General features: G+C 64.1%; 56 protein-coding genes and 2 tRNA genes (2 of these 58 cut by a window edge). 34 read left to right on the forward strand and 24 right to left on the reverse strand.

Going from position 1 to position 55,227, the window contains the following annotated elements:
* Nucleotides 1-884: the 5' portion of an erythromycin esterase family protein gene (locus ACNO8S_RS15525; RefSeq protein WP_420182247.1), read on the reverse strand. Its footprint begins 526 nt before the window's first position; 884 of the gene's 1,410 nt are visible here — the first part of the coding sequence; it begins with the start codon at nt 882-884; the stop codon falls past the left edge of the window.
* 225 nt (nt 885-1,109) lie between these two features.
* Nucleotides 1,110-3,287, reverse strand: coding sequence for an ATP-dependent DNA helicase (locus ACNO8S_RS15530; protein ID WP_420182248.1), 2,178 nt, complete (start codon nt 3,285-3,287; stop codon nt 1,110-1,112).
* A gap of 77 nt (nt 3,288-3,364) precedes the next feature.
* Here ACNO8S_RS15530 and ACNO8S_RS15535 point away from each other — a divergent pair, with 77 nt between their 5' ends.
* Nucleotides 3,365-4,117 carry a hypothetical protein gene (locus ACNO8S_RS15535; protein ID WP_014039048.1) on the forward strand — a complete coding sequence of 251 codons (753 nt, stop codon included), beginning with the start codon at nt 3,365-3,367 and terminating at the stop codon, nt 4,115-4,117.
* On the opposite strand, the gene ACNO8S_RS15540 is transcribed toward ACNO8S_RS15535, so the two are convergent.
* Nucleotides 4,096-5,067: a cation diffusion facilitator family transporter gene (locus ACNO8S_RS15540; protein WP_014039049.1), complete on the reverse strand. Its 972-nt coding sequence runs from the start codon at nt 5,065-5,067 to the stop codon at nt 4,096-4,098. The two genes, ACNO8S_RS15535 and ACNO8S_RS15540, sit on opposite strands and share 22 nt — an antisense overlap.
* 66 nt (nt 5,068-5,133) lie before the next feature.
* Here ACNO8S_RS15540 and ACNO8S_RS15545 point away from each other — a divergent pair, with 66 nt between their 5' ends.
* Entirely contained in the window at nt 5,134-5,643 is a 510-nt protein-coding gene (locus tag ACNO8S_RS15545; RefSeq protein WP_014039050.1) for a metallophosphoesterase, read from the forward strand.
* A gap of 58 nt (nt 5,644-5,701) precedes the next feature.
* Here ACNO8S_RS15545 and ACNO8S_RS15550 read toward each other — a convergent pair whose 3' ends face one another.
* Nucleotides 5,702-6,385, reverse strand: coding sequence for an ArsR/SmtB family transcription factor (locus ACNO8S_RS15550; RefSeq protein WP_050037291.1), 684 nt, complete (start codon nt 6,383-6,385; stop codon nt 5,702-5,704).
* A gap of 159 nt (nt 6,386-6,544) precedes the next feature.
* On the opposite strand from ACNO8S_RS15550, the gene ACNO8S_RS15555 reads away from it, so the two are divergent.
* The 3 genes from ACNO8S_RS15555 to ACNO8S_RS15565 all read left to right on the forward strand — a co-directional run bounded on the left by ACNO8S_RS15555 (nt 6,545) and on the right by ACNO8S_RS15565 (nt 8,465).
* Nucleotides 6,545-6,670: a hypothetical protein gene (locus ACNO8S_RS15555; protein WP_004959992.1), complete on the forward strand. Its 126-nt coding sequence runs from the start codon at nt 6,545-6,547 to the stop codon at nt 6,668-6,670.
* 43 nt (nt 6,671-6,713) lie between these two features.
* Nucleotides 6,714-7,805, forward strand: a complete 1,092-nt coding sequence (locus tag ACNO8S_RS15560) for an aminopeptidase (RefSeq protein ID WP_064288536.1) — start codon at nt 6,714-6,716, stop codon at nt 7,803-7,805.
* Between the two features lie 285 nt (nt 7,806-8,090).
* On the forward strand, nt 8,091-8,465 hold the full coding sequence (locus tag ACNO8S_RS15565; RefSeq protein ID WP_008307173.1) for a YccF domain-containing protein: 375 nt from the start codon (nt 8,091-8,093) through the stop codon (nt 8,463-8,465).
* Nucleotides 8,466-8,468: 3 nt separating this feature from the next.
* Here ACNO8S_RS15565 and ACNO8S_RS15570 read toward each other — a convergent pair whose 3' ends face one another.
* A complete protein-coding gene (locus tag ACNO8S_RS15570; protein WP_008307172.1) occupies nt 8,469-8,984 on the reverse strand; it encodes a CNNM domain-containing protein in 516 nt (171 codons plus the stop codon).
* A 107-nt stretch (nt 8,985-9,091) separates the two neighbouring features.
* Here ACNO8S_RS15570 and ACNO8S_RS15575 point away from each other — a divergent pair, with 107 nt between their 5' ends.
* Nucleotides 9,092-9,412, forward strand: coding sequence for a zinc ribbon domain-containing protein (locus ACNO8S_RS15575; RefSeq protein ID WP_420182249.1), 321 nt, complete (start codon nt 9,092-9,094; stop codon nt 9,410-9,412).
* Here the strand turns inward: ACNO8S_RS15575 and ACNO8S_RS15580 are convergent, their stop codons facing one another.
* On the reverse strand, nt 9,413-10,252 hold the full coding sequence (locus ACNO8S_RS15580; protein ID WP_420182250.1) for a DUF1109 domain-containing protein: 840 nt from the start codon (nt 10,250-10,252) through the stop codon (nt 9,413-9,415). It abuts the gene before it with no gap.
* A 101-nt stretch (nt 10,253-10,353) separates the two neighbouring features.
* On the reverse strand, nt 10,354-11,382 hold the full coding sequence (locus ACNO8S_RS15585) for a radical SAM protein (RefSeq protein ID WP_420182251.1): 1,029 nt from the start codon (nt 11,380-11,382) through the stop codon (nt 10,354-10,356).
* Between the two features lie 134 nt (nt 11,383-11,516).
* Between ACNO8S_RS15585 and ACNO8S_RS15590 the strand changes: the two genes are divergently transcribed.
* The 5 genes from ACNO8S_RS15590 (at nt 11,517) to ACNO8S_RS15610 (ending at nt 14,991) form a co-directional block, all read left to right on the forward strand.
* Nucleotides 11,517-12,851, forward strand: a complete 1,335-nt coding sequence (locus ACNO8S_RS15590) for an MFS transporter (RefSeq protein ID WP_420182252.1) — start codon at nt 11,517-11,519, stop codon at nt 12,849-12,851.
* 41 nt (nt 12,852-12,892) lie between these two features.
* The gene (locus tag ACNO8S_RS15595; RefSeq protein WP_420182253.1) at nt 12,893-13,393 is read left to right on the forward strand and encodes a phosphate-starvation-inducible PsiE family protein; all 501 of its coding nucleotides are present in this window, start codon (nt 12,893-12,895) and stop codon (nt 13,391-13,393) included.
* 45 nt (nt 13,394-13,438) lie between these two features.
* Nucleotides 13,439-14,536, forward strand: coding sequence for a DUF373 family protein (locus ACNO8S_RS15600; protein ID WP_420182254.1), 1,098 nt, complete (start codon nt 13,439-13,441; stop codon nt 14,534-14,536).
* Nucleotides 14,536-14,832, forward strand: coding sequence for a hypothetical protein (locus ACNO8S_RS15605; protein ID WP_014039060.1), 297 nt, complete (start codon nt 14,536-14,538; stop codon nt 14,830-14,832). The genes ACNO8S_RS15600 and ACNO8S_RS15605 overlap by 1 nt, the downstream gene beginning before the upstream one ends.
* Nucleotides 14,833-14,886: 54 nt before the next feature.
* Nucleotides 14,887-14,991: transfer RNA gene (locus tag ACNO8S_RS15610), tRNA-Arg, on the forward strand.
* Nucleotides 14,992-15,583: 592 nt separating this feature from the next.
* Here the strand turns inward: ACNO8S_RS15610 and ACNO8S_RS15615 are convergent.
* Both ACNO8S_RS15615 and ACNO8S_RS15620 read right to left on the reverse strand, forming a co-directional pair.
* Nucleotides 15,584-15,946 carry a group I truncated hemoglobin gene (locus ACNO8S_RS15615; RefSeq protein WP_050037307.1) on the reverse strand — a complete coding sequence of 121 codons (363 nt, stop codon included), beginning with the start codon at nt 15,944-15,946 and terminating at the stop codon, nt 15,584-15,586.
* Between the two features lie 131 nt (nt 15,947-16,077).
* Nucleotides 16,078-17,541, reverse strand: a complete 1,464-nt coding sequence (locus ACNO8S_RS15620) for a hypothetical protein (protein ID WP_420182255.1) — start codon at nt 17,539-17,541, stop codon at nt 16,078-16,080.
* A 145-nt stretch (nt 17,542-17,686) separates the two neighbouring features.
* On the opposite strand from ACNO8S_RS15620, the gene ACNO8S_RS15625 reads away from it, so the two are divergent.
* Both ACNO8S_RS15625 and ACNO8S_RS15630 read left to right on the forward strand, forming a co-directional pair.
* On the forward strand, nt 17,687-18,136 hold the full coding sequence (locus ACNO8S_RS15625) for a TRAM domain-containing protein (RefSeq protein WP_151102720.1): 450 nt from the start codon (nt 17,687-17,689) through the stop codon (nt 18,134-18,136).
* A gap of 74 nt (nt 18,137-18,210) precedes the next feature.
* Complete coding sequence (locus tag ACNO8S_RS15630) at nt 18,211-18,993, forward strand: SDR family oxidoreductase (protein WP_014039064.1); 783 nt, start codon at nt 18,211-18,213, stop codon at nt 18,991-18,993.
* Between the two features lie 21 nt (nt 18,994-19,014).
* Here ACNO8S_RS15630 and ACNO8S_RS15635 read toward each other — a convergent pair whose 3' ends face one another.
* Nucleotides 19,015-20,010, reverse strand: a complete 996-nt coding sequence (locus ACNO8S_RS15635; RefSeq protein WP_420182256.1) for a mannose-1-phosphate guanylyltransferase — start codon at nt 20,008-20,010, stop codon at nt 19,015-19,017.
* A gap of 82 nt (nt 20,011-20,092) precedes the next feature.
* Nucleotides 20,093-20,377: a DUF7091 family protein gene (locus ACNO8S_RS15640; protein WP_004960042.1), complete on the reverse strand. Its 285-nt coding sequence runs from the start codon at nt 20,375-20,377 to the stop codon at nt 20,093-20,095.
* 178 nt (nt 20,378-20,555) lie between these two features.
* Between ACNO8S_RS15640 and ACNO8S_RS15645 the strand changes: the two genes are divergently transcribed.
* Nucleotides 20,556-21,500, forward strand: a complete 945-nt coding sequence (locus tag ACNO8S_RS15645; protein ID WP_050037312.1) for a replication factor A — start codon at nt 20,556-20,558, stop codon at nt 21,498-21,500.
* Nucleotides 21,501-22,115 carry an RPA family protein gene (locus tag ACNO8S_RS15650; RefSeq protein ID WP_014039067.1) on the forward strand — a complete coding sequence of 205 codons (615 nt, stop codon included), beginning with the start codon at nt 21,501-21,503 and terminating at the stop codon, nt 22,113-22,115. It begins immediately after the preceding gene.
* A 46-nt stretch (nt 22,116-22,161) separates the two neighbouring features.
* Here the strand turns inward: ACNO8S_RS15650 and ACNO8S_RS15655 are convergent, their stop codons facing one another.
* Nucleotides 22,162-22,590, reverse strand: coding sequence for a VOC family protein (locus ACNO8S_RS15655; RefSeq protein ID WP_014039068.1), 429 nt, complete (start codon nt 22,588-22,590; stop codon nt 22,162-22,164).
* Nucleotides 22,591-22,723: 133 nt separating this feature from the next.
* Between ACNO8S_RS15655 and ACNO8S_RS15660 the strand changes: the two genes are divergently transcribed.
* Nucleotides 22,724-23,158, forward strand: a complete 435-nt coding sequence (locus ACNO8S_RS15660; RefSeq protein ID WP_004515935.1) for a CopG family transcriptional regulator — start codon at nt 22,724-22,726, stop codon at nt 23,156-23,158.
* Here ACNO8S_RS15660 and ACNO8S_RS15665 read toward each other — a convergent pair.
* A complete protein-coding gene (locus ACNO8S_RS15665; RefSeq protein WP_004590290.1) occupies nt 23,150-23,602 on the reverse strand; it encodes a DUF5814 domain-containing protein in 453 nt (150 codons plus the stop codon). The two genes, ACNO8S_RS15660 and ACNO8S_RS15665, sit on opposite strands and share 9 nt — an antisense overlap.
* Nucleotides 23,603-23,957: 355 nt before the next feature.
* Between ACNO8S_RS15665 and ACNO8S_RS15670 the strand changes: the two genes are divergently transcribed.
* The 3 genes from ACNO8S_RS15670 (at nt 23,958) to ACNO8S_RS15680 (ending at nt 25,855) form a co-directional block, all read left to right on the forward strand.
* A complete protein-coding gene (locus ACNO8S_RS15670; RefSeq protein ID WP_050007187.1) occupies nt 23,958-24,806 on the forward strand; it encodes an HNH endonuclease in 849 nt (282 codons plus the stop codon).
* A gap of 43 nt (nt 24,807-24,849) precedes the next feature.
* Nucleotides 24,850-25,128 carry a hypothetical protein gene (locus ACNO8S_RS15675; protein ID WP_014039070.1) on the forward strand — a complete coding sequence of 93 codons (279 nt, stop codon included), beginning with the start codon at nt 24,850-24,852 and terminating at the stop codon, nt 25,126-25,128.
* Between the two features lie 82 nt (nt 25,129-25,210).
* Nucleotides 25,211-25,855, forward strand: a complete 645-nt coding sequence (locus ACNO8S_RS15680) for a phosphoribosyltransferase (protein ID WP_420182257.1) — start codon at nt 25,211-25,213, stop codon at nt 25,853-25,855.
* Nucleotides 25,856-25,858: 3 nt separating this feature from the next.
* Here the strand turns inward: ACNO8S_RS15680 and ACNO8S_RS15685 are convergent, their stop codons facing one another.
* A complete protein-coding gene (locus ACNO8S_RS15685) occupies nt 25,859-27,064 on the reverse strand; it encodes a CBS domain-containing protein (protein WP_420182258.1) in 1,206 nt (401 codons plus the stop codon).
* 101 nt (nt 27,065-27,165) lie between these two features.
* On the opposite strand from ACNO8S_RS15685, the gene ACNO8S_RS15690 reads away from it, so the two are divergent.
* From ACNO8S_RS15690 to ACNO8S_RS15700, 3 genes are all read left to right on the forward strand, one after another.
* Nucleotides 27,166-27,531, forward strand: coding sequence for a cupin domain-containing protein (locus ACNO8S_RS15690; protein ID WP_420182259.1), 366 nt, complete (start codon nt 27,166-27,168; stop codon nt 27,529-27,531).
* A 286-nt stretch (nt 27,532-27,817) separates the two neighbouring features.
* A complete protein-coding gene (locus ACNO8S_RS15695; RefSeq protein WP_146417696.1) occupies nt 27,818-29,863 on the forward strand; it encodes a DEAD/DEAH box helicase in 2,046 nt (681 codons plus the stop codon).
* 79 nt (nt 29,864-29,942) lie between these two features.
* Nucleotides 29,943-32,120 carry a hypothetical protein gene (locus tag ACNO8S_RS15700; RefSeq protein WP_420182260.1) on the forward strand — a complete coding sequence of 726 codons (2,178 nt, stop codon included), beginning with the start codon at nt 29,943-29,945 and terminating at the stop codon, nt 32,118-32,120.
* A gap of 36 nt (nt 32,121-32,156) precedes the next feature.
* Here ACNO8S_RS15700 and ACNO8S_RS15705 read toward each other — a convergent pair whose 3' ends face one another.
* Nucleotides 32,157-32,330, reverse strand: a complete 174-nt coding sequence (locus tag ACNO8S_RS15705; protein WP_014039076.1) for a hypothetical protein — start codon at nt 32,328-32,330, stop codon at nt 32,157-32,159.
* Between the two features lie 142 nt (nt 32,331-32,472).
* Here ACNO8S_RS15705 and ACNO8S_RS15710 point away from each other — a divergent pair, with 142 nt between their 5' ends.
* Both ACNO8S_RS15710 and ACNO8S_RS15715 read left to right on the forward strand, forming a co-directional pair.
* Entirely contained in the window at nt 32,473-34,347 is a 1,875-nt protein-coding gene (locus ACNO8S_RS15710) for an SLC13 family permease (RefSeq protein WP_014039077.1), read from the forward strand.
* A gap of 55 nt (nt 34,348-34,402) precedes the next feature.
* Nucleotides 34,403-34,475: transfer RNA gene (locus ACNO8S_RS15715), tRNA-Pro, on the forward strand.
* Between the two features lie 184 nt (nt 34,476-34,659).
* Here ACNO8S_RS15715 and ACNO8S_RS15720 read toward each other — a convergent pair.
* Both ACNO8S_RS15720 and ACNO8S_RS15725 read right to left on the reverse strand, forming a co-directional pair.
* The gene (locus tag ACNO8S_RS15720) at nt 34,660-37,032 is read right to left on the reverse strand and encodes a methyl-accepting chemotaxis protein (RefSeq protein WP_146417698.1); all 2,373 of its coding nucleotides are present in this window, start codon (nt 37,030-37,032) and stop codon (nt 34,660-34,662) included.
* A complete protein-coding gene (locus ACNO8S_RS15725; protein WP_420182261.1) occupies nt 37,032-38,177 on the reverse strand; it encodes a BMP family lipoprotein in 1,146 nt (381 codons plus the stop codon). Before ACNO8S_RS15725 ends, ACNO8S_RS15720 begins: the two co-directional genes overlap by 1 nt.
* A gap of 386 nt (nt 38,178-38,563) precedes the next feature.
* Here ACNO8S_RS15725 and ACNO8S_RS15730 point away from each other — a divergent pair, with 386 nt between their 5' ends.
* The 6 genes from ACNO8S_RS15730 (at nt 38,564) to ACNO8S_RS15755 (ending at nt 45,189) form a co-directional block, all read left to right on the forward strand.
* A complete protein-coding gene (locus ACNO8S_RS15730; RefSeq protein WP_420182262.1) occupies nt 38,564-42,091 on the forward strand; it encodes an LAGLIDADG family homing endonuclease in 3,528 nt (1,175 codons plus the stop codon).
* Nucleotide 42,092: 1 nt separating this feature from the next.
* A complete protein-coding gene (locus ACNO8S_RS15735; RefSeq protein ID WP_014039081.1) occupies nt 42,093-42,365 on the forward strand; it encodes a hypothetical protein in 273 nt (90 codons plus the stop codon).
* A gap of 169 nt (nt 42,366-42,534) precedes the next feature.
* Entirely contained in the window at nt 42,535-42,870 is a 336-nt protein-coding gene (locus ACNO8S_RS15740) for a hypothetical protein (RefSeq protein WP_008307136.1), read from the forward strand.
* Nucleotides 42,867-43,676, forward strand: a complete 810-nt coding sequence (locus ACNO8S_RS15745) for a hypothetical protein (protein WP_420182263.1) — start codon at nt 42,867-42,869, stop codon at nt 43,674-43,676. The genes ACNO8S_RS15740 and ACNO8S_RS15745 overlap by 4 nt, the downstream gene beginning before the upstream one ends.
* Before the next feature lie 32 nt (nt 43,677-43,708).
* On the forward strand, nt 43,709-44,476 hold the full coding sequence (locus ACNO8S_RS15750) for a hypothetical protein (protein ID WP_050007189.1): 768 nt from the start codon (nt 43,709-43,711) through the stop codon (nt 44,474-44,476).
* Complete coding sequence (locus ACNO8S_RS15755; protein ID WP_420182264.1) at nt 44,473-45,189, forward strand: MinD/ParA family ATP-binding protein; 717 nt, start codon at nt 44,473-44,475, stop codon at nt 45,187-45,189. The genes ACNO8S_RS15750 and ACNO8S_RS15755 overlap by 4 nt, the downstream gene beginning before the upstream one ends.
* Here the strand turns inward: ACNO8S_RS15755 and ACNO8S_RS15760 are convergent.
* Nucleotides 45,168-46,028 carry a transcription initiation factor IIB gene (locus tag ACNO8S_RS15760; RefSeq protein WP_420182265.1) on the reverse strand — a complete coding sequence of 287 codons (861 nt, stop codon included), beginning with the start codon at nt 46,026-46,028 and terminating at the stop codon, nt 45,168-45,170. The genes ACNO8S_RS15755 and ACNO8S_RS15760 overlap by 22 nt on opposite strands.
* A 170-nt stretch (nt 46,029-46,198) precedes the next feature.
* Here ACNO8S_RS15760 and ACNO8S_RS15765 point away from each other — a divergent pair, with 170 nt between their 5' ends.
* Together ACNO8S_RS15765 and ACNO8S_RS15770 are read left to right on the forward strand one after the other, a co-directional pair.
* The gene (locus ACNO8S_RS15765; RefSeq protein ID WP_014039086.1) at nt 46,199-46,693 is read left to right on the forward strand and encodes a hypothetical protein; all 495 of its coding nucleotides are present in this window, start codon (nt 46,199-46,201) and stop codon (nt 46,691-46,693) included.
* 193 nt (nt 46,694-46,886) lie between these two features.
* On the forward strand, nt 46,887-48,407 hold the full coding sequence (locus ACNO8S_RS15770; protein ID WP_420182266.1) for a hypothetical protein: 1,521 nt from the start codon (nt 46,887-46,889) through the stop codon (nt 48,405-48,407).
* An 82-nt stretch (nt 48,408-48,489) separates the two neighbouring features.
* On the opposite strand, the gene ACNO8S_RS15775 is transcribed toward ACNO8S_RS15770, so the two are convergent.
* Together ACNO8S_RS15775 and ACNO8S_RS15780 are read right to left on the reverse strand one after the other, a co-directional pair.
* On the reverse strand, nt 48,490-49,074 hold the full coding sequence (locus ACNO8S_RS15775; RefSeq protein WP_014039088.1) for an NADPH-dependent FMN reductase: 585 nt from the start codon (nt 49,072-49,074) through the stop codon (nt 48,490-48,492).
* Nucleotides 49,075-49,336: 262 nt separating this feature from the next.
* Nucleotides 49,337-49,597, reverse strand: coding sequence for a hypothetical protein (locus ACNO8S_RS15780; protein ID WP_023843050.1), 261 nt, complete (start codon nt 49,595-49,597; stop codon nt 49,337-49,339).
* A gap of 97 nt (nt 49,598-49,694) precedes the next feature.
* Between ACNO8S_RS15780 and ACNO8S_RS15785 the strand changes: the two genes are divergently transcribed.
* Nucleotides 49,695-50,231 carry a Rieske (2Fe-2S) protein gene (locus ACNO8S_RS15785; protein ID WP_151102732.1) on the forward strand — a complete coding sequence of 179 codons (537 nt, stop codon included), beginning with the start codon at nt 49,695-49,697 and terminating at the stop codon, nt 50,229-50,231.
* 42 nt (nt 50,232-50,273) lie between these two features.
* Here ACNO8S_RS15785 and ACNO8S_RS15790 read toward each other — a convergent pair whose 3' ends face one another.
* The 3 genes from ACNO8S_RS15790 to lrp all read right to left on the reverse strand — a co-directional run bounded on the left by ACNO8S_RS15790 (nt 50,274) and on the right by lrp (nt 52,953).
* Nucleotides 50,274-51,761 carry an MATE family efflux transporter gene (locus ACNO8S_RS15790; RefSeq protein WP_064288513.1) on the reverse strand — a complete coding sequence of 496 codons (1,488 nt, stop codon included), beginning with the start codon at nt 51,759-51,761 and terminating at the stop codon, nt 50,274-50,276.
* Entirely contained in the window at nt 51,758-52,354 is a 597-nt protein-coding gene (locus ACNO8S_RS15795; protein ID WP_420182267.1) for a TetR/AcrR family transcriptional regulator, read from the reverse strand. Before ACNO8S_RS15795 ends, ACNO8S_RS15790 begins: the two co-directional genes overlap by 4 nt.
* Before the next feature lie 140 nt (nt 52,355-52,494).
* The gene (lrp, locus tag ACNO8S_RS15800) at nt 52,495-52,953 is read right to left on the reverse strand and encodes an HTH-type transcriptional regulator Lrp (RefSeq protein WP_005536716.1); all 459 of its coding nucleotides are present in this window, start codon (nt 52,951-52,953) and stop codon (nt 52,495-52,497) included.
* A 126-nt stretch (nt 52,954-53,079) separates the two neighbouring features.
* Between lrp and glnA the strand changes: the two genes are divergently transcribed.
* On the forward strand, nt 53,080-54,435 hold the full coding sequence (gene glnA / locus ACNO8S_RS15805) for a type I glutamate--ammonia ligase (RefSeq protein ID WP_014039093.1): 1,356 nt from the start codon (nt 53,080-53,082) through the stop codon (nt 54,433-54,435).
* A 10-nt stretch (nt 54,436-54,445) separates the two neighbouring features.
* Here the strand turns inward: glnA and ACNO8S_RS15810 are convergent, their stop codons facing one another.
* A protein-coding gene (locus tag ACNO8S_RS15810; RefSeq protein ID WP_420182268.1) for a phosphatase PAP2 family protein crosses the window boundary here: on the reverse strand, nt 54,446-55,227 show its 3' portion. 112 nt of this gene lie beyond the right edge of the window; 782 of the gene's 894 nt are visible here — the last part of the coding sequence; its start codon lies beyond the right edge, outside the window — the gene reads right to left on this strand; the stop codon is at nt 54,446-54,448.

A 55,227-nucleotide genomic window follows, 5' to 3' on the forward strand; every position in this document is an offset into this window, starting at 1 on the left:
TACTCCTCGGCGGCGAGTTTCTCCACGAACCGTACCCCTCGTTCGAGCGTCCAGACGTGCCGCTGCATAAGCCGGAACTCGGTCTCCGAACGCTGTTCCACGTAGCGACTCTCGTGGGTCCGCAGCCGCTCTTCGAGATCCTCGATCAGTGCCATCTGGGAATCGGTCGCGACCGTGGAGGGATCGGTCGCCTGAAACCGCGTCGTCAACGGTTCGAGCGAGTCCTCGATCTCCGCCAGATACTCCGAATCCACGCTATCGAGGTACGACCGGATGGCCCTCGCGTTGATGTGATAGAACTGGGCATCGTACCCCCGCACAACAGCCTGGTCCGCACTGGGTCGCCCGTCGTTGAACTCCCGTAGCCACTGGAACAGCCGGCGGATCTCGTCGGTCTGCCAGAAGTAGAATTCGAGTGACGACAGCGCCGCGTCGAGGTCACCCTCCCCGCCAGTAACGTACGCGTTCACGGAAGCGAAGTCCCCGAGCGTCCCTTCTATCGCCACCAGACGGTAGCCGTGGTCGCTGACCAGTCGCTGAACGAGTTGTCGAGGAATTGTTTTGAACTCCTTCACCCCGTGTGAACTCTCTCCGATCCCGACGATAGGCGTCTCAGCGAGTCGGGTGGCGATATCGTCGAGGCCACTGGACGGGGCTGTCGGCTCGAACGGAACTGCTTGGCTATCGATAGCCCTGACGAGGTCGTTTGTCTCTGTTGCTCCGTCACCGGTCGTATTCGCGCCTGTTGTGCTCCCATCAGTGGTCTCCATCGCTGATTCCGTTGTTTCAACGGTGCTCCCGGAACAACCCGCTAGCGCACTGGTAGTGACTGCGCCGGCCACCGTGACGAACTCGCGACGTGAGATGTCTGTCGTTGGCTTCATCGCACTTTCTCAGGACGTCCGGTTCAAAACACCGGAGAATAAAGTCACGAGCAGTTTTCCAATCCTTGCAAACGATCCGACGTATCGACAACTTTATGATCAAATTGACATCAAATTTAAATTTATCCTGTGACGAACACAGCGACAAGAGCAGGGATCAGCACCCCTCTCTGAGTCTGAGGCTCTTTATGCAACGGACTCACGGGAAGACGTCACAGATCCGCTCTACGGCTTCGGCGGCGGCCCGTCGTAGGCGTCCATGTCCTGATAGAAGTTCAGCATCGCGAACTTGAGTTTCTCGGGGCCGATGTCGACCATCTCGCGGCGCTCCTCGGGCGGAAAAGTTCCGCGAACGGCGTAGTCGTGCATCTCCATCTCGGCGGCTTCGGTGTAGCGCTTGTCCAGCAGGATGCGCGCGCCGAAGTCGTCCGGCGAGCGGACCACGCGACCGAGGGCCTGTCTGGTCTTGCGGACGGTCGGAATTTCGACGGCGTAGCGCCAGCCGGCATCGTCCTCGCCATCGCCGAAGGTCGTGTCGTAGGCGTCCTGCACGGCGTCCATGCGGTCGTCGAGGTGGGGGTAGGGAACGCCGACGACCACGACCGTCCGGGCGTCGTCGCCGTCGTAGCTCACGCCTTCCCCCAGCGTCCCCCATAGCGAGGTGTAGAGGACGCCGTCGTCGCCGTCGGTGAAGGCCTCCCGGAGGTCACGCGCCTGTGTGCCCGACTCGTCCAGGTACCGCGTCGCACTCACGGCGGTCATGTCGTGGTAGCGCTCGGCCTCGCTGTAGGACGGGCAGAACACGAGCGTATTGCCGGGTGTGAAACGCACGATGTCTTCGAGCGTGCGCGCGATGCGTTGCTGGGTCTGTGGGTCGTCCCGCTCGCTGGAAAACAGCGCGGGACCGTCGACGGCGTAGGTTCGGCGGCGGTCCTCGGGGAACTGCGCACCGTAGGCCATCGTCACCGGGTCTTCGACGCCGACGACGTTCTCGGTCACGTCGAAGGGGCGGAGCGTGGCGCTCATCAGCACCGCCGCGTGTAGGTCCTCGAACAGGTCGCGGGTGACTTCTTCGGGGATGCAGGTGTACAGCTCCGCGCGGCCGTACACCTCGTCGGTCGACTCGTCGCGGCGGACGCTGACGACGGGGTACTGGCCGGTCTCGTCGGATTCGTCGAGCCAGTCGGCGATGAAACCGGCGGCCTGGAGGGTCTGGCACTCCTTTCTGGTGTCCAGATCGCCCTCTTTGAACGCCTTCTGGTAGCGGGCGTCGAGGTCCCGGCCGAGTTCCAGCGCGCGGTCCAGTTCCTCGTGGAAGCCGGGGCCGGTGTACCCCTGGAGGAAGGCAAGCGTCAGGTCGTCTTTCCGGTCGTCGTTGGCGATAGTGATGTCGTCCCAGTGCTCGTCAACGGCCGCGCGACCGCCGAACTCGAAGGAGTCCTCGTAGGCCTCGACGAGCGCGTCCCGGAACGTCTCGATGACGTTGGCCGCGGCGTCCGTTCGGGCGTCCTCCTCGCTGTCGAGTTCCTCCAGCGCCTGATCGAGCGTGTTCTCGGTGAGCGTCCGCCGGGCGTGGTCGCGGGCGGCCGACTCGACGTTGTGGGCCTCGTCGAAGACGGCGATGATGTCCTCGGGGTCGCGGCCGATCCAGTTGAAGAACTGCTCGCGGATGGTCGGGTCCAGCAGGTGGTGGTAGTTACACACCACGAGGTCGACGCCGTCCATCCCCTCCTTCAGCAGTTCGTAGCCACACAGCCCCTGCTGGTGAGCGTACTCGTACACGTCGTCGGGCGTCCGAACGTCGTCGAACAGCCACGCGTAGAACTCGCTGGTGTCGACGGTCAGGTTCCGGTAGTAGTGGTCGCAGGTCGACCGCTCGGTTTCGATCTCCTCCCGCTCGTCCTGCAGGTCTCGGAGTTCCTCGACAACGGCGTTGCGGGCCTCCATCGCCTCGCTGCTGCCCGCCTGGCCGTCCGAGAGCAGTTCCCCCTCGCGCTGTTCGAGTTCGGCGATGTCGCTCTCGACTTCGACTAAGTCGCGAGTCGTGTCCCGCAGTGCCTGACACTCCTCGTAGTCCACGTCGATGTGACACATCGAGCCTTTCCCCCGGAAGACAACCGCTCGCAGGCGTTCCTGGTCGGTAATCGCTCTGGCGTCCTCGACGAACTGGCGCATCTGTTGATGGACGTTCGTCGTGATGACGACGGTTTTGCCCGTCTCGCGGGCGTGCTCTAGCGCGGGGACCAGCGATGCGAGCGTCTTCCCGGTCCCACAGGCCCCTTCGAACAGCACGTCACGGCCCTCTTCGAGCGCGTCGTATATCGTTCCCATCGCCTCCTGCTGATGGTCGTACGGCTCCTCGAAGGGGAAAAACCGCATGTAGCCGTCGTCCGTCGTTGCCACGTACTCTCGATTGGCCGTTCACCGGCAAAAGGGTTCGGCCCCACAGCTACTTGCCGCGAGCGCCCTTCCTGAAACGTATGTGGCGTGTCACGCTCACTGTCGCCATCGCGCTTCTCGCGGGCTGTTCCGGCCTCTTTTCGGCCGGGTCGACAGCGGACGGCGGCGACCCGGTGACGCCAGCGCCCGTCCCCACTCCCTCGCCGGACGCGACAGTGACAGTCCCGACTAGCAACGGAACCGTCGACGTGGGCCGACTACTGGACCGTCACCAGCAGGCGCTTTCGACCCGGAGCTTCCACCGCCACGTCGAACAGGCGGGGCCACAGAACACGCTCGACGTCTGGGTAGACCGTGAGCGAGAGGTCCAGCGCGTCAGACGTCGGTTCGGTCCGATATCGGACGATGTGATCCTCGCCAACGGGACGGTGTACACCAACGTCCGAGACGATCCTGATACGCCGTACGCCACCACGCCCGCGACACCGAACACCTCGCTGGTCACCTCGACAGCCGGGAGTAATCTGCTCCGACAACTCCTGTCGAATACCGAGTATCGGCAGGTGGATTCCGTCCAGTGGAACGGACGACCGGTCGCTGTTCTGGCCGCGACGGATACGGTCGAGACGCCGATTGGCGAGAACGAGTCCGAAATCGGGCGGTCGCGGCTGTACGTCGACCGACAGGGGGTAATCAGATACGTCGAACACACCGAACGTCGACCGGACCGGCCGGACATCGATACGACAGTGACGGTCACGACCGACACCGAGCGCGTCCCGATTCCGTGGTGGCTCGAAGACAGCGACCCCTACGACTCCGGCTCGATGTAGACTTTCCTGATGTCGCCGTTAGTGTCCTGCATCGCTGATTCGAGGGTCGTTATCTCGTCGTCCATCGACTCAGTATCGAGTGCCGGGTCGAACTGTAGGTCCGCGAAGACGATGACCTCGTTCGGCCCGAAGTAGACCGTCCGGAAGCCGATGATCTCCGTCACGTTCTCGTTCTGCATGATGACGTCACGGAGTCGCTGTTCCTCGTCCGTCGGGAGGCTTTCCCCCAGGAGGAGGCGCTTGTTCTCCCAGGCCAGGGCCAGGGCGAAGCCCATCAGCATAATCCCGATGAGCAGCGCGGAGATCCGGTCGAAAAACGGGTTGCCGGTCTGCTGTTCGAGGAACAGGCCGACCAGCGCGATGACGATGCCTGCCAGCGCGATGGTGTCCTCAGTGAGCGCGGTCAGCGTCGTCACGTCGCTGGTCTTGCGGAACGCCTCGCGGTAGCCCGACCAGTCGTTCCGGTCGATCTGGCGTTTCATTTCGGCGCGGGCCTTTATTAGCGCGTACGTCTCGAACACGAACGCGCCGAGGAGGACGGTGTAGTTGACCCACAGCGGGTCCAGCCACGCCGGCGGCTGGAAGGAGATGAATAGGAACTCGACTGCCTCCCCGGCGTGTCCACCGCCGCCGTGCCCGCCGGCGGTCAGTTGGTTGTAGCCGTGTTTCGCGCTCTCCCAGCCGGCGATGCCGAACAGGAACACGGAGACGAGAAAACTGTAGAAGAACTGCGCCTTGCCGTAGCCAAAGGGGTGGCGACGGTCCCGCTCCCGCTCGCTGAACCGAATCCCGATGAGCAAGAACACCTGGTTTCCGGTGTCTGAGATGCTGTGGTACGTCTCCGACAGCATCGCGGCACTCCCAGTAAGGAGGAAGCCGAAGAACTTCAAAATCGCAATCGCGCCGTTGGCTATCAGTGCGGCGATGACGACTGATTTGCTCCCTGCCATTATTTTTCCGTCACATCCATCACGCAAAATGCTTCTGGATTTATACCTGGCTCCGTTACCGGCGGTATGCTCACTGTCATCTCAGATACGCACGGGACGGACGACCATCGACTGTCAGGTCGGACGCTTGATGCTGTCCGCGAGGCCGACCACGTTCTCCACGCGGGCGATTTCATGACCGAGCGGGTCCTCGATGCTATCGACGCCGAATGCGACGAACTGACCGGCGTCGTCGGGAACAACGATAGACCGGCGGTCCGCGCCCGCCTCCCCGACGTTGCGACCGTCTCCTGGGAGGGGCTGACCATCGTCGTTGTCCACGGCCACGAGCACACCGAAACCGCCCTCGGGATGCTGGCTCGGCAGGAAAACGCCGATATCGTCGTCGTCGGACACTCGCACAAACCCGTACTGACTGATTTCGGCGGCTGGACGCTGGTCAACCCGGGCAGTTACGCGGACCCGCGGCGCTATCAGCCGGCCCACGCGGAACTGGATGTGATGGCCGGTGACGTTCGCGTCCGTCTCCGCTCCCCGGATGGCACGCCGATATCGACGACTATCGTCGAACGGTGAGACAGTTACACGGTAACTTTCCGTCAAAAGCTCGCGTCACAGTGAACCGAATCAGCGGCTACTGGCGCATGTACCACAGCGCCGCCATGCCTGCAATGACGAACGCGCCGCCGGCGAAGAACGCCAGTCCCGGCGGAATCACAGCAGCGGCGGCTTCAGCGCCGCCCTGTGCGGCGGTGTCGAGCGCACCCGCAGTGGCCTCGAAGCCGCCGTCCGTCACGGTAGCGTTCTCGGCGTAGAGACTCGGATTCCGGGGGTCAGTGTCCGCACTCCCGGAGGACACTGTCGGGCCACCGAACAGCGACCCAAGTCCGCTCCCGAACACCTGCTGGACCAGCAGGCTGGCGAAGCCGATGATCGCGAGCCCGCCGATAATGTTCGCTAGCGCCGCCCGCAGCCCCGACGTCTCCTGTTCGTCGCCGGCACAGATAACGAGTGGCTGGTTGGCCGGCGCGAACACGTCCATCTCGCGTCCCTTCTCTGAGTAGGCCGTATCGACGACCTCGACCGCACCGGCGTTTTTGAGTTTTTTCAGGTGATACTGTGCGTTCTGTAGCGACGTATCCACCCGGTCGGCCAGCTCCGACGGCGGTGCTGGCTCCTTGTTTAGCTCTGACAGTAAGTTGCGCGCTGTCTCTGCCGAGAGTGCCGACAGCACGTCGTCCGCATCATCACTGTCGACACCGATTACTCGGGGTTCGGCGTCCGGGGTCGCCGGGTCCCGAGAGGGCAGCAACGACATGACTATCTGTATGTTCTATGGGATTATGAGTCTTTGCCAAAGCACAGTGATCGTTGTAGCTATCGGTCAAACCCGTATTTTACCCTCCGATATCGACCGGTAGACGCCCGAAGGCGGGTCTCCCGAAAGGACTTTCATGTCGGCTCGACAACCGCCGGTATGGCTGACCTGCTCACCTACGCGCTCCTCGCTGCTGTGCTCCTGTTTTTCTTCTTTATGTATCTGATGCTCCGGCGGACCTTCCAGGGATTCAAAGAAGGGTTCCAGCAGAGCAAGAAGAAGTAGCCGGGAGGGTAACGGTTAGGGGCCGTCGGTGGTGCCTATCTGTATGGACCCACGTATTCGCGAACACGCAGAAGTCATCGTCGACCACTCTATCGACCTGAGCGAAGGCGACAACCTCGTTATCGACGCCCACCCGCAGGCTTCGGACCTCGTCACCGCGCTACACGAGTTCGCCGCTGACCGCGGCGCGAACCCGCTCGTTGTGCAGAACCGCCTCGGCGAGCGGTTCCGGCGCGCCTACCTCCGCAACCGGGACGAGTTCGAGACGCCGAGCCACATCGAGGCGCTGTACGAGGAGATGGACGCGTACATCGCTATCAAGGGCAGCGACAACGTCACCGAGACCAGCGATGTCGACCCCGAAACGACAGCCGCCTACCAGCAGTCCCAGCAGCCACTCTTGAACGAGCGGCTCTCGAAGACCTGGTGTCTCACCCAGTACCCCGCGCCCGCGAACGCCCAGCTCGCCCAGACCTCCACAGAGGGGTACGAGAACTTCGTCTGGGACGCCGTCCTCAAAGACTGGGACGCCGTTCGCGAGCACCAGGCACAGATGGTCGAGATACTCGACCCCGCTGAGGAGGTACGCATTGTCTCGGGAGAGACGACCGACGTGACGATGTCTATCGCCGGCAACGAGACGCTCAACGATTACGGCGAGAAGAACCTGCCCGGCGGTGAGGTGTTCACTGCGCCAGTCTCCGACAGCGTCGAGGGCGAGGTGCTGTTCGACAAGCCGCTGTACCATCAGGGCCGGGAAGTGACCGACGTCTTCCTCCGCTTCGAGGACGGCGAAGTCGTCGAGCACAGCGCCGCCAAGAACGAGGACCTCCTGACAGAGGTGTTGTCGACTGATGACGGTGCGAGCCGACTCGGCGAACTGGGTATCGGAATGAACCGGGATATCGACCAGTTCTCCTACAATATGCTGTTCGATGAAAAGATGGGTGACACCGTTCATATGGCGGTAGGGCGAGCCTACGACGAGACGGTTGGCGAGGACAACGAGCAAAACGAATCGGCCGTCCACGTCGACATGATCGTCGACATGAGCGAGGACTCGTTCATCGAAGTCGACGGCGAAGTCGTGCAGCGGAACGGGACGTTCGTCTTCGAAGACGGGTTCGAGGTCTGAGTACTGACCGCGAACGGAGTGAGCGGCTTTTTTCATCGCCGGGAGAGCACGCTCTCCCGAGCCCTCGTTCGCTCCGCTCACGAGGACGACGTTTTTCAAGGAGCGGTCGCCAGCGGCGACCCGACGCCGAAAAAGGTCGGTGCAAGTCGTGCAGCGGAACGGGACGTTCGTCTTCGAAGACGGGTTCGAAGCGTAACGCCGGACCCACACTGTGTGGCTGGCTCGGTTTCTGTCCTCACACACCGGACAGGAAGCTTATGATGCCGGCCGGGGTATGTTCCAAGTATGAGTGAACAGCGGTCCCTCCTCGTTCGGGCGGTGTGGTTTCTGCTCGTCGGCTGGTGGGTCACTGGCATCTGGCTCTCGGTCGCGTGGCTACTGAACGTCACGATCATCGGCATCCCGCTGGGCATCAAGATGATAAACAGGGTACCGCTCGTGCTGACGCTCAAGCGACGCGACCGACTCGTCACAGAGACCGACGGTGGCTCGCAACACTCGCTGCTCGTCCGCGCGGTCTGGTTCGTCTTCGTCGGCTGGTGGGCCAGCGGCGTCTGGACCGGCGTCGCGTACGCGCTATCGGTGACGATCATCGGTCTCCCGCTGGCGATCTGGATGTACAACAAACTGCCGTTCGTCGTCTCTCTGTACCAGTACTGACGGTCAGTCCAGGTACGGCTTCTCGATGTCGGTTTCGACGGGGATGAGGGCGTTTATGCGACTGGTAATTCCGTCGAACAACGTGATAAGCGGGGAGAGCACGCGCTCGACGATCCGGACCGGCGATGCGACGGTCAGGGCCCATTCCTGCGCGTTGCCGAGGCCGAACGCCTTCGGTACGATTTCGCCGAAAATCAGGATGAGGAAGCTCGTCACGACCGTGGTTGCAACGACCGCCGGCCCTGGGGAGAGATAGCTCGCGACGAGGACGGTGATGATGCTCGAAATCGCGATGTTGACGATGTTGTTGCCGACCAGCAGTGTCACCAGCAGGCGGTGTGGGTTGTCGTACAGCTCTTCCAGCACCTGGGCCTGTCGGTCGCCCGTCGCCGCCTGCTGTGCTATCCAGTCCTTCTGTAGCGAGAACACTGCGATCTCCGAGCTCGAAAAGAACGCGCTCAACCCGAGGAGCAAGACCACGGCGAGTCCGCCACCGACTGCCACGATAGGGCCACTCATACCCTGTCTTCAGCGAGACAGGGCAAGAAGGCGTCGACGCGGCCTGACGGCCCGCGAGCCGACGGATGCGGCGAAGGATACTCGACGTTCCAGCCCATTGTGACTGTATGCCACTCGGCCAGATGGAACTGGCGTTGCGCGTCATCGCTGGCCTGTTCGTCATCGTCGCACCGACGCTGCTGTTTCTTGGACTGTGGCGCGGCCTCGAAGCGATGCGTGACGACGAACTCATCCAGCAGGCCCACCAGCGCGCCGAGATGCGGGACCAGTCGGCGACCGGACCAGACTGGTCGGCCGACGTATTGACCGACGCCGAGGCGTCACCGCTGTCGGCGACCAATATGTCGGTCGTGACCTGTAGCACCTGTGGCACGCCGAACATGCAAGACGCCACCTACTGTCAGGAGTGTTTCACGGAACTGGAGTAATCAGTCTAACGTGTCGTTTTCGCCGACCTGAATCGCTATCGTCGGCTCGGACCGCTCGGTACTGCAGCCAATCCCCTGTTCGATGGCGTACGTTTTTGACGCCGTCCGGTTCGGGTCAATCGGTAACTCGGCGGTGACGGTGTAGGACTTCGTCGTCGAAGCGCCGATGGTGTCCTCGTCCCACTGGATATCGGTGTCTACGTACACGCTGTCCTGCGGGTGGTCTGTCGGCCCGACCAGACAGCCCGAAAGCGAGGGGAGGTCTAGCGCTCGCAGGAACGGTGACGGGTTCGATGCGGTAACGGCTCCGATCTCCGCCTCGATGTACGGGTACCTGTCCTGGCTCTCTCCTGCCTCCGGAGCCGGCACGGTGACGGACCCGTTCGTCTGCACGTCGTAGGTCACCCCGCCACTGAGCGCGTCGGCTCCCACGAGCACGCCGCTCACGACGAGGAGGCCGCCGAGGGCGACTGCCGCTGTTTGCCGCGACGGTGTCGGAATCCCCGCTCGGAGCGCGTAGCCGAGTCCGACGAACAGTCCCGCCGACGCGGCGAGCAACAGGAACGTCCCCGTTTCGCCCGGCGAATACCGGACGACGACGTAGCCGACGAACACGACGTAGGTCACGCCACTGAGAGCGAAGGCTACGACGTCAAGCACGTCCCGTTCGAGGGCCACACCCGCAACGAACAGCGCAACAAAGCCCAGCAACAGCAGCGCCGCTTTCACCGTTATCGAGAGATCGAACACGACGTCCCGGACGAAATACAGCAGCGCCGCCGCGGCGAACAGGACACCGAGTGCGTACAGGAGTTTGCCGCTGTCGATAGCCAGGCGCATGGAGGGTCACTGGCATTTCTCTTAGCTGATAGATAAAGCCACGGCTGGACAGCACAGGCCTGTGTGATGCAGAAACCGGACAGAAAAACAGAACCCTGGTCTCAGTCGTCAGCCGTTGCCCGTCCAGCGTCAGCACCGTTGGACAGCGGCGTCCGCTCGACGACCGTCCCGTCGTAGGTCGGGTACTGCTCGACGATTTCGCCCTTCTCGACGTCACCTTCCTCGACCATCTCCTCCAGCAGCCACCAGGCGAGTTCGACGTGCTCGGATTTGACGGTGTAGTACTCTTCGGGGACGCCGAGGGTTTCAAGCCGAGCCTCGGAGGTCCACGCCTTCCCGTAGACGAGCGTCCCGTCGTCGGTCACGTCGTCGAACGGCCGGCGGATGTTGCGGGCCATCCGCTTGAGCCGCGAGCGGTGTTGCGCGGCGTCTTTGAACACGCTCGTACAGAAGTACACCTTCTCGTGGTCGCCCATCTTCTCCAGGATGTCGTGGGAGCCCTCGACAGCGCTCATGTGGTCTTCCTTCAGTTCGAAGCCCTCCTCCTGCATCCGGCGGTAGTTCCCGTCGGACATCTCGAACTCGTTGATGTTACAGAAGTCGGCCGCGCCCTCGTCGAGGAACTCGAGGAATTCCTCCTCGGCGCGGATGCCGGGAATCTCGAAGGCGGGGGTCAGTCCCTCCTCGCGGGCGATGTAGAGGATGTCTTCCCACTCGGTCCCGTGAAGGTCGCCCCACTGCTCCAGCGGCGGGTGGAAGCGGATCTCGTCGAGACCCGCTTCCGAGAGGCGGCGCATGTTCTCGCGGCCGCCGGGGATGCCGGTGTAGAGGTGCGTGTGGTGGTCCTCGCCGAACTCGTCTTTCAGCAGTTCCAGGTAGTGACAGGTCCGGTCGAGCACTTCCTGGGGTTCGCCGCCGGTGATCGATGTGCCGAGCGCGCTCATGCGCTTGGCCTCCTCGATGACGTCCGAGTCGTCCTCGATAGGACGCTCGTTGGCGTACATCTGGGTGACGTTCTTGCGGTTTTCCCCGAGGGGACAGTAGAAGCAGTCTCGCTGGTCGCAGTAGCCGTAGACGAACAGCACCATCTTGCCGCCTTTGGCACACTGTTCGCAGCCCTCGGAAATCATTGTCTCTAGCCACTCCTCCCAGCGGGAAAAAGCGTGCGCATCGGGCCTGGCATGGGATGAGACGACATGGGTTGTCTCCCCGATTGTCCCGGCCGCCCGGCGCTCTTATCCCGCACCCCGACGCAAAGGGTTGTATGACAGACACTGGGACCGGTATCACCGGGTCCCGCCGCCGCCGTGGCCTCGCGGTGGTCTTTTTCGTCGTCTTTCTGGACCTGCTGGGCTTCGGTATCATCATCCCTATTCTGCCGTACTACACGCGCACGTTCCCGGGCGGCACGGAGTTCGTCATCGGACTGCTCGCGGCGTCCTACTCTGCGATGCAGTTCGTCTTCGCACCGCTGCTTGGCTCGCTGTCGGACCGCGTCGGTCGCCGCCCGGTGCTGGTGGTGTCGCTGTGTGGCTCCGTCGTCGCGTGGACGGTGTTTGGGCTGGCCGACGCGCTGTGGCTCCTGTTTCTGTCCCGGATGCTGGCCGGCGCGATGGGCGGGAACCTCTCGACGGCACAGGCCTACGTCGCCGACGTGACGCCGCCGGAGCGGCGGGCCGCGGCCCTGGGGTTCATCGGGGCCGCGTTCGGCCTCGGCTTCATCTTCGGCCCCGGTATCGGCGCGGTGTTGAGCTTCGACGCCACGGTTACCGCCGTCGACGGCCTTTTGCCGGCGGCCGTCCCGATAACCCGGTTTTCGCTCCCGAGCTTCGCCGCCGCGGCCGCGAGCCTGGGTGGCGTGTTCGTCGCACTCCTCTTTCTCCCCGAGTCCAGAAGAGCGTCCACGTCCACGGACACGACGGAACGTACGTCTGCGGTTACGCAACTCCGAACGGCGGTGGCGACGCCGGGTCTCCGTCCCCTGCTCGTGGCCTTCTTTCTCGTCTCTTTCGCCTTCTCCGGCGTGCAGGTGATGTTCGTCCCCTACGTCGCCGACATCTACGGCTACACCGCGGCCCAGAGCGCGCTGCTGTTGACCTACATCGGCGTCGTCGCGGTCATCACGCAGGGGGTCCTCGTTGGCCGGCTCTCGGCCCGCTACACCCCGGTCCGGCTCTCGGTGTTCGGGACCGGGCTGCTCGTCGTCGGCGTCGGCGCGATCCCGATTTCGCGGCCCATCGGGTCGGTACTCCCCGACCTGACCAATCTCGTCCCGTTTCTTACTGCTGACCTGCTTGGCTTGCTTCTCGTGCTGACAGTGCTGCCGCTCGGCAACGGTATCCTCTCGGTGACGCTGACAGCGCTGGTTTCCCAGCAGGCCAGCGCGGCCCTCCAGGGGAGCGCCTTCGGCGTCACGCAGGGCGCTGGCAGTCTCGCCCGGACCGTCGGCCCGCCGGTCATGGGGGGACTGTACTTCGCCGTCGGCTACTGGTCGCCCTTCGTCGTCGGGAGCGTCCTGTTGCTCCCGGTGCTGTGGCTCGTCGCCAGATTGGGCGCGACACCGGAGTCCTACGAGCCCCGGCCGGCGGACCCACGCTAGATGGGGCCTGCTTTGAATGGGCTGGCGTTCGTTTCGTGCGTATGGACGACGAGGAGTCCGACCCCGTCGGCGGGCCGCTACCGGCGGCGAAGTCGTTTGACGACAAGGTGCTCGGAATCAGCGAGACGGCGATTCGGTACGTCGAAGTCGTCGCGGCACTGGTGATCGTCCTCCTCTTTGCTATCGGCGTGTTCGACCTGAGCCTCCAGATATTCCAGAGCGCGCTCCGTGGCGACATCACCGACCCGCTGGTCGTCGTCGGTTTCATCGACACTGCCCTCCTCCTGTTCATCATCGTCGAGGTGTACCAGACCGTCGTCGCGTACACGCAGGAAAGTGAAACCCGACGTATCGTTCGCCTGGTCATCTACACGGGCGTCATCGCGATGGTCCGGAAGGCTATCATCTTCCGCACCGGCGAGTACGCCTCCGAGCAGGCCGCGCTCACCGCCGCAGCGGCGTACACGCTCATCATTCTCGGGCTCGCCGCACTGCTGCTCGTCGAGCGGCGGACCCGCGGGACGCTGCCGGAATCAGGGTGAGGCGGTCCCGAAAGAAGTTAAACACAGACGGCATAGCGCCGGTAGATGCTGCTGGTGCTGTGTATCGACCTCGACGACGACCTCGGCCGCAAGACCGGTATCGAGACGCCAGTCATCGGGCGCGATGCCGTCGTAGACGCAGCGGTGGCGCTGGCCTCGAACGACCCGGAGGACTCCGACGTGAACGTCCTCTTCGAGGGCGTCCACATCTACGACGACATCACCGACGAACCGGTCGAAGTCGCGGCCGTCACCGGTGTCGACGGGAGCGACGTGGCCGCCAACCGGGCGGTCGGCGAGGAGGTCGATACCGTTCTCGCGTCGCTGGCGGCCAGCGAGGACGTGCGGGCGCTCATCGTCACCGACGGCGCACAGGACGAATCGGTGGTCCCTGTCATCCGCTCGCGGGTCCGTATCGACGGCGTCCGCCGCGTCGTCGTCCGCCAGGCACAGAACCTCGAATCGATGTACTACACCATCAAGCAGGTGCTCGACGACCCGGAGACCCGCGGCACAATTTTGGTTCCGCTCGGTATCCTCCTGCTCATCTACCCGCTGACAATCGCCATCGAGGCGCTGGGCTACCCCGGCTCCGCGCTGGGTGTCATCTCCGGCCTGCTTGGGCTCTACATCCTCGCCCGGGGCCTCGGCGCTGAGAAGATACTGGACGAAGCGGTCGAACGGGTGACTTCAGGGCTGTACGCCGGCCGCGTGACGATCATCACCTACGTCGTCGCGGCCGCGCTACTCGCCATCGGCGGCGTCAGCGGCGTTCAGGAACTCGAACGCCAGACCGACCCCGACGCTCTGGAAGTCATCGCGTCGCTGGTTTCGGGAGCGATCCAGTGGTTCGCCGCCGCCGGCATCACCTCCAGCCTCGGCCGCGTGACCGACGAGTACCTCGACGGGAGCTTCCGCTGGCGGTATCTCAACGCCCCCTTCTACGTCCTGTCGATTGCCGCCGTGTTGCACGCCGTCAGCGCCTTCTTCCTCGGGATTCGGGATCTGGAGTACCTTGCGGTGATGCTCACCGGCGGGACCCTGCTTGGTCTGGTCAGCACGCTGGCCTTCGCCGTCGCGGAGGCCCGCTTCGACCACCCCGAACAGCACAATCAAGGCCCCGGCGGTCCCTCGTCCGAGTGATGTACGTCTCCCGTGCCGTCGAGAGCCTGCGTGCGGACCCAATCGAAGGCGAGCCCGTCGAGTTGCTTCTCGAAACGGCTGAGGATGCTGACCCCGACCGTGTCGCCGCGGCCGTGGCGGCCGCCGGCGCGACCGTCGAGCGCCACCTCCAGTTCGACGACCTGCTGGTCTCGACCACGCAGGACGAAATCGACGCCCTCTGTGAGCTGGACGGGCTGACCGCGATTCAGACCGGGAACGTCAACGCCATTACGACGGCTGATGACGTCGAAGAAGACCTCGACCACGGTGACTGACCGGCGATCGCGTTCCGCATTTCTTTTGTCACTACCGGAAGTACACGACAGCGAGGGCACGTAGCTCAGTCCGGATAGAGCGTCGGACTTCTATCTCCGCTGGCGCTGCCATCGGGGGAAGATATCCGACGGTCGTGGGTTCGAATCCCACCGTGCCCGTGAAGCCGCTGAACGATAGTGAAGCGTGCTGAACCGCAGCACGCAGGGGGATTCGAATCACGCCAGACCGAACGAAGTGAGGCCTGGCCTCGGGTGAGAATCCCACCATCCCGCTATCTCCGAATAAACGTAACGTAGACAGCCACGCTACACGCCGAGGAGTCACATTCTCAAAACAACAAACGCGCCATCGGTCGCATTCCAGCGTCCCCCGCGGTTCGCTGCCGACTGACCGCTCTGAAAATGCCTGTCACCGCCCGTATGTCTCACCAGAACCAGTCTTTAGAATGTCGCAGTGAAGGGTGCACTACTGCCAATACCTAGTCGGCTCGCATGACCTGTCAGAGGCACGGAACCCGACTTGGGGGGATGGTATCAGTTTCGCACCCTCCACAACCATGGTTTTCCCGGCGAGACGTATGAAACAGCGACATTTTCACACCCAGCTATTGTTTTGACAACACGGGTGAACCATCGGTACTGCTACTACTGGGGCTGTGCCTGCTCACAGGGCCAGCCCTACAGCGACACCGAGCTGTTCCGGTCTCCGAACGGCTCCGGCGCTGTGTCTGAATGCGTCCGAACCCCGGTGCTACGCTTCTACGATGTCGTCTTCCATGGCAGCGACCTCAGTGAGAATCGCTTCGACGTCGTCGTCGGGGACGCCGTTCTCCCGGAGCGCGGCTTCGAGGTGGGTCGCGACGTTGGCGAACGCTTCTTCGGTGATTCCCATGCCTTCGTGGGCGGTCTGCATGTCATCGCCGTCGTAGTCGACCGGTCCGCCGGCGACGGCACTGATGAACTGCGCCTGGTGGCTGCGGAGCTGGTCCATGTCGGTCGCTTCGAAGTACGGGTCGAGCACCGGGTCGTCGAGCACCCGGTCGTAGAAGTCCGAGACCACCGCGTCGACCGCGTCGCGACCGCCGATCCGCTCGAAAATGGACTGTGATGCCATTGTCAGGTGACAGGTAAGCGGCCGGCATGACAGTTGTGGAAAAACATATTCGGCACAGAACGCCGCGTTGGCGCTCGGACGCGATGCGTGGCCTAGCCCCTCTCAAAGTAGGCCAAGCGCTCATCGAAGCGCTACAGCCGTTTGCGCCGTCGCTGCCGACCGACCAGTACCACCGACAGTATGCCGAGCGTCCCGAGCATGGTCCACTCCCCGTGACGGTCGGTGACGGGCCGTGCGGTACCGACGCCGTGCTTGCCCTCGTCGTCGCCGCTGGTCGCTGTGGCCGGGCTGCTATCGACTGACGGCGCGAAATTCGCCTGCCGGTCGGTCGTATCCTCCGCGCCGCTTCGCCGCAGGTCACGATCAGTGAGCGCGTCGGTCTGGACTGACGGCGCGGTGTCAGTGACAGCCTGTCGAACGAACGCGTCGAGGTCGTCCCCGGCGACAGCCGACACCGTCTCGGCGAACAGCCTGAGTGTAATTCGCTCGTCTCGCCGAGTCAGCCCGTCGAGGACCGCTTCGAACGTTCGGTTCCCGTCGGTCGCCTGCCGGAGGCGGGCGTCGATAGCCGCGACGACACGCGTTCCCTTGTGGTACTGCGCGCCCGGCCCGTCCCAGCTATCGGGCTGTGTCAGGTCCGCGGTTTCGTGGCGCTCGGTCGTAATCCTCTCATGAAACTGGTCTTTTTTGATACCGCTCGCGCTGTAGGTGAGCGCCGCGGTGTGATAGTCCGCGCTCCCCTCACTGAGCCAGTCCATCGCCGGTGTCGTCTCGAACGTCTCCCGGGTGTGGCGGTACTCGTGGACCCAGACGTTGACCGGGGAACGGACGGGTTCGCCGGCGTTGACGATGACATCCGACTCGCCGTTCGACGGGGAGTACCCGCCCGGTGCGAGTTCGTTCGGCGCGACGAACACGCGGATGTGGTCGTGATCCGTTCCGGCGGTCGAGGCACGCTTCGCGTGACTGATGGAGTCCAAGACGGCGGTTCGGTTGGGTCGCAGGTCCGCAGCCGCCGGGACAACGAGGGTGATTCGGTCCCCGTCGACTGTTCTGAGTTCTGTCTCGTGTGGGCCGATGTAGGCGGCCGTACGCCCGGCGACACCGTTCTGGCCAGGCGCGAGTACGAGCGACTCGTTCCATGTGGGTCGCGGCCCGGCGCGCCAGCGCCAGCGGGCACGCAGTGACACTTCCTGTCTGGCCAGCAGCGTCCAGTTGTCGGTGTCGGCGGTCCGCTGGCCGAACGTCGTCGAGAGTCCGACCGGCACAGTGTAGGTCAACTGTGCTGTCCTCGTATCGCCGCTGAGACGCCAGCGGTCGCCATCTGACCGGAGGCCGTCGGCTCGGAGGACTGTCGTCTCCGCCGGCGTCCGCACCGACAGTCCAGTGACGTGCCGTGGTCGCTCAATCGTCGCGGTCACCCGTACCCGACCGGTCTGGGTCGGCTCTCTGTCGATTGCGTACCGGACATCAATCGAACTATCGCTGTCGCTGGTGCCGATTTGTGCCGGTGGACTCGACTCGACACCGAGGGCGACTGGAGACGTGCAAACCAGAAGCAGGCAAACCAGCCCTGCCGACATCTGCGTTCTCATAGCTCTGGGCGCTGCCGAATGCTACGCGACAACCAGCGAGTGGCAGTAAAGTGTGTGCCGGTGAAAATCTCAAACGTAATAACAGGCTGTGCGGCGCGGAGATGGGGTCGCAAGCGTTTTGCCAGCGGCCACGTTATCCCCTGATATGGCCGATTGTCCGCTCGCAGACGACTGTCCCAAATTCACCGAACGAATCCAGGGGATGGGCTGTACCCACTACGGCGACCGTGGCGGCGCCGAGTGGTGCAATCACTACAACCAGCCGATCTCGGAGCTCAAGAGCCAGCCGGTCAAGATGGGCGAGGAAGTCGCCGTCGACGTCGAGGACATCCACGAGAGCGGTGCCGGCGTCGGTCGGACCGAGGACGGCTTCATCATCATGGTGGACGGCGTGCTCCCGCCGGCCCGCTCGCTGGTCAAGGTGACCAACGTCCACTCGAACCACGCCCGCGCCGAGGAGGTCGAGCGACTGGAGATGGACGAAGAGCTCTCCGAATCCGAAACCAGCGAGAGCGACACCGAGACCGACGAGACGGACGACGACCCCGACGACGGCCGGCGTCTCGGGAGCCGGGACAACTTCTGGGGCAGCTAGGCCGCTGTGCAGTCACGGTAACTGGGACAGTTTGCGAGCGGGACTTTTTGGGACAGTCGGTACTTCTCCCGGACATGGACCTCGAACTCGATGGCAACGCAGCGCTGTGTACCGCCGCGACGAGCGGCCTCGGACTCGCGAGCGCCGAAGCCCTCGCCGCTGAGGGTGCCGACGTGGCCGTCTGTGGCCGAACGCCGGAACACGTCGACGAGGCACGGGACCGGCTCGAATCAATCGGCGACGGCGACGTACTGGCCGTCGAGGCCGACATCACCGACCCCGATCAGATCGAAGCGCTCGTCGAGGAGACCGTCGACACCTTCGGCGGCCTCGACCACGTCGTTACCAGCGCCGGCGGCCCGGCCCCCGGACCGTTCATGGAGACGACCGAACGGGACTGGTACGGCGCGTACGACCTGCTGGTGATGAGCGCCGTCTGGACCACCCGGACCGCCTATCCGTATCTCCGGGACTCCGACGACGGTACTATCGTCAACATCACCTCCCGATCCGTCAGGGAGGTCATCGACGACCTGGTGCTCTCGAACGCTGTCCGCCGGGCCGTCATCGGCCTGATGAAGACCCAGGCCCGCGAGTTCGCGCCGGAGGTCCGCGTCAACGCCGTCCTCCCCGGTGCACACGAGACGCCCCGCATCGAGGAACTCGTCGAGGCGGCCGTCGAGCGCGGCGAGTACGATTCCTACGAGACGGGCATCGAATCGTGGTCCGACGCGCCGCTGCAGCGCGTTGGCCAGCCCGAGGAACTCGGAGACGTGGTGGCGTTCCTCTCGTCGGCCCGCTCCTCCTACGTCACCGGGACGGCCCTGCCCGTCGACGGCGGCGCGATGCGGAGCTAACAGCCCTGGCCGCCGATCCGCTCAGAATCGCTCGTCATCGCGTAGCTCCGACACGACCTCCCGAACGCGCTGAGCCTCGTCTTTCGGGACGACGAGTGTTCGGTTGTCGAAGGACGCCACCACGAGGTCTTCGACGCCGACGGCGCTGACGTGCCCGTCGCTCGCCAGCACGTTCCCGTCGGCGTCGATGGTAATCGCGTCGCCCAGCACCGCGTTTCCGTCTTGTTTGTCGAGGATGCGCTCGAAGGCGTCCCACGAGCCCAGGTCGTCCCAGTCCAGCGCCGCCGGGACGACGAAGGCGTTCTCGGCGTCTTCGAGCACAGCGTAGTCGATGCTCACCGGGTCAACAGCGGCAAAGGCGGCGTCATGGTCCCCGTCGTCGAGTCGCTCGACCATGGGTGCAAGCGGCGACGACGCCGCGGCGGACAGGAGGGCCGTCGGCGTCCACGCGAACAGGCCGGCGTTCCAGTAGAACCCCTCCCGGACGTACCGCTCTGCGGTCTCCCGGTCGGGCTTCTCGTGGAACGTTTCGACCGGCGCGAAGCCGTTCTCGGACGGTCCGGGCTTGATGTAGCCGTAGCCGGTCGCCGGCCGGTCCGGTTCGATACCGACGGTGACGAGCCCCTCGGTTTCCACTGCGACTCGCGCGGCCGTTCGTGCGACGGTCTCGAACGGCCCCGAAATCCGGTGGTCGCTTGGCAGACACAGCAGAACACAATCGCCGACCTGCTCGCGGATGCGGTGGGCCGCGTACAGAAGCGCCGGGCCGGTGTCCTTGGGCTCTGGCTCGGTCAGCACTGCCGCACTCGGGGCGCGTTCCCGCACCCCGTCGGCGAACGATTCGCGCGTCAACACGTAGGTCTCGTCCGCGAACCCCACTCGATTGACAGTCTCGGCGAGCAGTGACTCCTCTTCGCCAAACGAGAGAAACTGCTTTGGCCGGTCGCTCCGGCTCGCCGGATACAGCCGTGTGCCGGTTCCCCCGGCCAGGACGAGCGCGACGATTGGACGCTCCATACTCGGAGTTAACCCGGCCAGTGCTAAAGTGTTATACTGGCGAACCTGTTGAAAAACGGTCGGAGCCGCTGCCGGCAGCCGCTTACCACGTCTCTATCGTGCCGTCTCTGATGTCCTCGACACAGCCCTGACAGTCCGGACTCTCTGCGTCGTAGCAGACTGGCCGACGCTGCTCGTCCATCGACACCGCGCGGTACTCGGCGTGGCGGCGACAGACGATTCGAGCCCGGCCCTCCTCGTCCCTGGGCAGGCCGGCCTCCGCCGACCGCTTGCCGTTTTTGTAGGCCTTCTTCGCGTCCGAGAGCTGCTGCTCGGCCGACCGCAAGGTATCTCGGATGAACCGTGCGAGTCGGTCGTCGTCGGCCATACTGACCGTTGTGCCCCGCGACAAATCAATCTTCTCGCGTGGCTCTCGCGCCGCGACTGTGGGACCGCAACACCCTCACTCACTTTCACTTTCACTCCGCTGGGCGAGTGTTTATATCCGAAGGCGACCAAGCGTCGGATGTCTCCCAACGAAAACCAGGCGGAGACAGTGAAAGCCAATGACTGAGTCAGATTTGCGTACCCACGCGACAGAGATACACGAGCAGTTTTCCGACCAGCTAGAGATCGACGTCGACGACGTCGTCAAGCGGCTCGATACGCTGGTGAACGACTATCAGGTCCCAATCAGCGAGGCCCGCCGAAGCGTCGTTAACACGTACCTCGACGAGGCCGGTATGGACCGCGACCAGCTGGGCGGCGGCGACGGCGGCGGCAACGAGCAAGTGAACGTCGCCGATGTCGACGCCCCCGAGGAGTGGGTCGACGTTCGCGCGACGGTCGTCGAACTCTGGGAGCCGCGCGCCGACGCCGTGGCCCAGGTCGGCTTGTTGGGCGACGAGACGGGCACGATCAAGTTCACGAAGTGGTCGAAGTCCGACCTCCCGTCGCTCGAAGAAGGGAAGTCCTACGCCCTGCGCAACGTCGTCACCGACGAGTACCAGGGTCGCTTCTCCGTGAAGCTCAACCGAACGACGACTATCGAGGAACTGGACGAGGCAATTGAGGTCGGCGACGACAGCGTCGAGGCCGAGGGCGCGCTGGTCGACATCCAGTCGGGCTCCGGGCTCATCAAGCGCTGTCCGGAGGACGACTGCACGCGCGTCCTCCAGAACGGCCGCTGTAGCGAACACGGCGAGGTCGAAGGCGAGTTCGACCTCCGAATCAAGGGCGTCCTCGACGACGGCGAGGAGGTCACCGAGGTCATCTTCGACGAGGACGCGACCGAGGAGCTGACCGGCATCGCCCTCGAAGAGGCGAAGGAGATGGCGATGGACGCGCTCGACACCACCGTTGTCGCCGACGAGATGCGACAGAAAATCCTCGGCCGGTATTACCGCGTCCGCGGTCCGACGTTTGGCCGCTACTTGCTCGCCGACGAGCAGGAGCGACTGACCGGGGCCGTGGATGCAGACGAGATTCTCATCAAAGCGAGGTCGATCTAAATGGCGAGTACACCCACCCGCGAGGTCGCACGGCGCGTCTTCGCACGCGAGTTCAACGACGCGAGCTACACGTTCAAGGAATCCGACGACGACCGCGCGCCGGTGTACGTCCTCCTGCCGACCGGCCAGCGCGCCAACCGCGTGTTCCTGGTCGGGACCCTCACCGAAACCGAAGACGTCGGTGAGGACAGCGAGTACTGGCAGGGCCGGGTCGTCGACCCCAACGGCGACACGTTCTTCATGTACGCCGGGCAGTACCAGCCCGACGCGGCGTCGATGCTGCGCGAACTGGAGCCGCCGGCCTACGTCGCTGTCGTCGGCAAGCCACGCACCTACGAGACCGACGAGGGCGAAGTGAACGTCTCGATCCGCCCCGAGTCCATCTCGAAGGTCGACGAAGCGACGCGGGACCGCTGGGTCGTCGAAACGGCCGAGCGAACGCTTGACCGGGTCAAGCGGTACAAGGAAGCCGACATGGAGGACCCGGCCACTGACGAGTATATCTCGATGGCTGACGAGGAGTACGAGCAGTTGTCAATCGAGAACTATCGGCAGTCGGTCGTCGGCGCGCTGGAGAGCCTGCAGGACGAACAGGCCGAAGCCAGCGCGGACTGACCGCGGCACCGTCCTCGATTTTTCGCTGCTGGCAGGTCGACCGGCGCTACGGCTCTAGTAGCTCGATTCGGTTCCCTTCTGGATCGACGACGAACATGATCGTCGTCCCGCTCTCGGTCGTTTGCGGGCCGCTGAGCGTTTCGACATCATCGGGTAGTCGGTCGGCGACCGCATCGAGGTCGTCGACTTCCAGCCCGGGATGGGTCGCTCCCGGTCGATTGAGGTCCGGGTCCGGCATCGCCTCGCCTTCCGGCTCGTAGCTCGCCAGTTCCAGACGCGCGCCGCCGGCGTCGAGGTGCACCAGTTCGGCGCTGGCCCCTTCGATGTCGACGGCGGTGCCGAACGCCTCGTCACCGACCGAGAAGCGCGTCAGCACGTCGAGTCCGAGCACGTCGCGGTAGAACTCGACGGCGCGGTCCAGATCGCTGACGATGATACCGAAGTGGTGAGCGGTCGCGTCGATGTCTGTCGCCATCTCTGCCGATACCGAGGTCGGCCGGCGGTTAAATCACAGCGGTTCGACTGTTGCGACTCACGGCTACCAGGGAATCGGTCCGGTAGCGTCTGACAAACGATTAAATACGTTGCTACTAAAACAGTACGTAACTATGGGCAACAAAAACAAGACTATCTCCTTTCGCGTCAGCGAGGACAAATTCGAAACCCTCCGCGAAATCGCCGAGGAACGCGATATCTCGCTGTCCGCAGTTTTTCGTGACTACGTCGACACGCTTGTTTCCCACGACGGTCAGGTGAAGGTCGCGCCGGAACACGAGTTCGAGGACGACGCAACCGAGACCAGTACCGAGAGCTTCCCGCCGAAAGTCGAAGTTCCGAAGAGCTTCGTCCGCGAGCACGAGCGACTCGAACTCGAAGCCGAACACCTCCGCGAACAACTGGAAGAACACAAGCGCTACGTCACGAAGCTCCGCCAGCAACTCGACGAGATGGATCAAGACGAGGTCATTCATCTCGAAGACCTCGATCAGGGCGAAGAGGAAGACGCCTCCTATCGCATCGGCAGCTTCGACGACCTAGAGTAACCGCTGGCGTTTCTGCTGTACGTCCTCGGCGACGTCGTCGCGCCCATCGACATCGGCCAGGGTTTCCACGGCTTCTAACGTTCTGACGGAGTTATCGAGGAAAGAGAGCACGTCGCCCGGATACGCATACAGCATGTAGTCGTCGCTCATCACGTCGACGATTGCGTCCGGCCCCATTCCCTGTTCGCGCAGTTCCAGCAGGTACGAGATGAACTTCCGCTCGGCACAACCACAGTGGGGGTTGGCCTCACAGTCACAGTCGAGGAAGTCCTCAGCGAAATCCAGGACTCGCTCTCTGGAGGCTTCGTCGAGCTTTGCCAACCCCTCGCCCTGAAAGAGGATGTCCAGCGTCGCACCCTTGAACGCCCCCTTCGGGAAGCTCGTCTCTAGCTGGGAGGCGAGCTGCTGGTGGTTCTTGACGTAGATTTTGTCCGTGATGGCCACGCGTGCCTCTCTGTACGCGTCGGCTGTGTAAAAGCGTCTCGAAGCAGCCGGTGAGCTAGCCGAAATCCACTCCGAACCGACGTGCCACCGCTGTCACGCGCTCTCACGACTCACTGGTTTCCAGATTCGTAACGTATTTCTGTTCCAGCGGAATATCTATGATTGCCTTAACAAGCGTGTCCGGGCTGGGGTAGTGGCATCCTTTAGCCTTGTGGTGGCTAAGAGGCGGGTTCAATTCCCGCGCCCGGACTTAGGCCTTCTACCCGTTTATTCCGATACTTTCAGTATATCGTTGGTTTTCACTTTTATTCCCGTCTCCGTTTATTTATAATATGTCAGGAGATAATACCTTCTGATGACAAGTCACGACTGCCCCTCCTGTGACCGGACGTTTGACTCTCAACGTGGCCTCGGCGTTCACCATAGCAGTGCTCACGGTGAACGCCTGCCAAACAGGGAGTGTGACCGCTGTTCGGATAGATTCTACTCTGAATACGAGAAACGGTACTGCTCTGACGAATGCCGCGACGCCGCAGTCTCCTTTTCAGGGGCCGACAACCCGAACTATTCCAGCGCGAAGGAGGAGACGACCTGTGACAACTGCGGCACGAGTTTCGAGTACTACCCCTCGGAAAAGGAGGGGTGTTATTGCCCGGACTGTGTCGAGAACGCCGAGTGGCGGCACACGCGACAGATTTCCGGGGCCGACAACCCGAACTGGAATGGCGGGACGCTCAGCTTCGATTGTTCTGTCTGTGACAGCCCCGTAGAGCGATATCCGAGCGATGTGACCGGCGAAGTCGTCCTCTGCAGCCGTGACTGCCACGCGGAGTGGCTTTCGGCGGCGTTCACCGGTGACGGGCATCCGAACTGGCGCGGCGGTGGTGTCGGCGAGTACGGACCGGGATGGCGGTCGGTGCGCGAGCAGGCCCTGGCGCGAGACGACCACGCTTGCGTGCTGTGTGGCACTGCTGCCGAGGAACTGGGACGGAACCCGGATGTGCATCACATCGTGCCGGTTCGGTTGTTCGCCGCGATGCCAGCGCTCGCCGTCCGAGACGCACACACGCTGGACAACGTCGTCTCGCTGTGTCCGGGCTGTCACCGTCGAGCCGAGTTCGGTCACGTTTCGCGGGCGGAGTTGCGTTGGCGGGCCGGTATCCCTCGAATAGATACCCCCGTCGCAGGCGGCGCGATGGCGTAACTGGACCGGAATCTACACAATCAGTCCCGCCGCCAGTACGCGTATGTCACCAACTGTCGACGAACTGCGGAACGAGATCCGCGAGGCTGTCGGGCGGTACGAACGCCCGGTCTCGACTGCTTTCACCAAGGAAGCTCTGGCGGCCATCTGCGAAGCTGTCGGGTACGATATCGACACGGACCGACTGCCGTCGAAGCCGCAGATGCGGGCGGGGATTCTCTGGACAATCGGCGAGCGCGAGGACGACGACCCGGCGGACGCGGAACAGCCCTTCCGGAAGGGAGAACTCGAAGCGATTGCCGCGGCGCTGTCCGACGAGTAACGGTGCCCTTCGGCTGGTGCGAGGTTTCCAGTTGACCGTCAGAATGCGGAGCTATTTGCTTCCCGACAGCGAATTAACCAGTATGGCACGCAACCGCTCCCCGACGTTCGAGAACAGGCAAACTGCCGGTCGACGGCTGGGAGAGGCGTTGCGCGAGCGAGATATCGCGGTCGACATCGTCCTCGCGATACCGCGCGGTGGGCTGCCAGTGGGCCGCCCCGTCGCCGACGCGCTCGAGGTCCCGCTGGACATCGCGGTCGCAAAGAAGATCGGCGCACCGAACAATCCCGAGTACGCTATCGGCGCTGTCGCCGCCGACGGGTCGGTCTGGCTCAACACCGATGTCATCGAGCGACGAGAGGTTCCCCGCGACTACGTTGCAAGCACACGAGCGGAAATGGCGGACGCCGCCCGACAGAAAGCCCAGCGCTACCGCGACTCGGAGTCGTCGCCGCTCACAGGCAAGCGGGTGTGTCTCGTCGACGACGGCGTGGCGACGGGCGCGACGGCGCGGGCCTGCATCGAGCAGATTCGACAGGCCGGTCCCGAGCGACTCGTGCTTGCGGTGCCGGTCGCTTCGCCGCGGGCGATTTCGGACCTCGAAGCGCTGGTCGACGAAGTGGTCTGTCTGGAAGTCCCGTCGGCGTTCCGCGCTGTCGGCCAGTACTACGAGCAGTTCGACCAGGTTTCCGACGAGGACGCGATGTCGTATCTCGACGGCGAGTGACCGTTACCGCTCTATCCCTGATTCCGGCCGGACAGTCTCGGTCTCCGTCTCACCGATGGGGGTAAAGTCGCCGCTGGACTTGATAATCGAGAGCGCTGTCATGATGTCTGTCCGGGTGAGTAACCCCTCGAAGGAGTCGTCCTCGTCAGTGACGAGCAGGCGGCCGACGGAGTTCTGCTGGAGCGAGGTCAGCGCGTCCATCACGTCGGTGTCCGAGCTGATCGTGATGATCTCCGTCGTCATCACGTCACCGACGGTGTAGGCCTCGCGCTCGACCTCCTGGACGGCGCGGGCGTCTTCGAGCGTGACGAGGCCGACGACCTCGCCGCCGCGCTCGACCGGATAGCCGGTGTGACGCTCCTTGAACATCGTCTGGATGAGCTCCCGGACGGACATGCCTTCGGGGACCGTCGTTACGTGGTCCGCCGGCGTCATCACGTCCGCGACGGTGACGCCCTCGAACGCGGCCCGCATCGAGGTCTGGCGCGATTCGCCCGCCGCACCGATGTAGATGAAGAATGCGAGGCCGGCGAGGAAGATATTTCCGAGGACGAAGATGCCAAACAGGCCGAGGAAGACGGCGAACACCTTCCCGACTTCGGCGGCGATGGTTGTGGCTCTGGCGTAGGACCGTCGGCGGGCCAGCAGCGCGCGCAGGACGCGGCCGCCGTCCATCGGGAAGCCGGGGAGCATATTGAACGCCGCCAGTGCGATGTTCATCAGCGCCAGATAGCCGAGGATGAACCGTGCCGATTCGACGATGGTCCCCACACCGCTCGGGAGAAGCTGGAACGCGACGAAACAGACAGCGCCGATGGCGATGCTGACGATGGGGCCGGCGATGGCGATGACCAGCTCCTGTTTCCAGTCTTCGGGCATCTCGCTGAGCTGGGCGATGCCGCCGAACAGCCAGAGCGTGATGGAGTCGATAGGGAAGCCATAGCGGATGGCCACGAGGGAGTGGCCGAGTTCGTGGAGGACGACGCCGGTGAACAGGCCGACGGCCGCACCGATGCCGAGCACCCAGACGAGTGCGCCGTCGGTGAGGACGGCCACGTCCAGCCCGGCGTTCAGCGTCCCGTTCAACAGCTCGGTCGTCTGTTCGATCTGTGTCCCGATAATCCAGGCGAACAGCGGTAGCACGAGGAGAAATGTCAGGTCCAACTGGATCGGGATTCCGAACGCGCTTCCGATACGAAACCGGCGCATACCCGTCGTTTGTCGGGGGACGGTCTTAAGCCCCCTTGGCGGGACTGCCACGGTTACCGACGCCGGCACGCCTTTTGCAACGCACCTGCGATGGACCACACATGAGCGACCCACTGATTCGCTGCGCGGACGACATCGAGTACGAACCCGTCGACGCCGCCGACGGGCTGGAAAAGGGTGTTCTCATCGGCGAGGGTAACGGCGGCGGGAACCTCGCACTCCGTCGCTTCACGCTCGCCCCCGGCGGCAGCGTGCCGAAACACACCAACGAAATCGAACACGAGCAGTACGTCCTTTCCGGACGGTACACCGTCGGCATCGAAGGCGAGGAGCACGCAGTCGAGGCTGGTGACAGCCTCCACATCCCCGCCGGCGCTGTCCACTGGTACCGCAACGACGGCGACGAATCGGGCACGTTCCTCTGTGCGGTTCCCGCCGGCGACGACGAAATCAAACTGCAAGGGTGACCCGGAGCAACAGTTCACTTCTCCCCGTACTTGGAACAGTGCGGGCCAGACTGCCCTACCCGTCGCTCGTTGGACAAGCCATGCTGGGTGGGACTGAAAGGGGCGGTCGGCTACGCGAACCCCGACGACGCAAGCACTGTACCGAGCGAAGCGAGGGAAGCGCACAGCGAGGCGCGGGAGCGTAGCCGACCGGGGCTTTCCGGCTGTTTAAATCAACTGTCACAGCACCAGTAACACCCACAGCTAGTCCGAACCGCTCAAGTAGCGCAGTCGCCACTAGATAATTGTGTCACAGCAGGCCGCACAGGTAGAGACGCTGTTCCTCCACGAACACGGCGAGGAGTTCCGCGTCGCCGCCCACCGGGACGGCGAGCGGCTCTTCCACGGCATCCTCGAACTCAAGGAGACCGACGCCGGCCCCCGCCCGCGTCGGCTCCGCGTCAAGGACGGAACCAGCGAGGAGCTTCGCTCGCCCGACCAGTTCGTCGACCTCGCCCGCCGTGCGGCCCGCATTCGTATTTCCGAGCAGACTGCTCCGCGTGCACGCGAGCGAATCCGCGAGATGCTCGACGCGTACCAGATCGAGGCCAAGGTCGTCCGGACCTGTCGGCTGTGTGCCTCCGACGGGCGCTACTCGCCGATTACCAGCGAGACGGCTATCGAGACTGACGACGAGACCATCTGCCCGGAGTGCGCTCGCCAGCAGCTCGACCGAGAACTCGCCTACAAAGGAAACATCGGCGGCGACGCTCGCGACCGGCTCGAAGAGCTCCTGCTCGAGGTACAGGACCTCGACCGCGTGACGAACCTCCTGTCGGGCCAACTGGACCCGGACCTGACGAAGTTCGACGAGATTTCGGCGACCGTCGACGAGGTCGACCCCGTTCGCGTTGATTCGCTGGACCTCCATCCCGGGATGCAGGAGCATCTCGAATCCCGGTTCGACACGCTCCTGCCGGTCCAGAGCCTCGCCGTCGAGCACGGGGCCACGGAGGGCCGCGACCAGCTAGTCGTGAGCGCGACGGCGACGGGGAAGACGCTCATCGGCGAGATGGCCGGCATCGACCGCGTCCTGAACAACAAGGGCACGATGCTGTTTCTCGTCCCGCTGGTCGCGCTTGCAAACCAGAAATACGAGCAGTTTCAGGACCGCTACGGCGACATGGTCGACGTGTCGCTGCGCGTGGGCGCGAGCCGCATCGCCGACGAGGGCGGACGCTTCGACCCCGAAGCCGATGTCATCGTCGGGACCTACGAGGGAATCGACCACGCGCTCCGGACCGGCAAGGACCTCGGGACGGTCGGGACCGTCGTCATCGACGAGGTGCATACGCTCGGCGAGGACGAGCGAGGCCACCGCCTCGACGGCCTGATTTCCAGACTCAAATACTACTGCGAGTCCGGCGGCGCACCCGACAGCGGCGATACGCAGTGGATTTACCTCTCGGCGACGGTCGGCAACCCCGGCCAGCTGGCCGACCAGCTCCGGGCGACGCTCATCGAGTTCGAGGAGCGGCCGGTCCCCATCGAACGCCACGTCACGTTCGCCGACGGCCGCGAGAAGATCGAGACGGAGAAGAAGCTCGTCAAGCGAGCCTTCGACAACAAGTCGAGCAAGGGGTACCGCGGCCAGACCATCATCTTCACGAACTCCCGACGCCGGTGTCACCAGATTTCACGCAAACTGGAGTACAGCTCCGCGCCGTACCACGCCGGGCTGGACAACCGGAAGCGCCAGCGGGTCGAGCGGCAGTTCGCCGACCAGGAGTTGGCGGCGGTCGTGACGACGGCGGCGCTGGCGGCGGGGGTCGACTTCCCGGCCTCGCAGGTCATCTTCGACTCGCTTGCGATGGGTATCGAGTGGCTCACCGTTCAGGAGTTCAGCCAGATGCTCGGCCGGGCTGGTCGCCCGGACTACCACGACAAGGGCACCGTCTACATGCTGGTCGAGCCGGACTGTTCGTACCACAACAGCATGGAGATGACCGAGGACGAGGTGGCGTTCAAGCTCCTGAAAGGCGAGATGGAGCCGGTCATCACCCGCTACGACGAGGGCGCGGCCGTCGAGGAGACGCTGGCGAACGTCACCGTCGCCGGCAAGCAGGCCAAGCGGCTCAACGACCGGATGGTCGGCGAGGTCCCGACCAAGCACGCGCTCGGGAAGCTACTGGAGTACGAATTTATCGACGGGCTCTCACCGACGCCGCTCGGCCGAGCCGTGACCCGGCACTTCCTCGCGCCCGACGAGTCGTTCCAGCTGCTCGACGGCATCCGAAAGGGACAGCACCCCTACGAGATCGTCGCCGACATGGAACTGCGCGACGAGCACTGAGCCGCGTTCGTTCCGCAGACCTGTCGGCCGAGTATCCTTTCGGCGTACATTCTTGTAGCGGCACGTACTTCCGGTGTCCATGGGCCTGTTCGATACGATCCGTCGCGCCGTCGGTGGCGATGACTCGTCGACCGACGGGGACGAGCGGGCGGCCGGGGGCGACCCGCCGTCCGACGATGGGCCGGACCTTCTGGATACAGCGACGCTCGACCCGACGACGTTCCGGGAGTACGCCGAGCACGTCGTCGACGGCGCGGACCCGCTGACCTTCGACCCCGACGCGCTTGCCCGCCTCGATACGGCTATCGAGGAGAGCTACGACGGCAAAACCGTCGGCGACGCCGCGAGTGTGACGACCTACACCGAGAACACGGTTCGGTTCGGAAGCTACCTCGGCGAACTCCTCGTGCGGGCGTACGACGGCAAGTGGGTCCAGTCAGACGGTCGATGGGGCGTCGCTGTCGCCGGCCCGGACGATGAGGTGGGTGTCGCGGTGTTCGACGTGGCCGCTCGCTCGTTCGCCGACAAACCGGTGTTTGCGGCCGTCGTGACGCGTCTGGAATCCGACCTGGAACTGGATAGCATACAGAGTACCGACGACGGAGGTCTGACAGAGCCGGGCGCGGACGAAATCGACGCCGACAGTGTCGTCTCCGAGCCGACACGGATCGTCCGTCGAGTTGACGACGGACAGGCGGACGAACGCGACGGACCGCCCGAACCGACGGCAACAGATGAGCGAAGTGAGGCAACTGCCGGCGACACCGCTGCTACCGATTCGTCCCAGGCCATCGAAACAGAGCCGACCCGAATCGTCCGGCGGGTCGAATCCGAGTCGGAAGGCGAAGACCGGCCGGACGACACCGACCCCACACCAGCCGTCAGTGAGGCCGCTGACGAGCCAGAGAACGAGCCACCGTGGGGCAGTGACGACGCCGACGGTTCGACCGCTGACATCGGCGAGGACGCAGAGCCCGAGACGACCGAGTCAGCGTCAGACGATGCCGGCAGCGAGCCGTCGGCCGCTAAAACCACCGAGGAGGGGTCGACTATCGACTCAAGCGATGCGGAGCCGGCCACCGAACCCGCTGCCGAGCAATCGGCTGTTGATACTGCCGATGAGCAACCAACGGCCGAAACACCGGCAGCGGACTCGACCTTCGACGCCGCTGAAGACGGACCGACTGCTGACACGACTGATGCTGTCGAGACGACGGCCGATGCCGATGATACCGCTGATATGGCCACTGCCGACGAAGCGGCCGCGTACATCGACGAAGCGGAACCGGCAGCCGACAGTGCTACAGCGGACCCCTCGGACGAAGCGCCGGCGGCCGAGACACTTCCCGAAGACTCGGCTATCGACACTCGCGACGAGGACCGAACTGTCGACGCGCCCGCGGGAGCAGCAACCGACACATCTGCTGACGAAGCAGTGACCGATACAGCCGACGACGGAGCGGCCGGGACATCGATAGACGACGAATCAAAGCCCGATATCTCGCCGGATGCGTCGTCAGACGTCGCTACAGACGCGGAGGCGGTTTCCGAAACCACGGGTGACGAGTCGCCTGCAGACACCGCTGACGCCGCGGGGGTCGATGACCCGCCGGCAGCCGTTGCGGAATCCGACGCCGTGGAACAGTCCGATGATCGTCCCGACACATCGGCTTCTGTCGGGGATGTCAAGACGTCTGATGCCACTGAGACTGCACCGTCACAGAGCGCGGCCGCTGACGAGACGGCTGAGACAGCGGCCCCCGACGAGGGTGAGACAGCCGCTCCTACTGATGCCGATTCAACCGCTGGCTCGGCGGCCCGCGCGTGGGAGCCCGGAACAGTCCGCGCAGAACACGCCGACACCGCCGTCGAGTTCGCCGACTTCTGGGGCGAACACGACCTCGATTTCTCGCCGGCCTCGCTTTCGCGACTCGACGATCTGGTCGACGCGGAGTGGGACGACGAGCGATTCGCCGAGACGACGTTCGGGAGCGACGACTCCTTCGACGACCGCGCGTTCACCAGTGTCGTGCGGGAACTCGGCGGCTACTTCGGCGAAGTACTCGTCCGGCAACTCGACGGCAAGTGGACCGACGAGACGGACCACGAAGCGGCCGTCGTCGTCGGCGGACCGGGCGGGCAGTTCGCCATCCCCGTCTTCGAGGTCGCGATAACCTCGCTCAGAAAACAGGCGGTGTTCGGCCGGAGCTACGACGCCCTGCTCGAAGACCTGGGTCGTGACGGGCCGACGCGGTGAGCGACGCGACACCGGCCAGGCGGTTTCTCGCTGTTGCTAGTCAGAGATGGGTATGACTGACGTGCTCCCGCATTCGGGACACTCGTCGTGGTCCGTGTAGAGGAGCGTATCACACTCGATACACCGGTGGGTGGCTTCGTCGTCGGACGCGTTCCCGACCTCCTGTTTCAGCTCCTCGACTTTTCGACCGAGATCGTTGAAAAGGCTCATTGCCACTCCTTCGGCCCGGACAGGGATAAACGTCGGCTGCCTGGTCAGGGTGTGAGCGGACGCCACCGCACGCAAACGACCCATGCTTTTGTCACTGGCGGCGCAGGGGCCAGACGTGTCGCTGCCACCTGTTACGCCGGGGATGTTGTTCGTCTTCGCGGTTATCGTCGCTGCGCTGGTGCTGTTTGCGACGGAGGCGCTGCCAGTCGACGTGACTGCTATCGCCGTCATGGTCGCGCTGATGCTGGCCGAACCGGTGACGGTGCTCGCGACCGACCTCGGGTTGCTTGCCGAGCCGGTGTACGTGTTACACCAGGCCGGTGACGGGATTTCGCCGCTGGACCGCGGGCTCTCTGGCTTCGCCTCGACGGCGACCATAACGGTGCTGGCGATGTTCATCCTCTCCGACGGCGTCCAGCGGACCGGCATCGTCCAGATTCTCGGCGCGAAAATCGCCTCGCTGACCGGGGACAGCGAAACGAGACAGCTCAGTGCGACCGTCGGGCTGGTCGCGCCTATCTCCGGGTTCATCAACAACACCGCCGCCGTCGCCATCCTCCTGCCGATGGTCACCGACATCGCGCACAAGGGCAAGCTCTCGCCGTCGAAACTGCTGCTGCCGCTGTCCTACGCCTCGATGTTCGGCGGGATGCTGACCCTCATCGGCACCTCGACGAACATCCTCGCCTCGCAGCTCTCGGCGGAACTGCTCGGCCGCCCGTTCAGCATGTTCGAGTTCACCCAGCTCGGCATCATCGTGACCATCGTCGGGACGATCTACCTGCTCACCGTCGGTCGCTATCTGGTCCCGTCGCGTATCCCAGCCGAGGAGGACCTCACCGAGGAGTTCGAGATGGGTGAGTACCTCACCGAGGTCGTCGTCCGCGAGGACTCCCCGCTCATCGGTCAGACCGTCGAGGAGGCCCTCAGGGTATCTGAGTTCGACGTGGACATCGTCCAGCTGGTCCGCGAGAAACGAACGTTCCTCGAACCCTTCGGCCAGAAAACGATTCGGGCCGGCGACGTCTTCGCGATTCGGACGGGCCGGGACACGCTCGTCGACCTCCTCGACGTCGAAGGGCTGGACGTGATTCCCGAAGTCGAGGTCGGTGAGGCAGAACTGGAGGCCGCAAACGAGCGAAAGAACCTCGTCGAGGTCGTCGTCGCTCCCGGCTCCTCGCTCATCGGTGAGACGCTCGTCTCCACGAGCTTCCGCCAGCGCTACGACGCAACCGTGCTGGCACTTCGCCACGGCCAGGAGCTGTACCGCCAGCGGATGGACCACGTCAAACTCCGCATCGGCGATACGCTGCTGGTGCAGGCCACCCCCGACAGCATCGACCGCCTCAACCGCAACAACGACTTCATCGTCGCCCAGGAGGTCGAACGGCCGGACTTCCGCCGGTCGAAGATTCCCGTCGCGGTCGGCATCGTCGCCGCCGTCGTCGGCGTCGCCGCGTTGACTCCGATTCACATCGTCATCTCGGCGCTGGGCGGCGCGCTCGCGATGGTCCTCACCGGCTGTCTCCGCCCGTCGGAACTGTACGACGCCGTCCAGTGGGATGTCGTCTTCCTGCTTGCCGGCGTCATCCCGCTGGGTGTCGCCCTGCAGGAGACCGGCGGCGCTGACCTGCTCGCGGAGCTGTTCGTCATGGGTGCCGGCAGCGTCCTCACCGCCGGGGGCGGCCTCGCCGTCGTCCTCGGGCTGATGTATCTCGTCACGGCGCTGTTGACGAACATCATCTCGAACAACGCCTCCGTCGTGCTGATGATTCCGGTCGCTATCGAAACGGCCCAGCAACTGAATGCCAACGCCTTCGCGTTCGTCCTCGCCGTCACCTTCGCCGCCTCGACGGCCTTTATGACGCCGGTCGGGTACCAGACGAACCTCCTCGTCTACGGTCCCGGTGGATACCGCTTCACTGACTACCTCCGCGTCGGAGCGCCGCTACAGGCCGTCTTCGCCGTCGTGACCACGCTCGGCATCGCGTACTTCTGGGGCCTCGCTCCCGCGTGACACAGCGGCCTCGCAACGAAACCCTTTACTCGCTGTCCGGTCGAGATGTTGATGCGGGATCGTGGGGTAGCTTGGTAACCTTCGGGCCTTGGGTGCCCGCGCCCCTAGTTCAAATCTGGGCGATCCCATCCCTACCACACTCGAAGTGGCCCTTTTGCCGCTTCTACTGTCGTTCCTTCAGATACTCGTTCTGATCGTCCCTCGCAGTCATCGCTCTTCGTAGTCGTACTCGCGTTCCGACTGCCGCTGACATGCTACCAGCGAATACCCGAGCCACACTGCGAAAAGAAGCCGTAGCGATGGCACGCCGCGCTAGTCGCCAGTCCCGTCGGGGGTGGAACGCGTAGTGCGCTCCTCGCTGGCACCGTCGGCATCGCCGTGGTCGTCTCCCCCGCCACTGGTGTCGAACTGATCGACAGTCGCGGCCAGCGAGTCGGCGCGGTCGCGGAGTTCGTCCGCGCTCTGGGCGATTTCAGCAACGGACGCGGACTGCTCCTCGGCGGCCGCCGATACCTGCTCGGCGTCCTCTGTCACGTTCTGGCTGATCTCGGAAACTCCATCGACGCGGTGGACGACGCTCTGTGTCGCGTCGGCCTGGTCTTCGGTGGCATCCGCAATCTCCTGAATCCCGTCGTTGGCGTCCTCGATTGCCTCGACGGTATCCTCGATGGCGTCGGCAGCCTCGCGGACAGTCTCGACACCGGTGTCGATGTGGTCGCTGGTCGCGCGGATGTCCGTGACAGTCTCGTCGGTCTCCGTCTGCACGGCCGCGATTTCGGCCTCTATCTCTGCGGCCGCCTGTTTCGTCTCCTCCGCGAGGTTCTTGACCTCGTCGGCGACAACGGCGAAGCCCTCGCCGTCCTTGTCGGCACGGGCGGCCTCGATGTTGGCGTTCAGGGCGAGCATATTCGTCTGCTCGGCGATATCCGAGATGAAGTCGACGATCTCGCCGATGTCGTCCATCCGCTCCTGTAGCGCGAGAATCTGGTCGACCGCGTCTGCCGAGCGGGACTCGATTTCCGCCATGTCGTCGATGGCCGACTCGGCGGCTTCCCGGCCCGCTTCGCCACGGTCGACGGCTTCTCTGGCCGTCTCTGCGACCGTCGTCGACGACGCTGCGACTTCCTCGATGCTCGCCGATAGCTGGTCCATCTCGGCGGCGGCCTCCTCGAGGTCGTCGTGCTGTCTGATAGCGCCGTCGGCGATCTCCTGTATGCGGTCACTGACGGTCTGGCTCGTCGTCTCGATTTCCTCGGCCCCGGTTGCGACCTCGATTGTGGCATTCGCGACCTCGTCGGCGAACGCCGCGACCTCGCTGACGGTGGCTTCGAGGCCGTCGAGCATCGCGTTGAACTCCACTGCGACTTCCCGCATCGCCGTCTCTTCCGCGTCCTCGTCGAGTCGCTCCGTGAGGTCACCGTCGGCGATGTCTTGCATCACCGCGCTGTACTCGGTGGCGCGCTCCTGCAGACGCTGGCTGGCTTCCTCTGCCTCGGCCCGTGCGTCTTCTGCTTCCGTACGCAGCTCTTCGGCTTCCGCCCGCGCCGTCTTCGCTTCCTCGACCGCATCCTCCGCTTCCTGAATGCGGTTCTGCAGCGAGACTCGCATATCGTCAAACGTCCCGTAGAGCCGGCCGATTTCGTCGGCACGGTTCGTCGAGAGGTCGACATCGAAGTCCCCGGCCTCGATGCGTTCGGCACGGTCTCGCAGCTGCTTCAGGGGGTCGACCGTGCGTTTCCCAAGCACGAGACCGACAGCCGACAACGAAACGAGCGCCAGCAGTACAAGCAGTCCGACCGTCTGACCGACCGTATCCCGGACACTGAACGCCTGGGCCGTGTCCAGGCTCGTAACAGTGACCCAGTTGGTGGTCGGGACGGGCGCGAACGCGTACACGCGACCATCGGCAACCGCTGTCACCGGTGCTGCAGTGCCGTTCGCGTCGCGGATCGCCGCGAGGCTCTCACTGTGGGTGTCGGCATCGAACTCGCGGTCGATGTTCAACACCGTCTCGTCGTTAGTGTTCAGAATCGTGGTTTCCTTCGTGGAATTGGCATCGCTGAGCCGGTCGACCTGGCTCTGGATGCGCGTGACGACGACGAGGTACGAGCCGTCGCGCTTCGGGACCGAGCTAGCGAACGCCATCACGGGCTCGTCGTTGAGGACCGGTGAGCGGTACGACCGACTACTCGACCACACCTGACTGTTGTTCCCGGGTCCTTCCGGCACTTCGGCGGCCGTCCACGGCGCGTCAAGTTCGGATAGCGACCGCCCCTCCAGCGGGAGTTCCGTGCTGGCGACCACTTCGCCACGAGTATCGTTTACGAGGTGCATACTGACAACATCGTCGGGCAGTAACTGGTCCTGCAACAGGATGTACGCCGCGGCGCGCCGGTCACTCCGGAGCGGTTCGCCCTGTGAGACGGAGCGCGTGTGCGTGCGTTGCTGTTCGACCCACGAGCCGATAGAGCCCCCCTCCAGCTGGCTGGTCTCGGCGAGCTGTCCGGTCGTCTGGCGTTCGACGGCTGTGGATGTCGCCTGGAAGGTGAACGCGCCAGCGCCCGCGATGACGAGCAACACGGCAAGGAACGCAACAGCGAACTTCGCAGCGAACCGCTGCCGGACAAACTCGGGAGCGACCCGATCAAGCGCGCTCGCCAGTCCGTCGAGCGGACCGCCCGCCATCAGGCACCACCCGTGTTGGAGCGCTCAGTGGGTACGTCGATGTCGCCGGCGGCGACCTGCTCCCGCGACGTCGACAGCGCCTCCCTGACATCGTCGGGAATTGCCGGTTCGAGGGAGGTGCCATAGACGACGCCGACGCCGTCACTATCCAGCCCGAGAGAGACCACCTCACCAGCGGGAAGGCTGTCCGTGACCGTCGCCGTCGCAGCGTCGTAGACGGCTACGTTCACCCGCTTGACCATGCTCGCGAGCACGACGTCCGCGTACCGGGGATTACTGCGGGACTGGTCCGAGTCAACACCGATTGCGTACCGGCCACTGGCCTGTGCGGCCTGGAAGATGCCGACACCTGCGCCACCCGCTGCGTGGTAGACGATGTCCGCCCCATCATCGTACATCCCGGCTGCGATGTCGCGGGCGCCCTGCACGTCGTCGAAATTCCCGAGATACTCCGTGAGGACATCGACGTCCGTGTTGGCGTACTCGACGCCGGCTCTGAAGCCGGCCTCGAACTTGTGGATGAGGGGCTGGTCGAGGCCGCCGACGAATCCGACGGTCGTCTCGTCCGGGTTCGTCGAGCCTGCCCCGAGGTCGATATCTCTGGTCGTGAGCAGCCCAGCGAGGTTCCCGGCCTGGAACGACCCCTCGTGTTCGCGGAACACGTAACTCGCCACGTTGTCGGCCTCCACGACAGAGTCGACGATCATGAATTGCTGGTCTGTGTACTCCGGTGCAGTCTCAGACAGCCCCTCGGCCTGCAGGAATCCGATACAACAGATCAGGTCGTATGGCGGGTTCGACGAACTCGCCAGTTCGGCCTGTACCTCCGCGAAGCCGGCGACGCTGTTTGGCTCGTGGTTCGTGTATTCGACCCCGTCATCGAGCCGCGCGCGCTGAATGCCGCGGTTCGCCGCATCGTTGAACGAGCGGTCATCGAGCCCGCCCAGTGCGTACACCATTCCGACAGTCGCCGCCGCATCGCTCACGTCGATGTCGCTTTCGGTCGCTTGCTGGCTGTCGCCGCTGTCCTCGTCTCCGCTCCCTCCGAAATCCCCGAAGCGGCCTGCACAGCCGGCGAGCGTTGCGGTCGCGGCCGCGCTGCCGCTGGCGAGGAGCCGACGCCTTGTGATTTTTTGATCGCGCACGGTTATTCTACTCTGAGTGAATCAGGTATACCAGCAAAAACTACTGGTCCCAATTCTCGGCACTGATATTGGTAGCGCCTTTGTGACGCTACAGTGGTGAAGCTATTATCCGAAATTGCCCGTGAGGCAGTCTCCTGTCCAGTAAATGTCGATTAAACCGACAGTCGTTTGCAGTAGTGATTGTGTCGATTGCAAGTCCTACTAAAGATAATCTCAGTCAGTTTCGTTACCCCCAGTCACCCGATTCGATCAGAGCCTCGTGGGGAATCCTTTGTCTTCACCGGCCCATATCACCAGCACCCGTGCGCCCGCTGGTTCCCTCACTTCAGTTCCACCCCGGTTTGCGAACCTTCTTAGGCCAGTGGGCATAACCACTGTCCACTCAAATGGCGACCGCCGAGAACACCGAACTCATCGACCGCTTCGAGGAGTTCTACCGCAACTACTACCGCAACGAGATCGGTGAGCTCGCCCAGAAATACCCGAACGACCAGAAATCGCTGTATATCGACTGGGACGACCTCTATCGCTTCGACCCGGACCTGGCCGACGACTACCGCACCAAGCCCGAGCAGATTCAGGAGTACGCCGAGGAGGCCCTGCGACTGTACGACCTCCCGGTGGACGTCTCACTCGGGCAGGCCCACGTCCGCGTCCGGAACCTCCCCGAGTCGGAGGATATCCGCGATCTGCGCCACGAACACCACGGCAACCTCGTCGCCGTCCGGGGCATCATCCGGAAAGCGACCGACGTGCGTCCGAAAGTCATCGAGGCGGCCTTCGAGTGCCAGCGCTGTGGCACGCTCACGCGCATCCCCCAGACCGCCGGCGACTTCCAGGAACCCCACGACTGCCAGGGCTGTGAACGACAGGGCCCGTTCCGGCTCAACACCGACCAGTCCCAGTTCATCGACGCACAGAAGCTCCGCGTCCAGGAGTCCCCCGAGGGACTGCGCGGCGGGGAGACGCCCCAGTCCATCGACATCAACATCGAGGACGACATCACGGGCCACGTTACCGCCGGTGACCACGTTCGCGTGACCGGCATCCTCAAGCTCGACCAGCGGGGCAACGACAACGAGAAGTCCCCGATGTTCGACATTTACATGGAAGGCGTCAGCGTCGAAATCGAGGACGAGCAGTTCGAGGACATGGAGATCACCGACGCCGACAAGAAGGAAATCGTCGAACTCTCAAACGAGTCCGACATCTACGACAAGATGGTCGGCGCTATCGCACCCTCCATCTACGGCTACGAGAAGGAGAAGCTCGCGATGATGCTCCAGCTCTTTTCCGGCGTGACCAAAGAGCTTCCTGACGGATCTCGAATACGTGGCGACCTCCATATGTTGCTGATAGGAGACCCGGGGACGGGGAAATGCGTCCACGGTGACACGCGGGTAACTCTCGCAGACGGCCACGAACGGCCGATACGAGAGATCGTCGAATCGAACTTAGATGATCCCAGACCAGTCGACGACGGCGTGTGGGACACTGTTGATTTCGATGTCCCCTCACTCCAATCCGATGGAACAGTAGCCACGCAAAACGCGACCAAGGTTTGGAAGCGCGAGGCACCGGAAACACTGTATCGGATACGAACCGCGACTGGTCGTGAACTCGATGTAACCCCGTCCCATCCACTGTTCGTCCAAGCTGACGGCCGGTTCCAGGCCAGGAAAGCCGAGGAATTAGAGAGTGGCACACACATCGCAGTTCCCCGGAAGCTATCCACAGATGGCCACGACGACCTGGACATCACGTTCCGACAATCACAGGCCCACAACAGAATCGATCTTGACTTTCCACCGCAGTGGACACCCGAACTGGCCCGTCTGATCGGTTATATTGTTGCCGAGGGGTACGTCGAGCAACGTCCGGATAACACGGGGTATGTTTCGATAACCAATAACGACCGCGAAGTTCTCGATGACGCGAAATCTGTTCTGGAGACACTGAACCTCAACGTTACGGAACGGAGTTCACACGAGGGGAAGACCGCCCGCGAACTGTTGTGTTCTGCCGGCGAGTTCGTGAGCTTCCTCGCATCTCTGGACGAAACGTTGCTCCAGTCCTCGGCGGAGAGACGCGTTCCGCAAGATATCATGCGAGCCAGCAACAACGTTGTCACCGGATTTATTCGAGGCTATATCGAGGGAGAGGGACACGTTTCGACATCACAGCGAGAGATTACTGTTGCTTCGATGAGTAAACCGCTGCTGGAAGACGTTCGAACCCTGCTCGTCACACAGGGAATCACGGCACAACTCCAACCCCGGAACAACGGCAGCTACCGGCTTCGAATCTCCGGGCAGTCTTTCCACGACTACGCCGAACAAATCGGATTCATCACAGCGCGAAAGACCGAAGTGTGCCGGCAATTCGAGGGAACCCACGGAAATACGAACCTTGATATTGTCCCCAATCTGGGTCCGGAACTCCGTCGCATCCGGGAAGCACTTGGACTGACGCAATCCGAGTGCGGCCTCCCGCGTTCGACGTATCAACACTACGAGCGGGGACGCCGAAACCCAAGCCGTGACAGTCTCGAATCGGTTCTCGATGCGTTCCAGGCACGGTTGGCTGAGATGAACAATGACACACCTATCAGCGACACTGCGCGTAGCGACGGCGGCGGAACGGGGTCACTCCGTCAAGACCTGAACGGACTCGCTGCATTCGTCGAAGGTGACATCGCGTGGGACCGAATCGAATCGATAGAACCCATCGAACACGATGAAAAGTGGGTCTACGACCTCGAAATCGAGGGGACACACAACTATCTCACTAACGGCGTGGTCTCGCATAACTCACAGATGCTGTCATATATCGAGAATATCGCACCACGCTCTGTCTACACCTCCGGCAAAGGGTCGTCGAGCGCAGGGCTCACTGCGGCCGCCGTGCGCGACGACTTCGGCGACGGCCAGCAGTGGACGCTGGAAGCGGGCGCGCTCGTGCTCGCAGACCAGGGCATCGCCGCTATCGACGAACTCGATAAGATGTCACCGGAAGACCGGTCGGCGATGCACGAGGCGCTGGAACAGCAGCGTATCAGCGTCTCGAAGGCCGGAATCAACGCGACGCTCAAATCCCGCTGTTCGCTACTCGGTGCGGCTAACCCCAAGTACGGCCGCTTCGACCAGTACGAACCCATCGGAGAGCAGATCGACCTCGAACCGGCGCTCATCTCCCGCTTTGACCTCATCTTCACCGTGACGGACAAGCCTGACGAGGAGAAAGACCGGAACCTCGCCGAGCACATCATCCAGACCAACTACGCCGGCGAACTCCACACGCACCGGACGGAAAACCCCACTTCGAATTTCAGCGAGGAGGAGGTCGGGACCGTCACCGAGGAGGTCGCGCCGACAATCGAACCGGACCTCCTCCGGAAGTACGTCGCCTACGCGAAGCGCAACTGCTTCCCGACGATGACCGAGGAGGCAAAGAGCCGTATCGAGGACTTCTACGTCGACCTACGGATGAAGGGACAGGACGAGGACGCGCCGGTGCCCGTCACCGCCCGGAAACTGGAGGCGCTGGTCCGATTGGCCGAGGCCTCTGCACGTATACGCCTCTCTGACACCGTCGACGAAGCCGACGCCGACCGAGCGGTCGACATCGCCCACTACTGCCTGAAGGAGATCGGCGTCGACCCCGAGACCGGCGAGTTCGACGCCGATGTGGTCGAGACCGGCCAGTCAAAGACCCAGCGCGACCGCATCCAGAACATCAAAGGCATCATCTCGGACATCGAAGACGAGTACGACGAGGGCGCACCCGCCGACGTGGTCATCGAACGCGCCGAGGAGGTCGGCATCGACGAGTCGAAGGCCGAACACGAGATCGACAAGCTGAAACAGAAAGGTGAGGTGTACGAGCCCCGGACGGACCACCTCCGGACGACCTGATATGGACCGCATTTCCGCACTCCGCAACATTGAGGAGGCGCTGGCCGAGTTCGAGACAGGGTCGAAGTCACTCAGTGACCTCGAACAGGACGTTCGCGGGACGCTCCGGACCTACGCGACTGAGTTCGAGGGGGACCTGCAGGCCTACCGGGCAAGCGGTGAGGCCGCCGTGGACGGCCTCGTCGTCCTCGCGCCATCCGAGACAGCAGCCCGCGAACGGGTGCAAGACCTCGTCGCGGACGCCGGCGAATTTACCGTTACAGTCGTCGAGTAGGGCGTTCTCTAGCACCGCGGGTACTGTCGATGTCTCCATCTGCTGTCCACAGTGTCGACTCCGGAGTCCGACTGCCGCCGCTATCTTTCTGGCCAGTCGTCATATATATTCAATTTAAAACACATTCAATTCAGTAAAATTTTATAGTAATAATAGTAATGTCTACCCAGTGCTACTCGTCGTCACGTACTCCCGGGCGGCACGCACAGACCTGCGGAACGTCTGTCGTGCCCACGAAGACTGTGTCGTTCGGCAGTTCGGGAGAGCAGCGCTGTTCTCCGGAACCGAGTTCGGGGCCTTCCAGGCGCTCCGGCTCCACGAGAAACACGACCTCGACATACAGATCGAACACGTCGAACCGTTCGAGCCGACAGACGTCCCGAAGCACGTCCGCGAGGCGGCCAAACGGTACGAAGCACGCGAGGAACCGGCGACGCCCTACGAGCGGTTCGCGTCGGGGCGTGACCTCCCGGACCCGGACCAACTCCGAGGCGTCGACCTGTGAAGCTCCGCGTCGCTGGAACCACTTACGCGGGCGCTGTCGTCGACCTCCGAGCGCGAGGCGTCGACGGTCGAATCATCGCCGCGAGTATCCGTGGGCAGCGGTGCTTTCCGGCCCTTTCCTGCCCGGAACCACCGGCCGTGTACGCCTACGCCGGATACGTCCACCCGTCGATGGGACTCCGAACGCGGACCGCGCTCGCGGCCGCCGCTCGGTCACGGGGACACGAGACCCCGCAGGACGACGCTATCGCGGAGTGCCGCGCCCAGCTGGCCGACCTCGAATGTTCGCCGCCGGATCTGCCGGACCCTGTCGAGCCGGTTTCGGAGTCGACCATCGACGGCTTGCAGGAAGCGGTCGCGACCCACCGCGGCCGTCTCACCGCTCGGCAGGCGGTCGGGGCGGACGACGGGGCGGTACAGGCTGACCTCCGGGACGCGGCGACAGAACTGAGCGAACGGGAGACCCGACGGGCTGCCGCCAGAGAGACCCGCGAACTCCGCCGGGAGCGGGCACGCGCCTACCGGGATACGCTGGAGGAGCAGCGACGGCTTGCTGACGAACTGGCGAATCTCCGACGGAGTGCCCGGGCGACCCTCGTCGACCGATGCGCCGATGCGTTCGCTCGGGCCATCGAAGCCGTTCCGGGGCCGGTCCCGGACAGCCCGTTCGACGCCGACCCAGTAACGGCCGCGCTGGCCGTACTCCGGGTCGCCCGGACGCCCGCACCGGTCGTCCTCGGAACGGATCGGTTCAGGTCACCGACGGCTGCGTCGGACTGTCTCGACGCCCCTGTCGTCCGCTGCTGACTTTTAAATCGGAAGGCCGGACCACCACCCCTATGGTTACCTTCGACTGTCGCGCCGAGCGAGTTGACGGCGTGACGCTCGTCACGGCGACCGTCGGCGACGTTACCGAACCGACTCGAATCACTGTTCGGAACTGTCTCGATGGCCCTCTCTGGCCGCCGAGAAAGCAGGGCGTTCCAGAGGCCGGCTGGACCGAGGACGGCTTCGAGGGCATCGTCGGCCCGGGAACGCACGCGCTCGGTTACGCGACGCCGGCCCCACTATCTGACCAGCCGGCGGATCTGGTGCGTGCCGAGCCGACGTCCGATACGACCCCGGCGGACGAGCGACTCGACTCCGCAGATGCCGTCCTCAGGGAACTGGGCGACCCGTCGCCGCCTGTTGATGCTGTGCCTGCAGGCGAGCCATCGCAGGCGGCCGAAGCCGCGAGTCGGCGGTCGAATGAATCCACGGTCGAACAGGAGATGGACCCGCAGCGAGCGACCGTCAAATCGCCAGCCGAGTCGAGGACTCCAAGCGGCCAGCGACCGGACCAGCAGCTCCCCGACGCTGTCTCGCAGTGGCTCGAAACCGTTGCTCGACGCGTCGACCGCGCAGAGCGGCTGGCCGAGGCGGACTCGCTGTCGGCGGCGACAGCTGCGGTTCGCGCGGCGGACGGCCTGTCCGGCGTCCGGACGGTCGCGACACGCGGCGATACTGACGAGCAGATGCTCCGTGCGTTGGCCCGGCGGGCCGAACGGCTCGCCGACCGACGGGCGGCCGCCACAGTGCCGACCGAGACGCTGTCGCGCCTGGCATGATCTTGGCAGTCACCGGCGGCAAGGGCGGCGTCGGCAAGTCCACTATCGCGTACAATCTCGCGGCGGAACTCGGCGCGCTCGAACGGCCTAACAGCAGGGACTCGCGCTCGAACGCGAACGCTGGGAGCGTCGTCGTCGACGGCGACCTCGGGATGGCGGACCTCCCGTCCAGTCACGGCCCCGACCTGCACGACGTGCTCGCCGACCGCGCCGACCCGCACGAGGCTGTCCGTGAGACCGGCCCCGTGACCCTCGTTCCCTGCGGGCGGACGCTGGCCGGCGCTCGAAGCGCCGACTTGCAGGGCCTCACGGACGTATTCGCCGCGCTGGAGCGGACCTATCGCTGGGTCATCGTAGACTCGCCAGCCGGCCTGCACGCCGACGTGGGTCTGCCCCTCGCAGCCGCCGACGCCGCGATACTCGTCACGACGCCGGAGGGCGCGGCGCTCGCTGACGCCTTCCGGGTCCGAGCGCTGGCCCGTGAACTCGACGCCGGACTCTGTCGGGTCGTCCTCAACCGTGCCGGTCCGAACCCCGCGACCGAGGCCGTCACGGACCGGTTCGGTGCACCGACCGTCGCTGTCCCGGAGAGCGAGCCGCTGGCGACGGCGCAGGCGCACGGACAGCCGCTTCGGGAAACAGCGCCGGACACGCCAGCGCGGCGTTCGCTCGAATCGCTCGCTGACGCCGTCTACTCCTGTAGCTCGGTGTAGGTTCCCCGTAGCGTGACCGGCGTCACGTCCGCCGTCTCCGCCGCCTCGGCCTGCGTGAGCGCCACGTCCCGTTCCTGGGCCGCGGTGTAGAGACACGCCGCCGCGACGCCGGCCGGATTGCGGCCGCTGACCAGCCCACGGTCCTGTGCCTCGTCAACGAGCCCCTCCGCGCGCTGGCGGACCGCCGTCGGCAGGTCCAGCGTCGTCGCGAACCGAGGGACGTACTCCCGAGGGTCAATCGGCCCGGTCGGCAGCCCGAGCTCCCTGTTCAGGGCGTCGTAGGCCGCGCGAAGCTCCGCCTGGGTCGCCTTGGCGACGGTACAGAGCTCGTCGACGGTTCGGGCGACCCCTTCAGTCCGGCAGGTGGCATAGATAGCTGCGGCCGCGAATCCTTCCAGCGTTCGCCCCTGAAGCAGGTCCTCGTTCTGTGCGGATTCGAACAGCACGCAGGCCCGGTCCCGGATCGCGTCCGAGAGCGACATCGAACTGATGATACGCCGGATCTCGGTGAAGGCGTACACCTTGTTTCGCTCGCGTTTCGAGCTGATCTGTGCGCGGTTGTGCTCGCGGCGGAGGCGGGCGAACTGACGGCGCTTGCGTCCTTTCAGCCGCGTCGACCGACCGATCTTCGTCGAGAGGCCGCGGTCGTGACGCGACCGTGTCAATGGCGCGCCTGTGCGTGCCCGGTCAGTGTCGTCATCGTCGAACGACCGCCACTCCGGTCCGGGGTCGATGGCGTCCTCGCCGACGACCAGTCCACAGCTGCCACAGACCGACTCGACACCCTGCTGTTTGACCGACCCGTTACACTCCGGACATTGCGTTACCGTCGTGCTCATGTTCCCACCTACGGCTGGGCGAGGGGTTAAAAAACCGATGCAAAGACGGGTTTCCGGGCGGTTTTCGATGCAACTGCCGACCGGTAACCGGTAGGTAGTTATCGGGTTCGACACCCGCGCCTATCGGTATACCGACAGCATTAAATTCCGGCACAAAGAATGAAATTTCAATGACGCTGTCGGATATCGCTGCCGGTGTCGAGGTCACGACCCACCAGCGTGATCGCGGCGTCGCTGCCGTCGACGAGACGGACGCCCCGCTCCCGGAGCGATTGGCCCCGGTGGCCGACGACCTCCCGTGCTCGGCGGCGACAGCGGCGACCGTCGTCGAGGCCTACGCAGCCGGCAAGAGCGTCGGCGATGCGGGCCGCGCCGCCGGTGTTGCGCCTGTGATGGCCGCCAAGACGCTCCATCTCGTCGGTGAGCAAGTGTCACCGGTCGGCCCACAGGGCCGTGAGATAATCGCCGATTGGCTCGCCGGGGACCTCTCTCGCAGCGATGCCATCGCACTCGCTGACGTAACTGAACAGGAGTTTGCCCTGGCGGTGTACATCGAAACGCACGAGCCGTTGCCCGCAGCTCGCGATGCAGTGGAGGGGGCGCTCACAACTGCGGAACGGGACCCGTTAGGGGAGACGATGAGCGACATCGGCGAGCTGCTGTGAGGATGTGTGATCTGCACTCTCGGCGAGGTCGGGGGTGAGCGACGTCGGCGAGTTGCTGTGAGTGCGTGACTACCGTTCTCTCGCTGAGTTGGGACCGATGCTGGCAAGTCGGTGTCGTGTGTGGAACCCCTGCTCTCGCTTCTCCCGTACTGTCTGGGGCACGCTTAACACCCGTGACTGCAAACCCGGAGTTATGTCGGCTTCGGAACTGGCAGACCGGGTGGCCGAGGTGCTTGCAGCGGACAGCGAGTCGTTCAACGAACGGGCCCGCGAGGAAGCCGAAGCGCTCAAATCCGCGGTCCGGAGCGGGACCTTCGACAACTCGGAGGCGATCGTCGGCATGGAGCTGGAGCTGTATGCCGTCGATGAGCAGACCGACGCGCTCCAGCGGGTCCCGCGTCAGTTGCTCGAACTCATCGGGTTCGAAAAGGAACTCGGCCTGCACAACGCCGAGATGCAGACGAGCCCGCAGCCGTTGAACACCCACGGGCTGGCGGCCCAGCGCAACGAACTGAAGGCGTCGCTGATGCCGGCCCAGCAACGGGTACGCAACGAGGGTATCCGCCTCGTCTCTGATGGCATGTGGACCGTTCCGCCCGCCGGCGAGACGGCCCGGGAGTACCTCTGTGATTGCGTCGAACAGAGCGGCGTCCGCATCGGGACGAACATGTCGGACTCCGTCCGCTATCACACGATGGCCAACACCGACTACCCCTCGGCGTTCGAGATCGATGCGCCACACGTCTCGCTACAGGCCGAGACGGTGATGCCGGAGTCGCTCATCACCTCGATTCAACCCCACTACCAGATTCCCCACGCCCCGGACCTGCCGGAGTATTTCACCTACGCGCTCCGCATCGCCGCGCCGCTGCTGGCACTCGGCGTCAACTCGCCGTTTTTCCCGCCGGACCTCTACGACGACGCGCCCGACCCCGAAATCGTCGCCGGGGCGAACATGGAGAACCGCATCGGCGTCTTCGAGTCGGTCCTCAATCCGCCCGACGGCGACTCGACGCCACCGAAAGTCTGCTTCCCGCCGGATTTCGACTCCGTCGAGGAGGCTATCGACGACATCGTCGCTGACGACACTATCGTCCCGGTCGACCTGCAGTCGGGGACCCGCTTCGACGACGACTTCGTTCACTTCCGGCACAAGCACGGCTCGTACTGGCGATGGGTCAGGCCGGTGTTCGAGGGGCCGACGCGGTCGGCGGCCAACGCCCGCATCGAGTTCCGCCCGCTGGCCGCACAGCCGACCGTCGACGACGCAATCGGGTTCGCGGCCGTTTTCGCCGGCCTGATGGAGAGCCTGCCACAGCTCGAACACCCCATCCGGTCGCTGGACTGGGAGACGGCGAAGCGGAACTTCTACGCCGCCGCTCGGAGCGGCCTGCGGGCGAAAATCGAGTGGATAACCGCCGACGGGGCGACGACGACTAACACCGAGGAGATATACGGCGAACTGTTCGAGCACGCACGCGAGGGCCTCGAACAGCGCGGCCTCTCGGCGGAGGAAGCCCACGGGTACATCCGGCCGCTACGCGAGCGCGTCGACCGCCGGCTCACGCCGGCACGCTGGAAACACGACTACGTCCGCCGCCGCGTTGAGGAGAACGTCCCGCTGGCCGAAGCGATCTGGGGGATGCAGGCCACCTACATCCGCCATCAGGAGGAGACGCTGCTGGAGGGCAGTTTCGTCGACTGGTTCGAGTGAGTCATACTGCTGGCTGTACTCCCCTGACGAATATTGCCACCCCGAGCTGGCGACTGTCTTCACGAAGGGACAGTCAACAGTATCAGTCGCCGGTCGCCAGTTCCGACTGTTCTGTTTCTTCGCGTCGGTCCGCAACACCCGTGTACGCGACGACGTTTGAGCCCAGTTCCTCGACGCGCGCTGCGATGTCTTCGTCGGCGATGTGTCCGTCCTCGAAGGCGGCCCACGATTCGGGGATGGCAACGGCTTGCGGAAGCGGCCAGCCCTTCAACTCCAGTACAGAGGCGCGAAGATGCTGTAGCGTCGGCGTGGGGAACCCGCCGCCGGCCACTGCGAGGATACCGACGGTCGCCCCTTCGACGTCGTCAATACTGCAGTAGTCAAGCGCCGTCTTCAGTGGTGAGGCGATGGTGCCGTGATACACGGGAGTTCCGAGGACCAGGGCGTCGGCCTCGCGGACACGGGCGGCGAGTTCCGGACCGTCACCGGAGTCGGCCTCACCCGCGTCGGGGTCGAACAGCGGGAGGTCCCACTCCCGGAGGTCGATGTGCTCGATCGTTGCACCATCCCCCACTGCCGCGTCGAGGGCGCGCTGGACGGCGATTCTGGTTCCGCTGTCGTCGCGGAGGCTTCCGCTGATACCGATAACGTGTGGCGTGTCGTGCATCGTGTGCCTGTTCGTAGCCACCGCTAATTAGTAAGTACTCTGAGAAAAAAGTTTCAGTGCGTATTCTGACAGGAAGTCACGGGTCAGGCCGTAGTGACATCGTGAATCAGTCGCGACAGCTGATATCGATGAACATAGACCGAATTCTATCGGTCACAGCGCTGCCGAGATTCACTGCTGAGGCCGATACGCACCTGTGATTTGACAGCAGTTCACCCGCGCTCCTGGGGGTGCCCTGCCCCACGTCCGTTGCTGCCCGCGACTACTCCTGGTCTTCGTCGCCGCCTTCTGTCTCGTCCATCTCGTCGCCGGTTTCGGAGGCCGCCGTCTCGTCTTCTGTCTCGTCCATCTCCTCGTGTTCGTCGTGTTCGGCGAACTCGACTTCGGCCTCAAGTTCGATTTCGACGCCCTTGCCTTCCAGTTCGGCTTCGAACTCCGCCATGTCTTCGACTTCGGCTTCCAGTTCCGCTGTATCTACCGCTACCTCGACCTCCACTTCGACGGAAACGTCGTCTCGGTCCATACCGACCTTCCGAGGGGCTGACATAACTCAGTTTTGCAACCGGCACGTTGCGACCGACTTCGACATCGCTATGTGTGTCAGCCGCTGACCCATTGCTATGAGCGACCCCGTGGACGTGACCGTTGACACCGACGACGAGTCGGAATCGGTCCGTATCCACGACGACGGTGGCGAGGTCGAAGCCGGCGACGCAACCGTCCGATTCAGTTTTTCCGGCACTGGAGACGATGGGCAGGCGGCTGGGGGCGACGACGAGCAGTCGCCCGACGGCAACGACGACCCGCGCTGCATCGCCGAACTCGACTCGGTGCCGACCGACAGCACGCTCGTGTTCGAGGCGCGCGACGACCGGCGCGGCGTCAACTGCATCCTGCACCGCTCGGGCGACGCCGTCGCCGCCTGGCGCAACTCCTGTCCCCACCAGCCCGAAGTCCCGCTCGACCCGGGCCGGGGCGCGATTGTGCGGGGCGACCGTCTGGTGTGTCACAAGCACGGCGCGCAGTTCGAACGCGACGACGGCGTCTGCACGCACGGCCCCTGCGCCGGCGACGCCCTCGACAGTATCGAGGTCACGGTTCGGGACGGCGACGTGTACCTCACGGACGAGCGCTTCGAGCGGGCCGAACGGCGCTGAAACGCGATTTTAGAACGTTTTGCGGTTGTCTCGATTGTGCCATCAGTCGTCTGCAATGGCCGGTTCGCTGCCGGCCCGGGGGTCGGCCTCGCGCCACGTCCCGCGGAGGAACCAGGCCGCGGCGAGGCCGGCCGCGAGGACGTTCGAGACGGCGAAGGCCAGCCAGATGCCCTGTTCGGCCAGCGAGTACGCGAAGAGGTCGACGACCTGCGGGCCGAGCCACGCCGGGACCGCAACTGGGCGGGATGCGACCCAGGCGACCGGCAGGCGGATGATTCCCAGCATGGTAACCGCCAGCGCCGCTGCGGTGAGCGTCTTACCGGCCCCGCGGAACCCGCCGGAGTAGGCCCGGACGACGCCGATGAAGCCGAAGGTCGGGGCGACCCACTGGAGGAACTCGGCCCCGATGCGGACGACCTCGGGGTCGTCGCTGAACACGCTGACGACGGCCGGTGCGGCGAAGATCGTGACCACACCCAGCACAGAGAGGATGGCAAACGATACTTTTGCGGCGAAGTGGTTGGCCGTCGCCGCGCGGTCAGGCCGCTCGGCACCGAGGTTCTGGCCGGTCATCGTTTCGACGCCGCGGTCCATCGCGATGGCGGGCATGAACACCAGCGAGAACACGCGGATGCCGACGCCGAAGGCCGCGACCACGGTCACGGAGAACGTCCCGACGATGAACAGCATGGCGTTGACTGACACGGCGCGCCCGGTGCCTTCGACGGAGGCCGGGATGCCCAGCCTGAGCAGTTTCCGGAGGTACTCCAGGTCGGGGGCCATATCACTGAGGTGAATCCGCACGCCGCGCCTGCCCGACAGCAGGATACCGATGCCGACGACCAGCGCTACGGCACGCGAGAAGATGGTCGCGACGGCCGCGCCGACGACGCCCATCTCGGGGAACACCCACCAGCCGAAGATGAGGAACGGGTCGATGACGATGTTCAGCACGACAGTCCCGAACATCACGAGCATCGGCGTGATGGTGTCGCCGGCCCCGCGCATCAGTGAGATGAACACGAAGAAGCCGAACATCGCCGTCAGCCCGAGCGAAACGACCTGTAGGTAGCCCGTTGCGCCCGGCAGCACCTCGCTGGATGCGCCCAAAAGCGACAGGAAGTCTTCGACGAAGAAGTAGCCGGTCGCGCCGAGCAGCACGGAGGCCAGCAGCGCGAACGTCACAGTCTGGGAGGCGGCGTACTCGGCCTCGCGGTGCTCCTCAGCCCCGGTATGCTGGGCGACCAGTACGCTGCCCGCCACCGACAGCCCCATGCCGAGCGAGATGAGCAGGAAGATCATCGGGAAGGCAAAGGAGATTGCCGCAAGCGCTGTCGTGGAATACTGGCCGAGCCAGAACGTGTCGGCGAGGTTGTACGCCACCTGGAGCAGGTTCGTGATGACGATGGGGAAGGAGAGAAACAGCAGCGGCTTGCCGATGTCACCGCTTGTCAGTTCTAGTTCCTCTTGCCCCTTGAACAGGTTCCCGAGTCGCGCTCCCAAGCGGCCTAGTTTCTGCCGGAGGCTCACGCTGTGACCTCCTGCTGTCCGTCGAGAAGGTGCGTCTCGACGTACTCGGTGAGCATCCGTCTGGTACACTTGACCGGGCGTCCGGTCGTGACGCGCTCGGTCGCAGCCCCGGTCAGCACGGTGACGATGAACCGGGCGGTCTCATCGGCGTCAAGGTCCGATTTGAACGTCCCGTCAGCGATACCGTCTTCGAGAATCACTTCGAGTTCGTCGACGAGGTAATCGTCGAACTTCGTGAGCCGCTCGCGAAAGCCAGGTTCGTATGGCGCGTGGGCGCGGATTTCGAGAATCGCCGTCCCGAACTCTTCGCTCCCGTCGTCCGGCTTGTCTAGCACGGAATCGATGAGCGAAAGCAGGCGCTCGTGTGGGGTCTCGCCGGCGGGGTCCTCGATCCGGTCGACGAACCCGTCATAGAGGTATTCGAGGAACGCACAGAGGAGGTCGTGTTTGCTGTCGTAGTGGTAGTGGAGGGCAGCCTTGCTCTTGTCCGACTCGTCGGCGATGTCCTGCATCGTCAGATCCGCGTAGCCGTGCGTACACAGCGCACGGTAGGTCGCGTCCATAATATCGTCGGCCGTGTCGCCGTCGTTCATTACGCGTAACTAACTGACTGGTCAGTCAAGAATGCGTCGGTACCGCTTGCGGGTGAGTTCGCATGCCCTGCTATCTCGGGCTCAGACTCGCAGGAGCCGTCGCTCTGGGAGCGGTCGGAACGACGGTAGAAGGACGGTCGCTACTCCTTCAGGTCGAGGTCGAACTGCTCGTGTTCGCTTGCGGCGTTGAGCACGACGGAGGTGTTCGACTCCCTGATATCCGGGTCGGTGAGGAGTTCTTTGATCTGGGCGTTCATGCCGTCGGTGTCGGTGAACTTCCCGACCGCGATGACGTCGTAGTCGCCGGTGACCTCGTACACCGATATCATCTGCTTGTGCTCTTCGAGGTCCTCGGTGACTGCCGGGAGCGACGACCCTTCCACCTTGAGCTGGATGATGGCTGTCACGTCGTAACCGAGCTTGTCGTAGTCGACTTTGGGGGTGTACCCGTTGATGATTCCCTCGTCCTCGAGATCGGAGAGGTGGTTTGAGACGGTCGTTACCGACACGTCGAGGTCTTCTCCGAGGCTTCGGAGGCTGGCGCGGCCATCCCCCAGAAGTGCATTCACTAGCTCACGGTCGAGATTTTCGTACGTCATTACATTGGTGGACGCCCCCCAGGGATTAGAATTTTACGAATGTCCAAATGTAAGCGAAAGCGTCGAAACCTTTGCGCAAATCAGCAGGGTTTTAGTAGTAGCACCGTTCCTATCGGGTGTCCAAAGATGACAAGCGAACTTTCAGAGGCGGCACAGGAGGTACTCGACGAGATCGAAGAGAAGAACGTCGACTTCCTCCGGCTCCAGTTTACCGACATCCTCGGCACCATCAAGAACGTCTCGATCACAGCCGACCAGGCAGAGAAAGCGTTCACAGAGGGGATCTACTTCGACGGCTCCTCGATCAACGGCTTCGTCCGGATTCAGGAGTCCGACATGCGTCTGGACCCGGACCCCTCGACGTTCTCGGTGCTTCCGTGGAGGGAAAACGTCGAAGGCGGTTCCAGTGCTCGCCTCATCTGTGACGTCATCGACACCTCGACCGGCGAGCCGTTCTCCGGCGACCCGCGTGGCGTCCTGAAGCGTGCTATCGAGCGCGCAAACGACATGGGCTATACGGTCAACGCCGCCCCCGAGCCCGAGTTCTTCCTGTTCGAGGAAGACGAAGAGGGCCGTGCGACGACCAAGACCAACGACGCCGGCGGTTACTTCGACCTCGCGCCAAAGGACCTCGCCTCCGACGTGCGCCGTGACATCATCTACGGCCTCGAAGACATGGGCTTCGACATCGAAGCCTCCCACCACGAGGTCGCCCAGGGCCAGCACGAGATCAACTTCACCTACGACGACGCGCTCTCGACGGCCGACAACGTCGCAACCTTCCGCTCTGTCGTCCGCGCCATCGCGGCCGAGCACGACCTGCACGCGACGTTCATGCCGAAACCCATCCCGAAGATCAACGGCTCCGGGATGCACACGCACCTCTCGCTGTTCACCGAGGACGGCGAGAACGCGTTCCACGACGAGGACGACGAGTTCAACCTCTCCGAGACGGCAAAGAGCTTCACCGCCGGTATCCTCAAGCACGCACCGGCTATCACGGCCGTCTCGAACCCGACCGTGAACTCCTACAAGCGTCTGGTCCCGGGCTACGAGGCACCCGTCTACGTCGCCTGGTCCGACCGTAACCGCTCGGCGCTCATCCGCAAGCCGGCCGCCCGCACCCCGGCCGCAAGCCGTATCGAGGCTCGCTTCCCCGACCCGTCGTGTAACCCGTACCTCGCCTTCGCCGCGCTCATCCACGCTGGGCTCGACGGCGTCGAGCAGGACCTCGATTGTGACGACCCTGTCCGCGAGAACATCTACGACTTCGACGAGGAGAAACGCGAGGAGTACGGCATCACCACGCTCCCGTCGAACCTCGGCGAAGCCGTCGAAGCGCTCGAAGACGACGAAGTGATTCAGGACGCTCTCGGCGAGCACGTCTACGAGAACTTCGTCGAGGCCAAAACGCAGGAACACAAGGAGTACCTCGTCGACGTCTCCGACTGGGAACTCGACCGCTACCTCGAGAAGTTCTAACGGCTGCCACTCACACCTTTTTGGCGAGGCGCTCACCGGCCAGCGGCAGCGTCAGCAAGACGCCGGTCCCGAGCGCCGCAAGCAGCGTGACGGCGACCGGCGTCGGGTCTAACCCGAACGTCACCCCGAGCAACGTTCCAACCGAGACAACGCCCAGCAACGCCGTGATACCGACACCGTGCCGGGTCGGTTCCGGGATTGAATCTCCGAGGAGCGCCCAGACCACGGCACCCGCGACAGCGACACCCAGCGCGCCGGCCGAATTGCGGGAAACGCCGGTGACGAACAGCCCTGCTACGGCGATGACGGCCGCGAAGCCGAACACCCGCTCGGGCGTTTTGAGCGCACCGAGGGCGAGCGCGAGGGCCGCACCGGCGATGGCAAAGCCCGCGAGGATGTCGGCGAGGTAGTGGACGCCGAGTACAAGCCGGGAGAGCCCGATGAGGGCGATGATCGTCGCGGCGACGGCGGCGCGCTGCCGACGCGTGCCGACCCGGAGCGCCCACGCGATGCCGCCCCAGACGAGCAGGGAGAGGGTGGCGTGGCCGCTGGGGAAGCCGAACCCCTCTCCGGTCGCCATCGACTCGTAGACGCCCCGCAGCGCCGCCGGGAGCAGTTCGGCGTGGGTGGCCGTACCCGCTCCGGGCGGCCGCGGCAGCGCGAACACGCCCTTCAGTGACACGACGAGCGCGACGGCGACGGCGAGCAGCGCCACGAGCATCGCCGTCCGGTCCCGAGTGAGGCCGCGACCGAGTTTCGGCGTCCACGGGCCGAGCCAGTACAGCAGGCCAC

It is taken from the genome of Haloarcula sp. KBTZ06, from assembly GCF_048595605.1.
GTDB lineage: Archaea > Halobacteriota > Halobacteria > Halobacteriales > Haloarculaceae > Haloarcula > Haloarcula hispanica.

Coding starts and splice junctions, on each gene's coding strand:
- ACNO8S_RS15705 (WP_014039076.1), bottom strand. CDS start 32,330: ATGAGCCTTTTCAACGATCTCGGTCGAAAAGTCGAGGAGCTGAAACAG.
- ACNO8S_RS15585 (WP_420182251.1), bottom strand. CDS start 11,382: ATGATTTCCGAGGGCTGCGAACAGTGTGCCAAAGGCGGCAAGATGGTG.
- ACNO8S_RS15560 (WP_064288536.1), top strand. CDS start 6,714: ATGGACCCACGTATTCGCGAACACGCAGAAGTCATCGTCGACCACTCT.
- ACNO8S_RS15720 (WP_146417698.1), bottom strand. CDS start 37,032: ATGGCGGGCGGTCCGCTCGACGGACTGGCGAGCGCGCTTGATCGGGTC.
- ACNO8S_RS15545 (WP_014039050.1), top strand. CDS start 5,134: ATGCTCACTGTCATCTCAGATACGCACGGGACGGACGACCATCGACTG.
- ACNO8S_RS15730 (WP_420182262.1), top strand. CDS start 38,564: ATGGCGACCGCCGAGAACACCGAACTCATCGACCGCTTCGAGGAGTTC.
- ACNO8S_RS15765 (WP_014039086.1), top strand. CDS start 46,199: ATGACGCTGTCGGATATCGCTGCCGGTGTCGAGGTCACGACCCACCAG.
- ACNO8S_RS15755 (WP_420182264.1), top strand. CDS start 44,473: ATGATCTTGGCAGTCACCGGCGGCAAGGGCGGCGTCGGCAAGTCCACT.
- ACNO8S_RS15780 (WP_023843050.1), bottom strand. CDS start 49,597: ATGGACCGAGACGACGTTTCCGTCGAAGTGGAGGTCGAGGTAGCGGTA.
- ACNO8S_RS15555 (WP_004959992.1), top strand. CDS start 6,545: ATGGCTGACCTGCTCACCTACGCGCTCCTCGCTGCTGTGCTCCTGTTT.
- ACNO8S_RS15670 (WP_050007187.1), top strand. CDS start 23,958: ATGACAAGTCACGACTGCCCCTCCTGTGACCGGACGTTTGACTCTCAA.
- ACNO8S_RS15570 (WP_008307172.1), bottom strand. CDS start 8,984: ATGAGTGGCCCTATCGTGGCAGTCGGTGGCGGACTCGCCGTGGTCTTG.
- ACNO8S_RS15540 (WP_014039049.1), bottom strand. CDS start 5,067: ATGGCAGGGAGCAAATCAGTCGTCATCGCCGCACTGATAGCCAACGGC.
- ACNO8S_RS15775 (WP_014039088.1), bottom strand. CDS start 49,074: ATGCACGACACGCCACACGTTATCGGTATCAGCGGAAGCCTCCGCGAC.
- ACNO8S_RS15600 (WP_420182254.1), top strand. CDS start 13,439: ATGCTGCTGGTGCTGTGTATCGACCTCGACGACGACCTCGGCCGCAAG.
- ACNO8S_RS15620 (WP_420182255.1), bottom strand. CDS start 17,541: ATGAGAACGCAGATGTCGGCAGGGCTGGTTTGCCTGCTTCTGGTTTGC.
- ACNO8S_RS15575 (WP_420182249.1), top strand. CDS start 9,092: ATGCCACTCGGCCAGATGGAACTGGCGTTGCGCGTCATCGCTGGCCTG.
- ACNO8S_RS15675 (WP_014039070.1), top strand. CDS start 24,850: ATGTCACCAACTGTCGACGAACTGCGGAACGAGATCCGCGAGGCTGTC.
- ACNO8S_RS15680 (WP_420182257.1), top strand. CDS start 25,211: ATGGCACGCAACCGCTCCCCGACGTTCGAGAACAGGCAAACTGCCGGT.
- ACNO8S_RS15650 (WP_014039067.1), top strand. CDS start 21,501: ATGGCGAGTACACCCACCCGCGAGGTCGCACGGCGCGTCTTCGCACGC.
- ACNO8S_RS15615 (WP_050037307.1), bottom strand. CDS start 15,946: ATGGCATCACAGTCCATTTTCGAGCGGATCGGCGGTCGCGACGCGGTC.
- ACNO8S_RS15635 (WP_420182256.1), bottom strand. CDS start 20,010: ATGGAGCGTCCAATCGTCGCGCTCGTCCTGGCCGGGGGAACCGGCACA.
- ACNO8S_RS15565 (WP_008307173.1), top strand. CDS start 8,091: ATGAGTGAACAGCGGTCCCTCCTCGTTCGGGCGGTGTGGTTTCTGCTC.
- ACNO8S_RS15750 (WP_050007189.1), top strand. CDS start 43,709: ATGGTTACCTTCGACTGTCGCGCCGAGCGAGTTGACGGCGTGACGCTC.
- ACNO8S_RS15700 (WP_420182260.1), top strand. CDS start 29,943: ATGGGCCTGTTCGATACGATCCGTCGCGCCGTCGGTGGCGATGACTCG.
- ACNO8S_RS15625 (WP_151102720.1), top strand. CDS start 17,687: ATGGCCGATTGTCCGCTCGCAGACGACTGTCCCAAATTCACCGAACGA.
- ACNO8S_RS15685 (WP_420182258.1), bottom strand. CDS start 27,064: ATGCGCCGGTTTCGTATCGGAAGCGCGTTCGGAATCCCGATCCAGTTG.
- ACNO8S_RS15640 (WP_004960042.1), bottom strand. CDS start 20,377: ATGGCCGACGACGACCGACTCGCACGGTTCATCCGAGATACCTTGCGG.
- ACNO8S_RS15735 (WP_014039081.1), top strand. CDS start 42,093: ATGGACCGCATTTCCGCACTCCGCAACATTGAGGAGGCGCTGGCCGAG.
- ACNO8S_RS15760 (WP_420182265.1), bottom strand. CDS start 46,028: ATGAGCACGACGGTAACGCAATGTCCGGAGTGTAACGGGTCGGTCAAA.
- ACNO8S_RS15710 (WP_014039077.1), top strand. CDS start 32,473: ATGTTGTTCGTCTTCGCGGTTATCGTCGCTGCGCTGGTGCTGTTTGCG.
- ACNO8S_RS15660 (WP_004515935.1), top strand. CDS start 22,724: ATGGGCAACAAAAACAAGACTATCTCCTTTCGCGTCAGCGAGGACAAA.
- ACNO8S_RS15535 (WP_014039048.1), top strand. CDS start 3,365: ATGTGGCGTGTCACGCTCACTGTCGCCATCGCGCTTCTCGCGGGCTGT.
- ACNO8S_RS15630 (WP_014039064.1), top strand. CDS start 18,211: ATGGACCTCGAACTCGATGGCAACGCAGCGCTGTGTACCGCCGCGACG.
- ACNO8S_RS15655 (WP_014039068.1), bottom strand. CDS start 22,590: ATGGCGACAGACATCGACGCGACCGCTCACCACTTCGGTATCATCGTC.
- ACNO8S_RS15795 (WP_420182267.1), bottom strand. CDS start 52,354: ATGAACGACGGCGACACGGCCGACGATATTATGGACGCGACCTACCGT.
- ACNO8S_RS15595 (WP_420182253.1), top strand. CDS start 12,893: ATGGACGACGAGGAGTCCGACCCCGTCGGCGGGCCGCTACCGGCGGCG.
- ACNO8S_RS15590 (WP_420182252.1), top strand. CDS start 11,517: ATGACAGACACTGGGACCGGTATCACCGGGTCCCGCCGCCGCCGTGGC.
- ACNO8S_RS15785 (WP_151102732.1), top strand. CDS start 49,695: ATGAGCGACCCCGTGGACGTGACCGTTGACACCGACGACGAGTCGGAA.
- lrp (WP_005536716.1), bottom strand. CDS start 52,953: ATGACGTACGAAAATCTCGACCGTGAGCTAGTGAATGCACTTCTGGGG.
- ACNO8S_RS15580 (WP_420182250.1), bottom strand. CDS start 10,252: ATGCGCCTGGCTATCGACAGCGGCAAACTCCTGTACGCACTCGGTGTC.
- ACNO8S_RS15690 (WP_420182259.1), top strand. CDS start 27,166: ATGAGCGACCCACTGATTCGCTGCGCGGACGACATCGAGTACGAACCC.
- glnA (WP_014039093.1), top strand. CDS start 53,080: ATGACAAGCGAACTTTCAGAGGCGGCACAGGAGGTACTCGACGAGATC.
- ACNO8S_RS15605 (WP_014039060.1), top strand. CDS start 14,536: ATGTACGTCTCCCGTGCCGTCGAGAGCCTGCGTGCGGACCCAATCGAA.
- ACNO8S_RS15645 (WP_050037312.1), top strand. CDS start 20,556: ATGACTGAGTCAGATTTGCGTACCCACGCGACAGAGATACACGAGCAG.
- ACNO8S_RS15550 (WP_050037291.1), bottom strand. CDS start 6,385: ATGTCGTTGCTGCCCTCTCGGGACCCGGCGACCCCGGACGCCGAACCC.
- ACNO8S_RS15770 (WP_420182266.1), top strand. CDS start 46,887: ATGTCGGCTTCGGAACTGGCAGACCGGGTGGCCGAGGTGCTTGCAGCG.